The organism is Actinokineospora inagensis DSM 44258, assembly GCF_000482865.1.
Lineage (GTDB): Bacteria > Actinomycetota > Actinomycetes > Mycobacteriales > Pseudonocardiaceae > Actinokineospora > Actinokineospora inagensis.
This window is the reverse complement of record NZ_AXWW01000062.1, coordinates 1-40,961: the sequence shown is the minus strand read 5'-3', so window position 1 is coordinate 40,961 and position 40,961 is coordinate 1. Positions and strand designations below refer to the sequence as shown.

At 71.3% G+C, this 40,961-nt stretch carries 34 protein-coding genes; 6 read left to right on the top strand and 28 right to left on the bottom strand.

What is annotated here, in order from left to right:
* Positions 1-393 precede the first annotated feature (393 nt).
* The 24 genes from H504_RS0122080 to ftsL form a co-directional block, all read right to left on the bottom strand.
* Entirely contained in the window at positions 394-2,010 is a 1,617-nt protein-coding gene (locus H504_RS0122080) for a penicillin-binding transpeptidase domain-containing protein (protein ID WP_026424558.1), read from the bottom strand.
* Between the two features lie 111 nt (positions 2,011-2,121).
* Positions 2,122-5,259, bottom strand: coding sequence for an isoleucine--tRNA ligase (gene ileS, locus H504_RS0122075; RefSeq protein WP_026424557.1), 3,138 nt, complete (start codon positions 5,257-5,259; stop codon positions 2,122-2,124).
* Between the two features lie 222 nt (positions 5,260-5,481).
* A complete protein-coding gene (locus H504_RS0122070; protein WP_026424556.1) occupies positions 5,482-6,105 on the bottom strand; it encodes a hypothetical protein in 624 nt (207 codons plus the stop codon).
* A gap of 31 nt (positions 6,106-6,136) precedes the next feature.
* Positions 6,137-6,313, bottom strand: a complete 177-nt coding sequence (locus H504_RS41505) for a hypothetical protein (RefSeq protein WP_157440564.1) — start codon at positions 6,311-6,313, stop codon at positions 6,137-6,139.
* A 324-nt stretch (positions 6,314-6,637) separates the two neighbouring features.
* The gene (locus tag H504_RS0122060; RefSeq protein ID WP_026424555.1) at positions 6,638-7,282 is read right to left on the bottom strand and encodes a hypothetical protein; all 645 of its coding nucleotides are present in this window, start codon (positions 7,280-7,282) and stop codon (positions 6,638-6,640) included.
* A gap of 70 nt (positions 7,283-7,352) precedes the next feature.
* The gene (gene wag31 / locus H504_RS0122055) at positions 7,353-8,180 is read right to left on the bottom strand and encodes a DivIVA-like cell division protein Wag31 (RefSeq protein ID WP_026424554.1); all 828 of its coding nucleotides are present in this window, start codon (positions 8,178-8,180) and stop codon (positions 7,353-7,355) included.
* A 46-nt stretch (positions 8,181-8,226) separates the two neighbouring features.
* The gene (locus H504_RS0122050; RefSeq protein ID WP_026424553.1) at positions 8,227-8,502 is read right to left on the bottom strand and encodes a YggT family protein; all 276 of its coding nucleotides are present in this window, start codon (positions 8,500-8,502) and stop codon (positions 8,227-8,229) included.
* 28 nt (positions 8,503-8,530) lie between these two features.
* The gene (locus tag H504_RS0122045) at positions 8,531-9,172 is read right to left on the bottom strand and encodes a cell division protein SepF (RefSeq protein WP_026424552.1); all 642 of its coding nucleotides are present in this window, start codon (positions 9,170-9,172) and stop codon (positions 8,531-8,533) included.
* 128 nt (positions 9,173-9,300) lie between these two features.
* Positions 9,301-10,032, bottom strand: a complete 732-nt coding sequence (locus H504_RS0122040; RefSeq protein ID WP_026424551.1) for a YggS family pyridoxal phosphate-dependent enzyme — start codon at positions 10,030-10,032, stop codon at positions 9,301-9,303.
* On the bottom strand, positions 10,029-10,733 hold the full coding sequence (pgeF, locus tag H504_RS0122035; protein WP_026424550.1) for a peptidoglycan editing factor PgeF: 705 nt from the start codon (positions 10,731-10,733) through the stop codon (positions 10,029-10,031). The genes H504_RS0122040 and pgeF overlap by 4 nt, the downstream gene beginning before the upstream one ends.
* Before the next feature lie 77 nt (positions 10,734-10,810).
* On the bottom strand, positions 10,811-12,142 hold the full coding sequence (gene ftsZ / locus H504_RS0122030) for a cell division protein FtsZ (RefSeq protein WP_026424549.1): 1,332 nt from the start codon (positions 12,140-12,142) through the stop codon (positions 10,811-10,813).
* Positions 12,143-12,330: 188 nt separating this feature from the next.
* On the bottom strand, positions 12,331-12,831 hold the full coding sequence (locus tag H504_RS0122025) for a DinB family protein (protein WP_026424548.1): 501 nt from the start codon (positions 12,829-12,831) through the stop codon (positions 12,331-12,333).
* A 50-nt stretch (positions 12,832-12,881) separates the two neighbouring features.
* Entirely contained in the window at positions 12,882-13,619 is a 738-nt protein-coding gene (locus tag H504_RS0122020) for a cell division protein FtsQ/DivIB (RefSeq protein ID WP_026424547.1), read from the bottom strand.
* On the bottom strand, positions 13,616-15,016 hold the full coding sequence (gene murC, locus H504_RS0122015) for a UDP-N-acetylmuramate--L-alanine ligase (RefSeq protein ID WP_026424546.1): 1,401 nt from the start codon (positions 15,014-15,016) through the stop codon (positions 13,616-13,618). The genes H504_RS0122020 and murC overlap by 4 nt, the downstream gene beginning before the upstream one ends.
* Positions 15,013-16,143 (bottom strand): undecaprenyldiphospho-muramoylpentapeptide beta-N-acetylglucosaminyltransferase, encoded by a 1,131-nt coding sequence (gene murG / locus H504_RS0122010; RefSeq protein WP_035305311.1) that lies wholly within the window; start codon positions 16,141-16,143, stop codon positions 15,013-15,015. Before murG ends, murC begins: the two co-directional genes overlap by 4 nt.
* Positions 16,140-17,603 (bottom strand): putative lipid II flippase FtsW, encoded by a 1,464-nt coding sequence (ftsW, locus tag H504_RS0122005; RefSeq protein ID WP_157440563.1) that lies wholly within the window; start codon positions 17,601-17,603, stop codon positions 16,140-16,142. The genes murG and ftsW overlap by 4 nt, the downstream gene beginning before the upstream one ends.
* The gene (gene murD, locus H504_RS36330; RefSeq protein ID WP_084468008.1) at positions 17,603-19,027 is read right to left on the bottom strand and encodes a UDP-N-acetylmuramoyl-L-alanine--D-glutamate ligase; all 1,425 of its coding nucleotides are present in this window, start codon (positions 19,025-19,027) and stop codon (positions 17,603-17,605) included. The genes ftsW and murD overlap by 1 nt, the downstream gene beginning before the upstream one ends.
* Positions 19,024-20,109, bottom strand: a complete 1,086-nt coding sequence (mraY, locus tag H504_RS0121995) for a phospho-N-acetylmuramoyl-pentapeptide-transferase (RefSeq protein WP_026424543.1) — start codon at positions 20,107-20,109, stop codon at positions 19,024-19,026. The genes murD and mraY overlap by 4 nt, the downstream gene beginning before the upstream one ends.
* Positions 20,106-21,569, bottom strand: coding sequence for a UDP-N-acetylmuramoyl-tripeptide--D-alanyl-D-alanine ligase (locus tag H504_RS0121990; protein WP_026424542.1), 1,464 nt, complete (start codon positions 21,567-21,569; stop codon positions 20,106-20,108). The genes mraY and H504_RS0121990 overlap by 4 nt, the downstream gene beginning before the upstream one ends.
* Positions 21,569-23,149: a UDP-N-acetylmuramoyl-L-alanyl-D-glutamate--2,6-diaminopimelate ligase gene (locus tag H504_RS0121985; RefSeq protein ID WP_026424541.1), complete on the bottom strand. Its 1,581-nt coding sequence runs from the start codon at positions 23,147-23,149 to the stop codon at positions 21,569-21,571. Before H504_RS0121985 ends, H504_RS0121990 begins: the two co-directional genes overlap by 1 nt.
* 346 nt (positions 23,150-23,495) lie before the next feature.
* Positions 23,496-25,352 (bottom strand): peptidoglycan D,D-transpeptidase FtsI family protein, encoded by a 1,857-nt coding sequence (locus tag H504_RS0121980; protein ID WP_026424540.1) that lies wholly within the window; start codon positions 25,350-25,352, stop codon positions 23,496-23,498.
* Positions 25,353-25,519: 167 nt separating this feature from the next.
* The gene (locus H504_RS36325; RefSeq protein WP_157440562.1) at positions 25,520-25,825 is read right to left on the bottom strand and encodes a hypothetical protein; all 306 of its coding nucleotides are present in this window, start codon (positions 25,823-25,825) and stop codon (positions 25,520-25,522) included.
* A gap of 153 nt (positions 25,826-25,978) precedes the next feature.
* Entirely contained in the window at positions 25,979-26,278 is a 300-nt protein-coding gene (locus tag H504_RS41500; protein ID WP_157440561.1) for a hypothetical protein, read from the bottom strand.
* Positions 26,279-26,582: 304 nt separating this feature from the next.
* Entirely contained in the window at positions 26,583-27,347 is a 765-nt protein-coding gene (ftsL, locus tag H504_RS38905) for a cell division protein FtsL (protein WP_051386120.1), read from the bottom strand.
* Between the two features lie 580 nt (positions 27,348-27,927).
* Between ftsL and H504_RS41495 the strand changes: the two genes are divergently transcribed.
* Positions 27,928-28,179, top strand: coding sequence for a hypothetical protein (locus H504_RS41495; RefSeq protein ID WP_157440560.1), 252 nt, complete (start codon positions 27,928-27,930; stop codon positions 28,177-28,179).
* Between the two features lie 118 nt (positions 28,180-28,297).
* Here the strand turns inward: H504_RS41495 and rsmH are convergent, their stop codons facing one another.
* Both rsmH and mraZ read right to left on the bottom strand, forming a co-directional pair.
* Positions 28,298-29,278 (bottom strand): 16S rRNA (cytosine(1402)-N(4))-methyltransferase RsmH, encoded by a 981-nt coding sequence (gene rsmH, locus H504_RS0121960; RefSeq protein ID WP_051386119.1) that lies wholly within the window; start codon positions 29,276-29,278, stop codon positions 28,298-28,300.
* Positions 29,279-29,815: 537 nt separating this feature from the next.
* A complete protein-coding gene (gene mraZ / locus H504_RS0121950; protein WP_026424535.1) occupies positions 29,816-30,247 on the bottom strand; it encodes a division/cell wall cluster transcriptional repressor MraZ in 432 nt (143 codons plus the stop codon).
* A gap of 776 nt (positions 30,248-31,023) precedes the next feature.
* Here mraZ and H504_RS36310 point away from each other — a divergent pair.
* Genes H504_RS36310 through H504_RS0121930 form a run of 3 tightly spaced genes read left to right on the top strand, consistent with a single transcriptional unit; the run spans position 31,024 to position 35,817 of the window.
* Positions 31,024-32,148: an AAA family ATPase gene (locus H504_RS36310; protein WP_026424534.1), complete on the top strand. Its 1,125-nt coding sequence runs from the start codon at positions 31,024-31,026 to the stop codon at positions 32,146-32,148.
* Between the two features lie 10 nt (positions 32,149-32,158).
* On the top strand, positions 32,159-33,424 hold the full coding sequence (locus tag H504_RS0121935) for a DUF58 domain-containing protein (protein WP_026424533.1): 1,266 nt from the start codon (positions 32,159-32,161) through the stop codon (positions 33,422-33,424).
* Positions 33,421-35,817, top strand: a complete 2,397-nt coding sequence (locus tag H504_RS0121930) for a transglutaminase TgpA family protein (protein ID WP_026424532.1) — start codon at positions 33,421-33,423, stop codon at positions 35,815-35,817. The genes H504_RS0121935 and H504_RS0121930 overlap by 4 nt, the downstream gene beginning before the upstream one ends.
* A 730-nt stretch (positions 35,818-36,547) precedes the next feature.
* On the opposite strand, the gene H504_RS0121925 is transcribed toward H504_RS0121930, so the two are convergent.
* Positions 36,548-36,949 carry a DUF3040 domain-containing protein gene (locus H504_RS0121925; protein ID WP_026424531.1) on the bottom strand — a complete coding sequence of 134 codons (402 nt, stop codon included), beginning with the start codon at positions 36,947-36,949 and terminating at the stop codon, positions 36,548-36,550.
* A gap of 131 nt (positions 36,950-37,080) precedes the next feature.
* Positions 37,081-39,084: an acyl-CoA dehydrogenase family protein gene (locus H504_RS36305; protein WP_035305307.1), complete on the bottom strand. Its 2,004-nt coding sequence runs from the start codon at positions 39,082-39,084 to the stop codon at positions 37,081-37,083.
* 98 nt (positions 39,085-39,182) lie between these two features.
* Here H504_RS36305 and H504_RS0121915 point away from each other — a divergent pair, with 98 nt between their 5' ends.
* Together H504_RS0121915 and H504_RS0121910 are read left to right on the top strand one after the other, a co-directional pair.
* Positions 39,183-40,181, top strand: a complete 999-nt coding sequence (locus H504_RS0121915) for a PHP domain-containing protein (RefSeq protein ID WP_026424530.1) — start codon at positions 39,183-39,185, stop codon at positions 40,179-40,181.
* Between the two features lie 19 nt (positions 40,182-40,200).
* Positions 40,201-40,623: a MarR family winged helix-turn-helix transcriptional regulator gene (locus tag H504_RS0121910; protein WP_026424529.1), complete on the top strand. Its 423-nt coding sequence runs from the start codon at positions 40,201-40,203 to the stop codon at positions 40,621-40,623.
* The last annotated feature ends 338 nt before the right edge of the window (positions 40,624-40,961 follow it).

Here is a 40,961-nt window from a genome sequence, read left to right as displayed (position 1 = left end):
AAGCTGACTGGCGGGTAAGGCCACGCTTTCCAGTGGCCCCGCCTTTTAGCCTTACCGTGCGGTTGCCGTAGGGGCCCCACACAAAACAAGTTCACCCCAGCGGGCGCAGCCGCGTCATCTGGCGCCCGAGGCCGGCGTCGCCGAAGGCGACCAGGCCGAACCCCGAGGCGCAGCCGAGGCCCAGAGACCCCTCACACCAAGATCAACCGACAACAAAGCCCCCGAATACACACCCTAACCAAGCCCACCGACAAGATCGCCCAGCCGACCCGACAACCATGATCAACCCGAACTTGAGCCCCTGAATACAAAGCCTAGACGGACCCACCGACAGTCCACCCGGCTCATGATCAACCCAACCACGATCCCCCAACGCACAACCCAAACGAGAGCTCAAACCGCACCCAAAAACGCCCCCGCCACAGACACCGCCACCCCCGCCGTCCCCGAGTTCTCGACCAGCACAGCGAACGCCACATCCCCCCGGTACCCCGCAAACCACCCATGCGCCGTCGACCCGTCTCCGAACTGCGCCGTCCCCGTCTTCCCCGCCACACCCCCATACCCATTCAACGCCTTCCCCCGCCCCGAAGTCACCACCTCCCGCATCATCGCCCGCAACGACGAAACCGCCGCCCCAGACGGCCCCTTATACCCAACCTTCACCACAGTCTTCGCGTCATAGAACAACTGTGGCGTCACAGCCCCACCCTTCGCCACCGTCGCCGCCATCAGCGCGAGCCCGAACGGGCTGGCTTGCACCGTCCCCTGCCCAATACTGTTCTCCACCTGCTGCGGCACCCCACTAGCCACATCCACCCGACCGGTCTGCGTCATCAGCCCCGGGATCTCGAAGTCCGCCGCGAACCCGAACTGCGCCGCGGCCTTCGGCAACGCGTCTAACGGCAACCCCGCCGCCAGCGACGCGAATGTCGTGTTGCACGACTGCGCAAACGCTTGATGCAGCGGCACATCACCGAGTTCGAAGTCCGCGTTGCGAATCGTGCGAGTCCCGATGACCTCAGACCCCGGACAAGGCACCACCGTGTCCGGCGTCGCCTTCCCAGCAGCGAAAATCGCGGACGCCGTGACAACCTTGAACGTCGACCCGGGCGGGTACAACCCGTTCAACGCTTTCGGTGCGCTACCAGCGGTCGCGTTCTGGGCGACGGCGAGGATGTCGCCCGTCGACGGCTGGATCGCCACCAGATAAGCCGGTGCGGACACCGAGTCCACCGCCGCCTGGGCCGCCGCCTGAACCTTTGTGCTGACGGTGGTGCGCAGCGGGGGCTTGGCCGCTGTCACCGCGCCGAACAGGTTCTCGATCTCCTTGCCCGACTGGTCGACCAACGCGACCCGGTGGGAACCGGCGGTGTTCTGCGGGGTCGCCGTGCGCGACATCGCGCCGGAGAGCATGGGGGCGAACTTCGGGTCGGTCGCCTGCGGTGTGTTGCCCTGCCACGTCATCAGCGGCCTGCTGTCCCGGTCGGTGACCGCGATGAGCTGACCGGAGTCGCCGACGACCGCGAGCTGGGTGCCCGGGGTGAGCTTCGGGTGCACCACGGTCGGGGTCCACCGGACCAGCCAACCGGCACCGGCCTGAACCAGCGCCAGCGAACTCGTGTACTTCCAGGTCTGCGCGCCCGCCAGTTGCCAGGTGAGCTGGAACGTGGCCGCCGGGCCGTCCGCGGTCAGCGCGGTCGCGACCAGGGCCTCCGGGCGCAGCGTGTCGAACACCTTAGTCAATGCGGACTCGGCCGCCGCCGGGTCGTCGGTGAGCTGGGCCGCGTTGTCCGGCCGCTGCATGGACAGCGCGGACAGGAACGCCTCGGTCACCTGCGCCGGTGTGCGGCTCGTCTGCTGCGCGGCGACGTCCTGCGGGACGCCGGTGTCACCTGCGGCGGGTTTCGAACCGCCGCCCGGTAACAACACGAACACCGCGATGCCGACGATGGCGACCACGATGATCGCCCCGCCCGCCAAGACCCAGCGCCGCCACTTGTTCGACACGCCTTACCCCCAGTGTGTCCCGCCGCGCGCGGATCACGCGGCGGGACACACGATGCCAGGGGACGACGCCCGGTCACCAGGGAAACAGCGAAACCGGCAGGCCTGGTCGGATCACACTTTTCGGACGTCCACGCGAACGGTCGACCCGTCGCCGACGGTGCCCGACGCGGCGGTCGCCGGACCGGTGGTCACCTCGTCGGCCAGGGTTTCCCCGGCCACGAAGTCCCGGTGCGCGGCGAGCACCGCGTCGAGCTCCGGCGCTGACGAGGTGTCGACGGTCAACTCGATCCGGTCGGACACCTCCAGCGCCGCGTCCCGGCGGGCCTGCTGCACGATCCGGACCAGGTCGCGGGCCACGCCCTCGGCCGCCAGCTCGGCGGTCACCTCGGTGTCCAGCACGACCAGGCCGGAGCTGGCGGGCAGCTCGGCGGTCGCGCCCGCGTCGGTGGCCACCAGCCGCCGCTCGTACTCGCCGTCGCGCAGCTCGATGCCCGCGGCCACGATCGCGCCGGACTCGTTCGTTGACCACTTGCCCGCCTTGACCGCGCGGATCACCTTCTGCACGTCCGGACCCAGCCGCGGCCCGCACGCGCGCGCGTTGACGACCAGCTCGAAGTGACCGTGCGCGGCGACGTCGGTGGTCAGCTCGACCGCCTTCACATTGACCTCATCGCGGATAAGATCAACGAACGGCTCCAGCACGGACGCGTCCTCGGCGGCGACAAGAAGACGCGACAGCGGCAACCGCACCCGCAGCTTGTTCGCCTTCCGCAGCGCCAACGCAGCCGAACACACCTGCCGCACCCGATCCATGCCCGCGACCAACGCGTCGTCGGCGGGCAGGTCATCGACAGCGGGCCAGTCGGCCAGGTGCACCGAACGGCCACCGGTCAGCCCCCGCCACACCACCTCGGCGGTGAGCGGCAACAGCGGCGCGGTCAGCCGGGACACGATCTCCAGGACCGTGTGCAGCGTGTCGATCGCATCGGTGTCGCCCGACCAGAACCGGTCGCGCGAACGGCGCACGTACCAGTTGGTGAGCACCTCCAGGTATTCGCGCACCAACTGGCACGCACCAGAGATGTCGTAGTTGTCCAGCGCGGCGGTCACCGTGTCGACCAACTGCCGGGTCTTAGCAAGCGCGTACCGGTCGAGCACGTGCGTGGAATCCGTGCGCCACTTGCCTTCCTTGCCCTCCGCGTTCGCGTAGAGGGCCAGGAAGTAGTACGAGTTCCACAGCGGCAACACGGCTTGGCGCACCGCGTCCCTGATGCCCCGCTCCGTGACGACCAAGTCGCCGCCGCGCAGGATCGGGCTGGACATCAGGAACCAGCGCATCGCGTCCGAGCCGTCCCGGTCGAACACCTCGTTGACGTCCGGGTAGTTCTTACGCGACTTGGACATCTTCTGACCGTCGTCACCGAGCACGATGCCGTGCGCGACGCAGGTGGTGAACGCGGGCCGGTCGAACAGCGCGGTCGCCAACACGTGCATCGTGTAGAACCAGCCGCGGGTCTGGCCGTTGTACTCGACGATGAAGTCGCCCGGGTAGTGGTCCTCGAACCACTCGCGGTTCTCGAACGGGTAGTGCACCTGGGCGAACGACATCGCGCCCGACTCGAACCAGCAGTCCAGTACCTCCGGCACCCGGCGCATGGTGGACTTGCCGGTCGGGTCGTCCGGGTTCGGCCGGGTCAGCTCGTCGATCGCCGGGCGGTGCAGGTCGGTCGGGCGCGCGCCGAAGTCGCGGGCCAACTCGTCGAGCGACCCGTACACGTCGACCCGCGGGTACTCGGGGTCGTCGGACACCCACACCGGGATCGGTGAACCCCAGAACCGGTTCCGGGAGATGTTCCAGTCCCGCGCGTTCTCCAGCCACTTGCCGAACTGGCCGTCCCTGATGTGCCCGGGTACCCAGGTGATCTGCTGGTTCAGCTCGACCATCCGGTCCTTGAACCGGGACACTTCGACGAACCACGACGACAGCGCTCGCTGGATCAACGGGTTGTCGCACCGCCAGCAGTGCGGGTACGGGTGGTTGTAGGTCTCGTGCCGCAGCAGCAGCCCGGCTTCCTTGAGGTCGCGGATGATCCGCTTGTTCGCCTCGAAGACGTGCTCGCCCTCGTACGGCGGGACCTCCGCGGTGAACCGGCCGTGCGGGTCGACCGGGACCACAACCTCGATCCCGGCGGCGTCGGTGACAAGCTTGTCCTCTTCACCGAACGCGGGGGCGATGTGCACGATGCCCGTGCCGTCTTCGGTGGTGACGTAGTCAGCCGCGAGAACCTGGTGCGCGTTTTCCCGACCCACGAAAAAGTCGAAGGGCGGCAGGTAGCGCGTACCGACGAGGTCGCTTCCCTTGTACCGCGCCAGAACCGGCAGATCCTCGCCCAACTCGCGCGCGTAAGAGGCGACACGGGCCTCCGCGAGCAGGTAGCGCTCAGCGTTGGCCTCAACGAGAACGTAGTCGACGTCGGGGTGAACCGCCGCCGCGAGGTTGGACGGCAACGTCCACGGCGTCGTCGTCCAGATCAACGCCTGCGCGCCGTCGAGATCGGTGCCCGGCGCGGCGAGCCGCAGCCCCACCGTGACCGCCGGGTCCTGCCGGTCGCGGTAGGTGTCGTCCATCTTCGTCTCGGTGTTGGACAGCGGCGTCTCACACCGCCAGCAGTACCAGAGCACCCGGAAGCCCTCGTACACCAAGCCCTTGTCGTACAACGACTTGAACGCCCACATCACCGACTCCATGTAGTCGGTGTCGAGGGTCTTGTAGTTGTTGTCGAAGTCCACCCAGCGCGCCTGCCGGGTCACGTAGTCGCGCCACTGGTCGGTGTAGCGCAGCACGGACGTGCGGCAGGCGTCGTTGAACTTCTCGATCCCGAAGTCCTCGATGTCGCTCTTGGACGAGAACCCGAGCTGCTTCTCCGCCTCGACCTCGGCGGGCAGGCCGTGCGTGTCCCAACCGAACCGGCGCTCCACGTGCTTGCCGCGCATGGTCTGGTACCGCGGCACCAGGTCCTTGACGTAGCCGGTGAGCAGGTGGCCGTAGTGCGGCAGGCCGTTGGCGAACGGCGGACCGTCGTAGAAGACGAACTCGTTGGCGCCGTTGTCCCCCGCGGGCCGGGCGTCCACAGAGGCCTGGAACGTGCGGTCGGCCGACCAGTAGTCCAGGACGGCGGTCTCGAGCTGCGGGAAGGACGGCTGGGCGGGCACGGTCGCCTCGCCGGTGTTCGCCCTGGGATAACCCATGGTGGTACTCCTCGTACGGATCGGTCGGACCCCTACGGGGACGACCCGTGGCGGACCCTGCCGCCGCGTGCCGCGGTACCACCCCGCTTGCCGCCGGGAGACCCCGGTGACCACTCGTTCGTCCGGCTTTGACGGGCCGGTCCCGTCCGGTTCTACTGGGGCTGGCGCCCGTTCTTCCGGAGGCTCCCCGGTGATGGCCGGATCAGCGCCTGTACGCCCAGTCTAGCCCCGAGCCGCAACCCGCTTTGCCGCAACCCGGATGAGCAGGTACAGCACCACCGAGTTGAGCACGTGCCAGGCGAAGTGGGTACCGAGCGGGAACCGGGCGCACACGTCCAGGTCGATCGTGCGCAGCGCGAGGGACACGCCGAACAGCGCGGCGATCCCGGTGAACCACAGCGCGCGGCGGTGGTCGCCGCGCACCAGCAGGATGATCGCGAGAACGGCCATGCCGAGCAGCGCGGGCAGGTAGCTCCCGCCACCGAGCACGAGGTTCACCAGCACCGCGAACGCGATGAAGACCGGCGCGCCCAGCCACGCCAGCCGCCAGCGCAGCCCGAGGAACAACTTCGGGAACAGCACAACGTAAGTGATCATGAAGGCGATGATCGGGCCCGTGTCGAACGAGACCGCCCACCGCGTGGCGACCGTGTGGAAGACGAAACTGCCGATCCCGATCGCGGTGAGAAGCCCGACCAACAGCCACAGACACCACGGCGCGGCGACCCGACGGACGTCGCGGTAGGCGAAGAACGCGGCGACCAGGAACGCGACGTTGGTCCAGGCGTTGACCGGCTCCGACCAGAACTCCGGCCCGGTCCGCTCGCAGTACCCGTCGACCGGCATGCCCACCGCCCTTCGACCAGCCCCCTCCCGGTCAGGCAGGCGCCTCGGTGAACGCCGACCGCCGGAAGCCGCGCCACACTACCGCCGTCAACACGACCATGGCCACGCCCGCACACCAGAACGGCCCGGTGATCCCCGACAACCGCGCGACCAGCCCACCCACCAGCCCCCCGACCGCCGAGCCACCGATCACCAACAATATGTACACACCGCAACCCGTCCGCACTGACGCTCGGGCACAGCCCGCTGCCGGATCGACGAACCCACCACACCGAACCCAAAGTTGATCACACCCGCCGGCCACGCCGAGTGGCGAGGGCGACCTGACCACCGAGACAACAGCCACGGCACCTGCTGCACGAACACCGTGGCGCCGATCTGCAGCGGGTCGCTGGTCAACCCCGCCACTTGGCCACAAACGGGTGAAATCAGGCCCGAGCCAGGGTTTTCCCGGATTTATCACCTGATCGGGTGGCGCGGCGGTCACCCGAGCCAGCATGCCTGCGAACATCGACCGCCCGTGCGGAAACCGCTAGTTCGACTCGGTTCGCGACTGCCGGGGCCCCCGGCCCTCGCGGTGTCGGGCCGCCAGGACGGCGTCCGGCGTGCACAGACCGCAGGGGGTGAACCCCAACTGCCGGGCCTCGGCGACCGGCAGCGGGATCGACTCCCGACCGCCCAGCCACCCACACCGGGTCAGGTGATAGCGCGGTCGCTCGTCCAAGACGCGCACGTCCACCTGGAGGTCGGCGACCACCAGCAGGTCGGCGGCATCGGTCGACTCCTCCGCGGGCTCCCTATCCGGATCGAGGTCCGGATCAGGTCGCGCGGACTCGTCGGGGGCCGGGATCGGGTCGGCCTCGGCGGGGAAGCCGAGATCAACCGGGTAGTCCGGGCCGGGACCGTCGAGGTCCGGGTCGAACCTGGGACCGTCGCGGGGCTCGACCGGTGGGGGCGGGTCGATCCGCTCGATGTCCGGCGCCCCGGTCGGTGCGGGGGCGCGATCAGCGGCGGCGGCACGGCGCTTGCGGGAACCGACCCAGTCGACCACCAGGAGCACGGCGGCCACCACGGACACGACCACCGAGATCCACGCCCACACGGTGTGCGCCGTGGTGAGCGCGGCGACCAGCAACCCGAAGGCACCGAGCACCAGCAACAAGACGAGGAACAGCACGGTTGTGTCCGAACTCCCCAGCCCCGGGCGCGGCGGGTGTCACGAACCCCGCCGCCTGCCCAGGGGCCGGTCAGCCCGCCTCGGCCCGGGGGCCGAACGAGTAGCCGCTGCTCTGCTGCCCGGCGCCCCGACCCTCGGTCGTCGGCGCCGCCGAACCCCGGTCGCCCAGCTCACGCAGGCTGGACTCCAGGAACGTCTTGAGCCGGGTGCGGTACTCCCGCTCGAACGTCCGCAGCTCGTCGATCTTCTTCTCCAGCGTGGTCCGCTCCGCCTGCACCGCACCGATGATCTCGGTGTGCTGGCGCTGGGCGTCGCGCTCCAACGTGGTGGCCTTCTCGCGGGCCTGCCGCTCCAGCGTCTCGGCCCGGGTGCGCGCGTCGTTGAGCATGGTCTCGGCCCTGGTGCGCGCCTCGTTGACCATGGTGTCGGACTTCGCCCGCGCCTCGGACAGCAGTTGCTCGGACTTGGTGCGCGCCTCGGCGAGCATCCCGTCCGCCTCGGACTTGGCCTCACCGGTCAGCCGGTCGGCCATCTCCTGGGCGAGACCCAGGACCTTGGCCGCCTGCACGTGGTGGTCCCCACTGCCGCCGGGGTTGGTCTGCTCCAACGAGCTGGGTGGCGGGACCGGCTGCAACCGCCGAGGCTCCTCGACCTGGCGCACCGGCGCGACGGAGGCCCCCGCGGTGCGGGCGTCCTCCAGGTCGGCGCGGGTCGACTCCAGTTGCGCGTCGAGCTGCTCGACCTGCGCTCGCAGGTCGTTGTTCTCCTCGATCAGGCGGGACAGTTCCACCTCGACCAGGTCGAGGAAGGCGTCCACCTCGTCCTCGTTGTAGCCCCGCTTGCCAATGGGAGGCTTGCTGAACGCGACGTTGTGCACGTCAGCGGGGGTCAACGACATCTGATCACCTCACGCACTCCAGGGCTGCGGTCTCCCGGGTTCCCCGTCATCCGGGATACGCCAGTCGCATCAGAATGAATACGACCAACAGCAGCACCATAATCGATAGGTCCAGGCCCACGCCTCCGATCCGAACCGACGGGATGAGCCGTCGGACCAGACGTACCGGAGGATCGGTCACTGTGTAGATGGTCTCCAGCGTTACCGCAACCCCACCCGCCGGTCGCCAGTCCCGGGCGAACGAGCGGACGAGCTCCACCACGACCCGCGCGGTCAGCAACAGCCAGAAGGCGAACAACACCCAGTAGACGGCGAGCAGCAGTGGTTCCACGGGTCAACTGTGCCATCACTCAGCTCCGGGCGGCGAACCCGCCCTCGGCCAACCGCCTCTTGTCCTCGGCGGTCGGGTCGACATTGGGCGGTGAGATCAAGAACACCTTGTTGGTGACCTTGTCCATCGACCCGCGCATCGCGAACGCCAGGCCCGCGGCGAAGTCCACCAGGCGCTTGGCGTCCGCGTCGTCCATCTCGGTCAGGTTCATGATGACCGGGCGGCCGTCGCGGTAGTGTTCCCCGATCGTGCGCGCCTCGATGTAGCTGCGCGGGTGCAGCGTGATCACCCGACCGAGTGGAAAACCGGCGGTCGGCTGCGGCTCGGCCGGGCGCGGCCGGGCAGGCTGCTCCCGCCGCGAGTCCACGGCCAGCGCGCCGTGCGTCGGCGATTCCGGCAGCGCCGCCGCCGGGGACCACGCCGGACGCGGCCGGGACCGCTCGGCGGGCTCGGCGGGGCCGTAGTCGTCCTCGACCTCGTCGCGGTAACCCGCGCGTTGGCCGCCGAACCACCGGCGTCGCCCGCCCGGGTAGTCCTCGAACTCGTCCTCGGCGTAGTCGGAGCGGTAGCCGCGCCGGTCGTACTCCTCGGCCTCGTAGTCCTCGAGCTCGTCTGCCGGGACCATGCCGAAGTAGGCCTTCAGCTTCTGCAAGGTGCTCATGCCGCTCCTCCGACTCCCCGAGCGCGGTCGACGTGCCCGTGACATGTCGATGTCCTCGTCCGTCTACCACGTCCTCGCAAGGCTCAACCCCGAGCACGACCGATCTTGCCCGTCGGGGTCCGTTCTTGCTATGGGGAGGCTAGTCCGCGTCCCCCCAGCAGCGCGGTTCCGACACGCACGCACGTGGATCCGTGCGCGATGGCCTGCTCGAGATCACCACTCATGCCGCAGGACAGCTCCACGGCCGACGGGTGGTCGGCGCGCAGCCGCTCGGCGGCACCCGCTAGACGTTCGAAGGCCGCGGCGGGTTCCGTCCCCCGCGGCGCCACGGCCATGATCCCGAGGAGGCGAAGATCACTCGATCGAATTACCTGATCGGCGAGTGCCGGGAGGTCGTCGAGCGGGCAGCCGCCGCGCTCCGGGTCGCCGTCGATGCTCGCCTGCAGCAACACCTCCAGCGGCCCCGACCGCTCCCCCACCTCGACCGCGGCCCGCACCGCCTTCGCGAGGGCGTCGGCGAGCCGTGCGGAGTCGACGGACTGGACCTGGGCCGCCCAGCGGACCACGGACCTGGCCTTGTTGCGCTGCAGGCGGCCGACCATGTGCCAGCGGGGCCGCGCGGCCGGCCGCAGCCCGGCCACGGCGTCCGCCTTGGGACCGGCCTCCTGCTCCCGGTTCTCGGCCAGGTCGAGCACGCCCTGGTCGACCAGGGCGGCGACGTCCTCGGCCGGGAAGGTCTTGGTGACCGCCAGCAACCGCACCTCGCCCGGATCACGCCCGGCCCGCGCGCAGGCGGCCTCGATCCGGGCCCGCACCTCGGCCAGGTTGGCGGCGATCTCGGCGGCCCGCGGCCCGGTCACGGCTCGACCCAGGTGACCGCGGCCAATCGCCCAGTGGTGCCTTCCCTGCGGTGACTGAACAACGTGCGGTCCTCGTTGGTGCACCGCGGGTCAATCCCGATCCGCGCCACCCCGGCATCGGCCAACTGCCGCCAGAGCCCGGCGCGCAGGTCCAACCCGGGCGTGCCCGTGCGGGTGCGGCAGGCGCTGCCCGGCAGGTGACGCTCCACATCGGTCTGCATGGCCTGCGGGACCTCGTAGCACTCGCCGCAGATCGACGGGCCCAGCAGCACCTCGACCCGGCGCACGTCGGCACCGGCGTCCGCCATGGCCGACAGCGCGGCGGGAACGACACCGACCCGCGCGCCCACCCGTCCCGCGTGCACGGCGCCGACGACACCGGACTCGGGATCGGCCAGCAGGACCGGAACGCAATCGGCGACGAGCACGACCAGGGCCAGCCCCGGCCGGGCGGTCACGACCGCGTCGGTCGCTTCAAGTTTCTCGGCCACCGGGCCGTCGACAACGCCGACCGTGCGGCCGTGCACCTGCTCCATCCACACGAGATGGTCGGCGGGCACGCCGAGTTCACCGGCCAGCCGCGCCCGGTTCGCCGACACGGCCACCGGGTCGTCACCGACGTGGTCACCCAGGTTGAACGAGTCGTACGGCGCCGTCGACGCCCCGCCGTCCCGCGTCGTGACCACCCGACGTATCCGCACCCCGCACCCCGCAACAACTAGGAGTCAGCACACCCAAGTACCGACCAACCTAGTGGCTCGCGGGAACCGCTCGTGCGCTACCGGCGCATGAACGGCGGCACGTCGACCTCGTCGTCCGGGTCCTCGGTGACCGGGACCGGGCGGTTCAGCCCGGGGCGCGCCCCGGACGGCGGCTGTGACGACCCGCCCTGGGCGTACTCCGGGCGGTAGGTCGAGTGGGTGGGCGCCTGCTGCTGCGACTGCTGCTGGTAGACCGGCTGCTGGTGCGTGGGCTGGACCGGCTGCTGGGTCTGGTAGCCCTGCTCGGGCAGCGGGACCGGCGGCTGCTGCTGGACCTGCTGCGGCTCGGGCGCCGGGGTCGGCGGGACCGCGGGCCTGGCCTGCCCGACCTGACCGGCCTGGGCGGACGCGGTCGCGGTGCCGCTCTTGAAGGGCGTGGGGTCGAGCTTCTTGTGCGTCGGGCCGCCGCTGTCGAACCCGGCGGCGATCACGGTGACCCGCACCTCGTCGCCGAGGGAGTCATCGATCACCGTCCCGAAGATGATGTTCGCCTCCGGGTGCGCGGCCTCCTGCACCAGCGACGCCGACTCGTTGATCTCGAACAGGCCGAGGTCGGAACCGCCCGCGATGGCCAGCAGCACCCCGTGCGCGCCGTCCATGGACGCCTCCAGCAGCGGCGAGTTGATCGCCTTCTCGGCCGCCTGCACCGCGCGGCCCTCGCCGCGCGCCGAGCCGATGCCCATCAGCGCGCTGCCCGCGCCGGACATGACACTCTTCACGTCGGCGAAGTCCAGGTTGATCAGACCCGGGGTGGTGATCAGGTCGGTGATGCCCTGCACACCGGAGAGCAGCACCTCGTCGGCCGAGCGGAACGCGTCCATCAGGCTCACCCCGACGTCGCCGAGCTGCAGCAGCCGGTCGTTGGGGATCACGATGAGCGTGTCGCACTCGTTGCGCAGCTCGGTGATGCCGTCCTCGGCCTGCCGGGCCCGCCGCTTGCCCTCGAAGGAGAACGGGCGGGTCACCACGCCGATGGTCAGCGCGCCGAGCTTGCGGGCGATCGAGGCCACCACCGGCGCGCCGCCGGTGCCGGTCCCGCCGCCCTCACCGGCGGTGACGAAGACCATGTCGGCCCCCTTGATGACCTCCTCGATCTCCTCCCGGTGGTCCTCGGCGGCCTTGTGCCCGACCTCGGGGTTGGCGCCCGCGCCGAGGCCCCTGGTCAGCTCGCGGCCGATGTCGAGCTTGACGTCGGCGTCGGACATCAGCAGTGCCTGCGCGTCGGTGTTCACCGCGATGAACTCGACACCCTTGAGCCCGACCTCGATCATCCGGTTGACGGCGTTCACGCCGCCGCCACCGATGCCGACGACCTTTATCACGGCGAGGTAGTTGTGCGGGGGCGTCATCGAAGCCGCCTTCCTTTGTCGATCCGGAGCTGGAACCGGACCCGGGAAAACCCTCGACCTCAACCAGAGAGTGAGAGTTATGTCAACCCCGGACCTGGCAAGGAAGGTAGGCATAGGACTGGCCTCGATCCAGCCGCCACGCCGTGCGCCTGCCCGGTTGTTGGTCACCGACCGTGCGGCCTCCCGGTTCACTCGCCGGTGACACCGTCCAACATCTCCCGGATCACGTCGAGGTGACCGGCGTGCCGACCGGTCTCCTCGACCATGTGCAGCAGCACCCACCGCACGCTCAGCGGCCAGCCGTCGAACTCCAGCGAGTCGTCGAGTTCACGCCGCGCGACCACCTCGCGGCTGTGCGCGCACTGGGCGGTGTACTCGGCGATCGCCTGGTCGAGGGTCAGGTCGACGCCGACGCGGAACGGGCCGTCGACATCACCCGGCGGGAACGGGGCAGGCGTCGGCTCGCCGCTGAGCGCGTTCACGAACCAGTACACCTCCACCCAGCGCAGGTGCGACAGGAGACCGGCGACGGTCATCAGCGGGGACGTGGGCAGCAGGGCGCGGTGCGCGTCGGCCTCGGACAACCCGGTCGCCTTGCGGACCACGGTCTCGCGCAGGAAATCCAGGAAACCGGTGAGCTGTTCGCGTTCGCCACCGAGCGGGTGCGGTTCGGTGCGGGAGTCGGTCATGGCCGCAGTGTGCTCGACGACCGGGCGTGCCGCAGTCCCCTGTGGACGGCTCAGGAGATGGTGGGGAAATCCGGCGCGGCCACGTCGAAGGTCTTGCCCTTCTGGGTGAGCAGGGCGGCCAGCACGGCGGCCTTGCGCGGCGCGTTCTCCGCGTCGCCCCACTTGACCACGCGCGAGTCGGCCAGGGTGAGCCGGATGTCGGTCGCCGTGTTCGCCGACACCGCGGTGACCTGCTTGGTCAACTGCGCCGGGATCGACGCGAGCACCGAGGTGGCCGCGCGGGCGGCCTGGTCGCCACCCGCGTCCAGCCTCGGGAGGCCGGGCGGGGCGGCGCGCAGGGTCGAGTAGTCCACCCCCGCCGCGTCGAGCAGGTGCGCGCCGTCGTCGCGCTGGACGAAGACGACCGGGGTCCGCTCGGTGATGATCACCTCGACCGACGCCGGGAACGAGCGGCGCACGTCCACCGAGCCGACCCGGGGCAACTGCCGGACCCGCCGGGCCACCTCGTCGGTGTCCAGCCGGGCCAGCGGCGTGCCCGGTTCGATCGCGGCGGCCGCGCGGACCTCGTCGGCGGTCAACTCCGTGGTGCCCAGCACGTCGACCGTGTTGGCGCCGAAGACCGGCGTGAAGAAGACCACCGAGACCACCCCGGTGATCACGAGCATGGTGCCGATCACCGCCCACCGGCGGACCAGGTAGCGGCGGTGGGTGCGCTGCCCGCGCACCGGCCGTGCTCCCCGCCGCGGCGGCCTGCGCCGCGGTCGCCCGCCGGGGGCGGTGTCGGTCACGGCCTGCGCTCCAACTCCGCCAGCACCTCGGGGCCGAGCATGGTCACGTCGCCCGCGCCCATCGTCAGCACCAGGTCACCGTCGGCGACCAGACCGGCGACCAGCGCGGGCACCTTGTCGAACGACGGCTCGTAGTGCACACGCTCGGCGGGCAGCGGCACGGCGTCGGCCACCAGCGCACCGCTCACACCGGGCTTCGGCTCCTCGCGCGCGCCGAACACGTCGAGCACGACAACCTCATCGGCCAGCCCGAGAGCGCTACCGAACTCCGTCGCGAAGGTTTCCGTGCGCGAGTACATGTGCGGCTGGAACACCACTACGACACGGCCACCTTGCGCGGCAGGGCGAACGGCCTTGAGCTGCGCGTCGACCTCGGTGGGGTGGTGCGCGTAGTCGTCGTACACGCGTACACCGGCCGCGGTTCCCTTGTACTCGAACCGCCTGCGTACACCACCGAACGCGGCGATGCCCGCGCCCAACTCGGCCAACGGCGCACCGAGTTCGATACCGGCCAAGAGCGCCGCGACAGCGTTACCGGCCATGTGCTCGCCCGGCACCGCCACGCCCAACTCGATCTCTTGGCCCGCCAACGAGATCTTGGCCAGTCCCCCACCGTCGGCGGGCCGGTAATCCAAGATCGTGGCGTCCTCGGGTCCCGTGGCCAGCCTGCCGTAGCGGCGCACCCGGATGCCCTTGGCGGTGGCGCGCTCGGCCAGCGCGGCCGAACCCGGGTCGTCCGCGCAGGCCACCAGCACGCCGCCCGGCTCGATCCGGTCCAGGAACGAGTCGAACACCGCCACGTAGGCCTCAACGGTGCCGTGGTGGTCGAGGTGGTCGGCCTCCACGTTGGTCACCACCGCGACCGACGGGCGGAACACCAGGAACGAGCCGTCGCTCTCGTCGGCCTCGGCGACGAAGATCCCGCCGGTGCCGTGGTGGGCGTTGGCCCCGGACTCGTTGAGGTCGCCGCCGATGGCGAACGACGGGTCGAGCCTGCAGTGCTGGAGCGCCACGGTCAGCATCGACGTGGTCGAGGTCTTGCCGTGCGTACCCGCGACGCAGGCCACCCGGTGCCCGGACATCAGCTCGGCCAGGGCCTGCGAGCGGTGCAGCACGGTCAGCCCGCGCCGCCGCGCCTCGGCCAACTCCGGGTTGGTCTCCTTGATCGCGGTGGACACGACCACCGCGGTCGGACCGCCGGGCAGCAGGTCGAGGTTCTCAGCGGCCTGGCCGACCGCGATCCGCGCGCCCTGCGCCCGCAGCGTCAGGAACGCCCGGGTCTCCTTGGCGTCGGACCCGGACACCGCGGCGCCCCTGGCCAGCAGGATGCGGGCGATGCCGCTCATGCCCGCACCACCGATGCCGACCAGGTGCGCGCGCTCCAGCGGGTTGGTCATGACCTGCCCTTGGCCGCGGCGTCGAGGACCATCCGGGCGAGCACGTCGGCCGCCTCGCGGTGGCCGGTGCCCTGCGCGGCGCGGCTCATGCCCGCGAGCCGGTGCGGGTCGGTCAGCATCGGGACGACCAGTTCGGCGACCTTCGCCGGGGTCAGGTCGGCGTCGTCGACCAGCACCGCGCCGCCGTTCGCGACAACCGGGCCCGCGTTGAGGGCCTGTTCGCCGTTGCCATGCGGGAGCGGTACGTACACCGCCGGTAGACCTACCGCGGACACCTCCGCGACGGTCATCGCGCCACAACGGCACAACGCCGCGTCGGCGGCGGCGTACGCGAGGTCCATCCGCTCCAGGTAAGGCACCGCGACGTACGGCGGCGCACCGGCGACACCCTGCACCGCGAGGGTGTTCTTGGGCCCGTGCGCGTGCAGCACGGCGATCCCGGCCTCACCGAGTTCGCGAGCGGCACCGGACACGGCCTGGTTGATCGACCGGGCGCCCTGGGACCCGCCGAACACCAGCAGGGTCGGCGCGGTCGGGTGCAGCCCGAAGAACTGGCGGGCGCGGGCGCGCAGCGCGGCCCGGTCCAGGTTGATGATCGACTCGCGCAGCGGGATGCCGATGACTTCCGCACCGGGCAGACCCGAGTCGCCCACCGCGACCGCGACCCGCTCGGCGAACCGGGCACCGACCTTGTTCGCCAGACCCACCTTCGCGTTCGAGTCGTGCACGACGATGGGCACCCGGCCGCGCGCGGCAAGGTAAGCAGGTAGCGCGACGTAGCCACCGAAGCCGACTACGACATCGGCGCCGACCCGATCCAACACCTCACGGGTCGTCTTCACCGCCGCACGCACCTTCAGCGGTAGCTTCAACAGGTCGACATTGGGCTTACGGGGCATGGGGACCGGCGGGATCATCTCCAGCGGGTAACCCCGCGCGGGGACGATCGTCTTCTCCAGGCCGCGCTCGGTGCCCAGCGCGACGACACGGGCATCCGGCCGCAGCCGGATCACGGCGTCGGCCAGCGCGAGCGCGGGCTCGATGTGGCCTGCCGTGCCTCCCCCCGCGATCACCACACACGGGCCTCGGCGGGTGGGGTCACCGGCACCTGTGGGACCAACGGTCAACGACGTCCTCCTTTGGCGTTCCGCGGGTTGCCGCGGCTTGTCTTCTGTCGGGCAAGGGCCGCACCGCCCGCCCGTGGGTGTCCCTGTCGTTCCGGCGCGCGCCTGCGGTGCTCGGCCTGCGGCACGCCGCGCCGCTGCTGGCTGCCCCGCGGCGGCGTGGTCGGCCGCGCGGGCTTGCGCTTCTTCGGCGGCTTGTACGGCTCCGGGGCGGTCAGGCGCATCAGCCTGCCGAACCGGCCGGGACCCTGTGAGCGTAGTGCCGACACCGCTTCGGGCTCGTGGCGCGCGCAGTTGGCGAGAATGCCGAACACCAGCATGGTCACCACAACGGAGGTGCCGCCGGACGAGATAAGAGGCAACGTGATGCCCGTGACCGGGAGAACACCAACGACGTAACCGATGTTGATGGCGGCCTGCGCGACCAACCACACGGTCAGCGTCGCGGCGACCATTCGGACCCACGGGTCGATGTTGCGGGTCGCGATCCGCATGCCGACGACGGCGAGCATCGCGAACAGGCCCAGCACCAGCGTGCAGCCGAGCAGGCCCAGCTCATCGCCGATCAGGGCGAAGATGAAGTCGTTGTGGACGTTGGGCAGGTAGCTCCACTTGGACGGCCCCTGCCCGAGACCGCGGCCGAACAACCCGCCGTCGGCCAACGCCAGCTTCGCCTGTTCCGCCTGGTAGTTGCTGCCCGCCAGGTCCTCGTCGGGGCTGAGGAAGCTCAGCACGCGCACCTGCCGGTACCCGGTGCCGATGGCCAGCATCACGACACCGGCGAGACCGCCCAGCGCCAAGCCGCCGAACAGGCGCATCGGGGCACCCGCGAACCACAGCAGCGCGATGAGCACGACGCCCAGGGTGACCGTGCCGCCGAGGTCCGGCTGCAGCATCACCAGCGCGAACATCATCAACGCGACCGGGACGACCGGGACCAAGAGGTGCCGGTACTTGTGCAGCGCGGCGCGTTTGAGCACCAAGACGTGCGCGCCCCACAACGCCAGCGCGAGCTTGCACACCTCGACCGGCTGGAATGAGAACGGCCCGAACTTGAACCAGCTCCGGGTGCCGTTGAGCGTGGCGCCCAGCGGCGTCAGCACGGCGACCAGCAGCAAGATGCTGATGATGAGCCCGGTTGAACTCATCGCGCGGATCCGTTCCAACGGGATCCGCAGACCGAGCCAGAACAGCACCGAGCCGATCAGCACATAGAGCAACTGCTTCTTGAAGACCGTATAGAGGCCCTGCCCCGTGTTGAGGGACACCACGGACGACGCGGACAGGACCATCACCAAGCCGAGCACGGTAAGCAAACCGAACACGGCGAGCACGAGGTGGAACGAGGCAAGAGGCCGCCCCAGCCACGCGGTCAACGCCGTCCGGATCGCATGGACCCGACCGCCGATGCCCGAGGCCCGCCGGGGGCGGACCGTGGGGCCTGCCGTGTCCTGGGCGGTCATCACCGGCTCCCGGTGGCGCCAGTACCTCCAGCGTCGCCGTCCGCCGCGGCCAACCCGGCGACGGCCTCGGCGAAGGCGTCACCCCGGTGGGCGTAGTCCCGGAACATGTCCATGGAGGCGGCGGCGGGCGCGAGCAGCACGACATCACCCGAACGTGCCATGGCGCCTGCCGCGCCGACCGCTGCGATCATGGGGTCATCGTCTCCCGGGGTCACCCGCGCGACGGGGACATCCGGGGCGTGTCGCGCCAGCGAGGCGGCGAACACGTCGGCGTCCGCGCCGAGCAGGACCACCCCGCGCAGCCGCCCGGCGACCTCCTCGACCAGGGCGTCCACCGTCGCGCCCTTCAGCAGGCCACCGGCGACCCACACGATGGACTCGAACGCGCGCAGCGACCCACCCGCCGCGTGCGGATTGGTGGCTTTGGAGTCGTTGACGTAAGAAACGCCGTTGAACTCACCCAGGTGGACAGAGCGATGCGCACCAGGCTGGAACGCGGCCAAACCCGCGCGAACGGCCTCAGACGACACCCCGTAGGCGCGGGCCAACCCCCCGGCGGCAAGCGCGTTGGCGACGTTGTGCGGCCCCAGCACGTTGAGGTCACCCAGCGAGGCAAGCTCCTCGGCCTGCGTCGCCGGGTCCGCCACGAACACGCGGTCCACCAAGAGGTCCTCGACCAGGCCCAGCTCGCCGGGGCGCGGCACGCCGAGCCCGAAGCCCACCTGCACACCGTCGTGCTCGGCGGCGAGCCTGCCGGACCACTCGTCGGCCACGTTGCGCACGACGAACCTCGCGCCCGAGTACGCCCGTCCCTTGGCTTTCGCGTACTCCTCCATCGAGCCGTGCCAGTCGAGGTGGTCCTCGGCGAGGTTGAGCACCACAGCGGCATGCGCGCGCAGCGACCGCTGCCAATGCAGTTGGAAGCTCGACAGCTCTACCGCGAGCACTTCATGTCCGGCGCGGATGGCGTCGATCACGGTCAGGCCGACGTTGCCGCAAGCGATCGCGTTGTGCCCACCCGCGCGAAGGATCTCGGCCAGCATGCCAACGGTGGTCGTCTTGCCGTTGGTGCCCGTGACCACCAACCACGCCGGTGGCGTCGGCAGGCTCTCCGACATCCACCACGCCAGCTCGACCTCGCCGACCACGTCGATCCCGGCAGACACCGCCGCCGACAACAACGGGCTGGTGGGGCGCCACCCGGGGCTGGTGACAACGAGAGAGGTGCCCTCGGGCGGCTCGGTGAGACCGGGCACGAGCGTGGCGCCGGTGTCGGACAACTCCGCCAACCGCTCGGCGTTGCCGTCGGTCACCGTGACCTCGGCACCCATGTCCACCAGAGCCGCCGCGACCGACCTGCCGGTCACACCCGCGCCCGCCACCAGCACCCGACCGGTGACCAGCCCGGCGAACGAGCCGGTCACACGCCGCCGCCTGCCCCGAGCCAGTCCGCGTAGAACAACCCGAGACCGAACATCGCGCACACGCCCGCGAGCAGCCAGAACCGGATGATGACCGTGGTTTCCGCCCAGCCCGCCAACTCGAAGTGGTGGTGGAACGGCGCCATCCGGAACAACCGCCGCCGGGTGGTGCGGAAGATCGCGATCTGCAGCACGACCGACACCATCTCCACCACGAACAGACCGCTGATCACGATCATCAGCAGCTCGGTGCGGGTGGCCATGGACAGCCCCGCGACCAGGCCGCCGAGCGCGAGCGAACCGGTGTCACCCATGAAGATGCGCGCGGGCGCGGCGTTCCACCACAGAAATCCGATGCAGGCCCCCATCGCGGCGGCCGCCACCAGCGCCAGGTCCAGCGGGTCGCGCACGTCGAAACAGGCCGCCTCGACCGCGCGGCCGCAGTCGTGGCTGAACTGCCAGTACGAGATCACCACGTAGGTGCCCAGCACCATCGCCGACGAGCCGCCTGCCAGGCCGTCGAGGCCGTCGGTGAAGTTCACCGCGTTCGACCACGCCGACACCGCCAGGTAGCAGAACACGATGAAGCCGATGCCACCGAAGGACACGATGGTGATGTCACGGACGAAGGACAGGTTGTCCGACGCGGGGGTCAGTTGCCGCTCGTCCGGGAACCGCAGCGCGAGGATCGCGAACGCGATCGCCACGACCAACTGCCCGACCAGCTTCGCGGTCTTGTTCAGGCCGAGGTTCCGCTGCTTGCGGATCTTGATGAAGTCGTCCAGGAAACCGACCAGGCCCAGCCCGGTGGCCAGCATCAGCACCAGCAGCCCGGACGCGGTCGGCGACTCCCCGCGCGGGGACATCGCGTTGACGATGTGCGACGCGCCGTACCCGGCCCACATGGCCAGGATGATCGCGACACCACCCATGGTGGGGGTACCGCGCTTGCTCTTGTGGCCCTGTGGGCCCTCCTCGCGGATCTCCTGGCCGAAGCCCTGCCGGGAGAACACCCGGATCAGGTACGGGGTCAGCAGGATCGACACGACCATGGCGATCGCGGCGGCGATCAGGATGCTTTTCACCGGGCGTCCTCCGCCAGCAGCGCCTCGGCCACCCGCCACAGCGCGGCCACCTTGGACGCCTTCACAAGCACGATGTCACCGGGGGCCAACTCGGCGCGCACCAGCGCCACCGCGGCATCGACGTCCGGCACCAGCACCGACTCCTCTCCCCACGAGCCCTCCAGGCTCGCCCCCTGGTGCATGGCGCGGGCCTGCTCGCCCACCACCACCAGGCGGTTGATGTCCAGTCGAACGGCGAGCCTGCCGATCTCGTCGTGTGCGCGCACCGACTCGTCGCCAAGCTCACCCATCACCCCGAGGACGGCCCACGACCGGCGGCGGTTGCCTGACCGGGCCATCGTCGCCAGCGTTTTCAGTGCCGCGCGCACCGACTCGGGGTTGGCGTTGAACGCGTCGTTGACCACGGTCACGCCGTCCGGGCGAGTCGTCACCTCCATCCGACGAGCGGAGACCCGCTGCGCGCCGGTAAGGCTGTCCGCCACCTCTTGCACTGTCGCGCCCAACTCAAGCGCTATCGCGGCGGCGGTAAGAGCGTTGCCCACGTGGTGTGCGCCGTGGAGACCCAGAGTCACCTGGGCCTCCCCCTGCGCTGCCCGCAGCAGGAAACTTGCACGGGCCTGGTCGTCGAGAACGATGTCCACGGCTCTTACGTCCGCCGACTCGGCCTCGCCGACCAGTACAACCCGCGCCTTGGTGCGGCCAGCCATAGCGGCGACGAGGGAGTCGTCGCCGTTGAGGATCGCGACACCGTCCTCGGGCAGCTTCTCGACCAGCTCGCCCTTCGTGCGGGCGATGTCCTCGCGGCTGCCGAACTCACCCAGGTGCGCGCTGCCGACGTTGAGGACCGCGCCGACGCGGGGCGGAGCCGTGTCGCATAGAGCGGCGATGTGGCCTGGTCCGCGCGCGGACAACTCCAACACGAGGTGCTTGGTGTTCTCGTCCGCACGAAGAACCGTCCACGGGTGGCCGAGTTCGTTGTTGAACGAGCCGGGCGGGGCGACCGTGGGGCCCAACGGGGACAGGACCTGCGCGATGAGGTCCTTGGTCGAGGTCTTACCCGACGAACCGGTGATACCGACGATGGCCAGACCTTGCGCGGTAAGCCTGTCGGCCACTCGCCGCGCAAGAGCCGCCAACGCCGCGAGGACCGCTGCGCCGGAACCGTCTTTGTCGCCGGTTAGCGCTACCGAGCGAGTGTGTGCTTCGGACACGGGAGGCACGATCACCGCGGGCGCGTCGATCTCACGCGCGGCGAGCACGGCGACTGCACCGGCGGTGATGGCCTTCTCCGCGTAGTCGTGGCCGTCGACCTTGTCACCGGGCAGGGCGACGAAGAGTCCGCCCTCGGTGACCTGCCGGGAGTCGAACTCCACGCTGCCGGTCACGACCGCGTCCGGGTCGGCCAGGTGCAGCCTGCCGCCGACGGCGTCGGCGACCTCGCGCAGGGTCAGTCTGATCATCAGGTCACCGTGCCCAGTCGCTCGCGGATCGCGGCCGCGAGCTCGTCGCGGTCGGAGAAGGGGTGCACCACGCCGGCGACCTCCTGGCCGGTCTCGTGGCCCTTGCCCGCCACGACCACCACGTCGCCCGAGCGCGCGTTGGCCACCGCGGTGGCGATCGCCCGCCGCCGGTCGCCGATGTCGACCACCTCACCTCGCTCGGCCGCCGGGACCCCGGTCGCCCCGGTCAGCATCGCCGCCCGGATCGCCGCCGGGTCCTCACCGCGCGGGTTGTCGTCGGTGACCACCAGCAGGTCGGACCGCCGCGCCGCCGCCTCGCCCATCAGCGGGCGCTTCGCGGTGTCCCGGTCGCCGCCGCAGCCGAGCACGACGATCACCCGGCCGTCGGTCCTGGCGCGCATCGCGTCCAGCGCCAGCGCGACCGCCTCAGGCTTGTGCGAGTAGTCCACGACAGCGGTGAAGTCCTGACCGAGCGCGACCCGCTCCATCCGGCCCGGCACGCGCACGTCCGCGAAACCCTCGACGATCGCGTCCAGCGGCACACCGACCCGGTCGAGCACCGCGGCGGCGGTGAGGGCGTTGGCGACGTTGAACGTGCCCGGCATCGGCAAGGTCGCTTCGACGCGCGTACCGCCCGGGGTGTGGATGAGGAACGTCTGCTCGCCGCTACGCGAGACCCGAACCTCTGAGGCCGTCCAGTCCGCGTCGCCGGTAATGGACACGGTGACGGTGTGCGGACGGACCAACCGGCGCCCCCACTCCTGGTCGACGCACACGACCTCGGCGGCGGAACGACCGTCGAACAGCAGCGCCTTCGTCTGGAAGTAGTCCTCCATGTCGGGGTGGAAGTCCAGGTGGTCCTGGGAGAGGTTCGTGAACGCGCCCACCTTGAACCGGGTACCCGCGACCCGGCCGAGGCGCAGCGCGTGGCTGGAGACCTCCATCGGCACGTGCGTGACCCCCCGCTCCAACATGACCGCCAGCAGCGCCTGCAGGTCCGGCGCCTCGGGGGTGGTGAAAGCGCTCGCCAGCCGGTTGCCCGCGATCCTGGTCTCGACCGTGCCGATCAAACCTGTCGTGTGGCCTGCGGCGACCAAGCCCGCCTCGACGAGGTAGCTGGTGGTGGTCTTGCCCGAGGTGCCGGTCACGCCCAGCACGCTCAACGCCAGCGACGGCTCGCCGTAGATCCACGCGGCCAGCGAACCGAGCACACCGCGTGGATCGGGGTGCACCAGCACCGGCAGGCCCGAGTCGCGGACCGGCGGGCGCGTGGCGCCTTCCTCGTCGGTGAGCAGCGCGGCCGCGCCCGCGGCGACAGCCTGGGCGGCGAAATCCGCGCCGTGCGCACGGGCACCGGGCAGGGCGGCGAACAGGTCTCCTGGAAGGACGTGCTGTGCGCGCAGCGTCGCGCCCGTGACGGCCACATCGGACCCGTGCGGTCCTGACGTGGTCGCCGGGGTCACGCCCCCGACGGACAGCCGCGCGTCCGCGCGCGCGACGAGCGTGGCGAGCGGGACGGGCTGGATCCGGGTGGGGCGAGGCGGCGCCGTGACAGCCTTGCCTTCGAGCTTGGCGGGCACGACGCGGAAGGCTACCTGCGCACGGAGGGCGACCACGCGGCCCCTCGATCGCACGGCCTCCCGGCGATGCGGTAGGTGAGCGCACGGTGACCGCCCGCCCGATCGGTGACTACCGTGTTCACACGATCGGGTTGGGATAGTTTTCGCAGCTCAACAGCGGTTTCCGGGCGGTATAGTCGAACGCATGTTCCCCACCTTCCAGCGCGCACAGCGCGCCACGGGGCGTGGTGGGTCCGGGTGGTCGCCGGACCCACCACGTCACACCGTGCTCGGCGTCCTCAGCGTCGTCGGCATCGTCAGCGTCCTCAGCGGACGATCAACGTCAGGGGTCACACGCCTGGCGCGGTCACTGCGGCTTGGTCAGCGACACGATCGGCGCGGGCTCCGCCGACAGCGGGATGTTGTACCGCTGGGTCAGGAACGCGGCCACGTCGTGGAAGAACGGCGCCGCCGAGTGACCGTCCGGAGTGGAGTAGGCGGGCGTGTCGTAGACCATGCCCACCACGAACCGGGGCGAGTCGGCGGGCACCATGCCCGCGAACGTGATCCAGTACTTCGTGTCGCTGTAGCGGCCCAACGCCGGGTCGTACTGCTGTGCCGTGCCGGTCTTGCCGGAGATCTGGTAGCCGGTCAGCGCGGCGGCGGGGCCGGTGCCGCTGTTGCCGTTGGGCGCCTTCTGCACCACGGCGCGCAACATGTCACGCGTCGTGCGCGCGGTGTCGGCGCTGACCACGCGCACCGGGTCCGCGCGTGGCTCGTCCACCCGCGTGCCGTCCGGCGCGATCCGGGCCTTCACGATCCGCGGCGGCACCCGCACCCCGTCGTTGGCGATGGTCTGGTACATCCCGGCCATCTGCAGCACGGTCATCGACAGCCCCTGCCCGATCGGCAGGTTGCCGAACGTGCTGCCCGACCACTGGCTCTGCGGCAGCAACTGCCCCGGGCTCTCGCCCGGCAGGCCGACCCCGGTGCGCTTGCCCAGCCCCAACTTGTCCAGCAGCGCGGCATACCGGTCCGGGCCGACCTTGTCCGCCAGCATCAGCGTGCCCACGTTGGACGACTTGGCGAAGATCCCGGTCGTGGTCAGGTTGATCCGCCCGTGCGACCAGGCGTCGTTGACCGTCCGGTCGGCCACCTGGATCGAGCCGGGCACCGAGTGCACCTCGTCCGGCGTGGTCAGCCCGTACTCGATCGAGGCCATCGCCGTGACGATCTTGTTCACCGAACCCGGCTCGAAGGGCGTGGTCACCGCCGGGTCGTTGATCAGGCTCGGGTCCAGGCCACCGGGCTGGTTCGGGTCGAAGGTCTTGTCGTTGGCCAGCGCGTACACCTCACCGGTGTGCGCGTCCATCACCACGACGCTGACGCTCTTCGACTGGCTGCGCTTGGCGTACTCGGCCGCCTTCTGCTGGACGAAGTACTGCAGGTCGGCGTCGATGGTCAACTGGATGTCGGAGCCGTTCACCGCGGGCTGGTTGTCCCGCTCGGACCCGACGATCACCACGTCGGTGCCGCTGGCCGTCTCCACCATCTGGCTGCCCGGCTTGCCGGAGAGGTCGTTGTCGCGCAGCATCTCCAGCCCGAACAGCCCGTGCTGGCTGTGCTTGCGCTGGTCCGGGTCGTCGGTCCGCCAGTTCGCGAACCCGAGCACGTTCGAGGCCAACGACCCGCCCGGGTACTCCCGCCGCGACCGGTCCTCCACGTTCAGCGTCGGGTGCCGCTGCAGCAGCTCCCGTGCCTTCGCCGGGTCCACATCGGTCACCAGGTACTCGAACTTGTTGGTGGACCGCAGCTTCGCCAACAGGTCCTGCTCGGACACCTGCGACCCGAGCGTGTCCGCCATGTCCTTCGCGATCGACGCGGTCTCCTCGTCGAAGGTCACCGGGTTCTTGACCTTGCCGCTCTTGAGCGCCTCGTCCAACGCCGCACGCTGCGCGACCGGCCGGTAGGCCAACGCCTTCACGTCCACGCTGAACGCCAGCTCGACCCCGTTGCGGTCCACGATGGACCCGCGGGTCGCCGGGATCGGCACCCGCTCCACCCGCTGCTTCTCCGCCCGCGCCGACAGGGCCTCCGCCTCGAACCCCTGCACCTGCACCAGTTTCAGCCCGGCCGCCACCAACGCGGCGATCAGCACGAACCGCACCACCACAACCCGCACCCGGTGGTCCGTCCCCGCCGCCCGCTTGGTGACCCGCCGCATCCGCCCCGGCGAAACCCCTTCCCGCCACGGCGCACCCGGTCGCGCACCCCCGTGCCCGCCGCCCGCCGGACGCCCGTGCTTACCGCCACCGCCACCGCGCCGCGGCCCACCACCGCCCCGCCCTTGGCTCCCCGCTCCAGTCCCAGCACGCCCCAACGGCACGCCACCTACTCGCCCCTGACCGTTCCCCCCACCACCGCTCCGCCCCTGGCCACTCCGACCACTCTGCCCCTGGCCCACGCCACCACGGCCCTGACCGCCACCAGCACCACTCCGGCCTTGGCCCGCACCACTCCCACCACCGCGACCCTGGCCGACACCATCGCGACCCTGGCCGCCCACACCACTCCCACTATTCCGGCCTTGGCTCGCACCACCGCGCCCCAGGCCACCGCCTCCACCACGGCCCTGGCCGGCACCGCTCTTACCTTGGCCCCCACCACTCCCACCGCTGCGGCCACCACCACTGCCACCGGTCCTGCCTTGGCCCACACCACTGCGACCCAGGCCGCCACTTCCACTACGGCCCTGGCCGGCACCGCTCTTGCCCTGGCCCGCGCCACTCCCACCGCTGTGGGCCTGGCCCACGCCACCAGTGCGGCCACCGCCACCGGTTCTGCCTTTGTCTACGCCACTCCCGCTACTGCCGCCATGGCCACTCCCACTGCCACCAGTGCGGCCTCGGCTCGCGTCACCGCTCGGACTTTGGCCGCCCCCGTTACCGCCCTGGGCCCGTCCGGCAGCAGCGGCACGGCCACCGGCGGCCTGCCGACCACCGTCCACCCAGCCGTCATCAGGCCGACGCCGGTACCCGTCGCCCGCGCTCGGCCTACCTGCTGTCCGCCCATCCCCGGCCCGCCCGCCTGCTCCGCGGTCCTGGCCGTCGCCGGTGCTCCCCCAACCACCGGGTTGCCCACGTGTTCCACTCACTGTCCGCCCGCCAATCCCGCCTCAACCATCAGCACTCCCCTGCCGACTTCGCGCCCGAGCACTCCCACTGCCCCGCTCGGGTACCACCACCCAGAGCAAGCCCCGGTCCGGTCACGAGCGTGTCCGTCGACTGTGGACAACGCGTGCGCCGGGACGGCGCCTGCCGGGTCGACTGTGCGATCACCCGCTCACGCGCCGGCGACGGCGATCGATACCGACTGCGGGTGCGCAGGCCGACAGGCCCGGCAACCCCGTCCCGGGGCCGACCCGGGATCGTGGTCGCCGAGCGACGGCCGGGCATCAGCCGCCGCCACCCGCGGGTGGCGTGGCACCGGTGTCGATGCGCGGCTGGTTCGGGCCCTGGTTCTGCCGCTGGGCGGTGCCGCCGTTCGCACTCTGGCCGTTCGCCTGCTGACCGTTCGCGGCCTGGCCGGTGGTGTTCTGGCCATTGGGCGTCTGGCCGGTCGTGGTCTGGCCGGTGAGTCCCTGGTCCGTGCTTCCGGTCTGGCCGGGAACCTGGTTGGTCTGCTGCTGGCCCGGCTGCGTTCCCGCCGGGTTCTGACTGGTGGCGTCCGGTCCGGCCGCGTTCCCCTCGGCACCGTTGCCCACCGGGGTCTGCCCGGTCGGGTTCTCGCCCGCGGGCGTCACCGGGGTCTGGGTGGCCGGAGGCGCTTCGACGGGCGCGGGGGCGGCGGGTTTGGGGGTGCCGACGACCTCGACCCTGCCGTCCGGCTTGACAACCAGCCAGGCCGAGTCGCCCGCGGGGACCATGCCAAGAGCGCGGGCGCGGTCGGCCAGGGCGGGCGCGGCCTCCTGCTGAGTCACGTCCTGCTGCAGGCTCGCGGCCTGCTCGGCCAGCCTGGCCGCTCCCTGCTTGGCCTTCTCCAACGTGTACGAGTCCGCGATCGCCTGCGTGGTGAGCCACAGCGTGGTCGCCACCCCGACAACCAGGAGCGCGATGATCAGCACGACGAACGTCGCCCGACCCGACCCGGCGTCCGCCACCGCGGTCGACGACGAGGCGTGCGAACGCTGGGACCGCCGGACATAGCCACGGTCGGGCACCGCCGTCCGTGGTCGCTGCAGCGCTCGATCCGACCGGCGCGGCTGCGCGGGCGAGTCCAGCAGATCGCTCTCCCGATCAACCTCACGCGGCTTGGTCCCGATACTTCCGAACAACCGCGCGAACGGTCCGTGGCCACGGTTCGCCCGCCCGCCGACCGATGTACCGCGACGCCGGGCGGTCGCTCCCGCGCGCCCCCGAGCACCAGCCGCGACCCGGCTCCGCGCCGCGCGATCATCGTCGGTGGAGCGGCCCGCGCGAGCGCCTGCCGTGGTCGAACGGTCACGGTCGGCAACACGATCGGCGGTCCGGGCTCGGCTCGCGGTCGACCGGGTGCCGCGCTCGGCGTCAGTGGAGCGGGAACCGTCCGTTGACCGGGTGCGGGACGCGCGGCCGGTGGACTGGCCGTCGGGGTCCGCGTCGGTGGGCCTCGGGCGGCGGGTTCGGGGCTCGGTGCCGGTACTCGCCTCGGCCGACCGCGAGCGGCGGGAGCGGGCCTCCGACCCGGGCGAGCGGCGGCGCGGCTTTCGCGCCCCACGGGCCGGGGAGGCGTCGTCGGAGCCACGGGTGCCTGCGCCGCGGGTGCCCGAGTCGGACTGGCGGGACGTGGTGGTCCCGGAGTCTGGAGTGGGGAGCGGCGCGGAGGTGTCGGCGGCCTGGTGGGGACGAGTGGGGGTCGCGGTGGCGGCGACCGGTGTGGTGGAGACGGAGGGAGTGGGGACGGAAGGAGCCGACGCAGAGACGGTTGACGCGGAGGCGGTTGAAGCGGAAGGCATAGCGGTCGAGGCAGTCGAGATGGGAGGAGCCGAGGCAGCGTTAGTTGAGATCGCGTGAGCCGAGGCAGTGTGAGCTGAGGCGGGGTGAGCCGAGGGCGTGGAGGTCGCCGGGTCCGGGGTGGGGTCCGGGCGGCGGGACTGGGCGGGCAGCCTGCCGGTGCTGCTCGGTGGGGCGGTCATGCGGCCTCCCGGATGCGTTCGGCGGCCCGGAGTCGGACGGACTGGGCGCGCGGGTTGGCGGCGGTCTCGGTCTCGTCGGCCAGTTCGGCGCCGCGGGTGAGCAGGCGGAACCGAGGGGCGTGTTGGGGGAGCTCGACCGGGAGGCCGGGCGGGGCGGTGGAGCGGGCGACCTCGGTCAGGGCCCGCTTCACGATCCGGTCCTCCAGGGACTGGTAGGACTCGACGACGACGCGACCGCCGACCGACACGGCGGCCAGGGCGGCGGGGATGGCACGGCGCAGGACGTCGAGTTCGGCGTTGACCTCGATCCGCAGGGCCTGGAAGGTGCGCTTCGCCGGGTGGCCGCCGGTGCGGCGGGAGGCGGCGGGGACGGCGGCGTAGAGCAGTTCCACCAGGCGGGCGCTGGTGGTGAACGGTTCCCGCTCGCGTTCGGCGACCACGGCGCGGGCGATGCGGGCGGCGAACCGTTCCTCGCCGTACTCGCGCAGGACGCGGGCCAGGTCGGCGGCGGAGTACTCGTTGAGGACGTCGGCGGCGGTGCGGCCGGTGGTCTGGTCCATCCGCATGTCCAGTGGGGAGTCCCGAGCGTAGGCGAAGCCCCGGTCGGCGACGTCCAACTGCATCGAGGAGACGCCCAGGTCGAACAGGACGGCGTCCACCCGGGACAGTCCCAGGTCGACCAGGGCGTCGGGCAGTCCGTCGTAGACGGTGTGCACCAGGTGCACCCGGTCGCCGTGGCGGGACAACCGCTCGCGGGACATGTCCAGCGCGTTGGGGTCGCGGTCGAGACCGACCAGGGTCAACTGGGGGTGTTCGGACAGCAACGCGTCGGAGTGGCCGCCGAGACCGAGGGTCGCGTCAACCAGGACAGCGGGCCGGTCGGCCAAGGCGGGCCGGAGCAGCTCCAGCACCCGCGCCAACAACACCGGGTCATGACGGGGCCGGGTGGTCACCACACGCCCCCCGCTCCACACCATTCCACGCGAACCATGACCCTGACCACGAACGACCCGACCGGGGACGAACCGGACAACCCCGCCCCCACCGCGCGCCCCACCAACCCGGACGCACGCCGCGCCGTCATGGCAACACCCCTCTCCGCACCACGCACCACCCGAACAACCACGCCCGCCCGGAACGACCTCACTCCCGAAACCACCTCGCCCGAGCAACAGCCCTGAACCCGAGCAGCCGCACAGCGCCCGCACAACCGCGTCTCGCCGAGGACAACTGCCTCCCCGACGAACCGCGTCGCTCACGCGACAGCCCGCCCGAACAGCACCAACCTCCAGGACCACCGTCCGCCCGGGGGCGACCCACCGGTCGAAGGACCGACCTGGCCGAGCGGGATTCGGGTGGACAACGGGTTGTCCGAACGACCACTCGCCCGAGACGACAGCGGGGTGCCGCCAGGTCCCCGCCCGCTCGTCAGACCTGGCACCGGGGAAGGTGTGCCAGGGCCGAAAGCGAGCGGACCGAGGCCTCACGGCACCCGCGCCCTGTCGCCGTTCACGTCAGAACACGCCGGGCAGGACCTCCTCCCGGGCCTGGGAGTAGCTGTCCTCGTGTTCGTCCAGGTAGGTCTGCCACGCCTCGGCGTCCCAGATTTCCAGCCTGGTGATCGCGCCGATGACCACGCAGTCCTTGGTCAGCCCCGCGTACTTGCGCAGCTCCGGTGCGATCGCGACCCGCCCCTGCCCGTCTGGTCGCTGCTCGTCGGTTCCGGCGAACAGGTACCGCTGGTAGGCGCGGACCGCCTCGTTGGTCAGGGGGGCCGCGGCGACCCTGCGCGCCATCTCCTCGAATTCCGCGCGCGGGAACACGTAGAGGCAGTGATCCTGACCCTTCGTGACCATCAACCCACCCGCGAGCGCTTCCCGGAACTTGGCGGGCAGTGTGAGCCGCCCCTTGTCGTCGAGCTTCGGGGTGTGCGTGCCGAGGAACATCCCGACGCCCACCTCCCGATGGGACCCCCGTCTGCCCCACTTGGCGCCACAGTACCCCACTTTTCACCACAGTCAACGCGAATCGCACGGGATTCCCGACCGGGTTCGGGGTGTTTTCCCAGCTAGAGCCGGTGGGGGCGCCATGGGGGGCGGTGGGGGGCGGATCGGCGGGGCGGCCCTGGACCCGCCTCGGAAGATCGGGCAAAACGGGCGGGTCGACGAGCGCGAACCGCATGTCAGGCGCAGGTGTGGGGCACGGTGGGGGATCCGGGTGGGTGGCGGTGGGGGACGGCGCGGCACCCGCGGAACTCACCCGTTCGGGTGGCGCTCGCGGCGTCGCCGGTCAATCACCCAGTGTCACCGCGATCAGGTGACGGCGGATCGGACGGGCCGGGACCATCCGGACCAACCGGCCACGCCGATCGACCCACGAACCCGGTCCCGTCGAGTGGCGGGCGGGCGGGCGCCGCGCGCGGGCGAACGAAGATCAACCAAATCGGGTGCCCCGAGCGTCTGAACGGCGTGGGCAGCGCGAAAATCGGAACGAACACCGGTGATGGCGTCCGCGGGCTGTCCTGGCAAGATCGGCCGGGGCGGCGACCGGCGGCGGTCGGACGGGTCGAACCGTTGGGTACTTCGCCCTCGTTTGACACACTCCATGGCAGGCTCCCGAGTTCGTCCGCCGGGTCGGCGATGTCCGCCCGCGCCGAGCCCGGCCACGGCCCCGACCGGGCCGCCGGGCAACGGGCAGCCGCCGAGGAACACCAGGAGGTCGCGTGACGTCACCCACCCCGCATGCCGCCCTGCCGGGCAACCACTACCCAGCACCGGGTGGCGAGCCGTTCGCGGGGCAGCACGGTGCCTACCCCACGGCCCCGGTGGAACCGCCGCAGCCGCCGCGCCAGCCCGGCCGGTTCGACGACCTGCACGCCACGGCGCAGCGGATCGCGCAGAACGTGGAGCGGGTGCTGGTCGGCAAGCCCGAGGTGGTGCGGATCGCGCTGGTCACGTTGCTGGCCGAGGGGCACCTGCTGGTCGAGGACGTGCCGGGGGTGGGCAAGACGTCGCTGGCCAAGGCGCTGGCCCGGTCCATCGACTGCCCGGTGAGCCGGATCCAGTTCACCCCGGACCTGCTGCCCAGCGACGTCACCGGCGTGTCGATCTTCAACCGGCAGACCAACGAGTTCGAGTTCCGGCCCGGCCCGGTGTTCGCCAACATCGTGGTCGGCGACGAGATCAACCGGGCGTCGCCGAAGACCCAGTCCGCCCTGCTCGAGTGCATGGAGGAGCACCAGGTCACGGTGGACGGGAACACCTACCCGCTGCACTCGCCGTTCATGGTGATCGCCACCCAGAACCCGATCGAGATGGAGGGCACCTACGCCCTCCCCGAGGCGCAGCGGGACCGGTTCACCGCGCGGGTCTCGATCGGCTACCCCGACCCGCAGGCCGAGCTGGCCATGGTCGACGAGCACGCGGGCCACGACGTGTGGGCGACACTGCGCCCGGTGTCCGACGGCGACCAGGTGCGCGGGCTGATCGAGGCGGTGCGGACGGTGCAGATCGCGCAGGAGGTGCGCCGGTACGCGGTGGAGCTCGTGTCGGCGACCCGGCGGCTCTCGGAGATCCGGATCGGCGCCTCGCCGCGGTCGACGCTGCACCTGGTGCGCGCGGCCAGGGCGCAGGCGGCGCTGTCCGGTCGGGACTTCGTGGTGCCCGACGACCTGCACGTGGTGGCGATCCCGGTGCTGGCGCACCGACTGGTGCTGACCCCGGAGGCGCAGGCGTCCCGCCGCTCCCCCGCCGAGCTGATCCGCGGCCTGCTGCAGCGGGTGCCGGTGCCGCAGGCGTCGCCGGACCCGGGCTCGGGGGCCCCGTGGTCCTCGGCACGCGGCCGCTAGGGGGTCTCGGATGCGCGGTGCCCTGTCGGGTCTGACCACCCGGGGACGGTGCCTGCTCGCGGCAGGCCTCGCCGCCGCGCTGTGCTCGGTCGTGCTGAACGAGCGCGACCTGCTGCGCGTATCGGTGTTCGTGGTCGCGTTGCCGTTGATCGTGTGCGGGTTCACCGCCGTCACCAGGGTGGGGTTGTCCGCGCAGCGGCACATCTCCCCGGTGCGGGTCCCGGTGGGCGGCCGGGCCGAGGTGGTGCTGGCGGTGCGGAGCACGGGCAGGTTGCCCACGGTCGGCCTGCTGGTGTCCGACGGGGTGCCGTACGCGCTCGGCGGCAAGCCGCGGTTCCTGATCGAGCACCTGCCCCGGCACACCGGGACGCAACTGCGGTACACGCTGCAGCCGACGCTGCGCGGCATCCAGCAGATCGGCCCGCTGAAGGCCACGGTGACCGACCCGTTCGGGCTGGCCGAGTTCGAACGCGAACTGGCCGGGTCGTCCCGGTTGGTGGTGGTGCCGCGGGTGGTGCGGCTGGTCGGGGTGCCCGGCGGGTCCGGGTTGGGCTCGGGCGACGACGGTTCGGTGCGGCTCAACGCGGGCCAGGGCGAGGACGACGCGGTGGTCCGGCCGTACCGGCAGGGCGACGACCTGCGGAAGGTGCACTGGCGCTCGACCGCCAAGCGGGACGAGATGATGGTGCGGGTGGAGGAGAGCCCCTGGCGGGGCGGTACCACCGTGCTGCTGGACCGGCGGGTGGCCGGGCACCGCGGCAGCGGGGCCGGGTCGAGCCTGGAGTGGGCGGTCTCCTTCGCCGCCAGCGCCTGCCTGCACCTGCACCGCCACGGCCACCAGATCCGCCTGGTCACCGAGACCGGCGGTGTCCTGGTCAGCGACGTCGGCGACGGCGGGCACAGCGACACCGCGGTCCTCGACGCGCTGGCCGCGCTGCAACCGGTGCACCAGCCGGACATCTCCTGCCCCGCCGACCCCGGCCACGGCCAGGAGTTGATCGCGGTACTGGGCGCGGCGACCCCGGAGTCGGTGAGCCGGTTGATCCGGTACCGCACCCGCGGCACGCGCAGCATCGCCGTCCTCCTGGACACCCGGGCCTGGGGCTCCGGCGAGGGCCACGACGTCGACCCCCAGGCCACGGCCGCCCTGCTGACCGGCGCGGGCTGGCGGGTCACGGTGGCCCGCCCGGACGTCCCGATGACACAGGTGTGGAGCGCCGTCTGCCACAGCGGGTCCCGCCGGGGAGACACGATGATCGCGGGAGCCGGGTCATGAGCGAGCAGGCGTCCGCGCAGGCGCAGTGGTCGACGACCGTCACGCCGGTGGTGGCGGCGGTGACCACGTTGTGCGCGTCGACGGCGTTGTCCGGGGTGATCTCCGGGGTGCGGTGGTTCGGGCACGCCGGGATCGCGGTGATCGTGGTGACCGCGGTCGGGTTGGGGCTGCGGGCGCTGCGGACTTCGACGCTGCTGGTGGGTTTGGCGCAGTTGGCGTCGCTGCTGTTCCTGTTGGTGGCGCTGTTCACCGACAGCGGGGTCCTGGGGATCATCCCGGGGCCGCAGGCGTTCAACGACCTGGGTTCGGTGCTGGCCGACTCGGTGGAGGCGGTGCGCACGGGTGTGCCGCCGGTGCCGGACACGAGGCCGGTGCTGTGCCTGGTGGTGATCGCGATCGGGTTGGTCGCGGTGCTGGTCGACACGCTGGCCGTGGCCGCCGGTACGCCCGCCGCGTGCGGGTTGGTGCTGCTGTGCGTGTACGCGGTCCCGGCGTCGTTGGCCGACGCGATGTTGCCGTGGTGGTCGTTCGTGCTGGGCGCGGGGTCGTTCGCGGTGTTGCTCGCGGTCGACGGCACGCACCGGCACCGGTTGTGGCGCAACCGGCCCGCGCTACCGAGCACCGGCGCCGGGTTCGGTTCCCCGGTGGCGATGGTGTCGGTCGCGTTGGCACTGGGTCTGGTGGCGGGCAGCGTGATCACCGGTATTGGCACCGTCGGCAGCCTCCCGGGTGGCGGTGGCGGCGGTGAGGGCGGCGGTGGGTTGGCGTTGAAGCCGTTCACGAAGCTGCGCGGCATGCTGGACCAGGGCAGCAACGTCGAACTGCTGCGGGTGCGGGGCCTGGGCAACCAGACCCGCTACCTGCGCGCGATGACGCTCCCCCGGTACGAGCGCGACGGCGGCTGGGTCGCCGCGGACGCCCTGCCCAACAACGTGCCCGCGGGCTCCACCCTGCCGCCCGCGCCGGGCGACGCGGGCGGCACCCAGGCCCTCAGCCGGATCGAGATCGAGCCGATCAACTACAAGGACCTGTGGGCCCCCGTCTACGGCATCCCGCGCGACCTGCAGGACCTGCCCGACGACATGTTCTACGACCAGGCGGGCGGCATGGTGTTCGCGCACACCATGCGCAAGCTCGACAAGTACGTCGAGGACGCCGACCTGAGCCAGCCCACCGCCGACGACCTGCGCGGCGCGGGCACCGACTTCAGCGAGATCGATCGGACGTACCTGTCCGCCGACGGCATCGACCCGAAGGTCGTGCAACTGGCCCGGCAACTCACCAGCGACGCGCCGACCATGTTCGACAAGACGATCGCGCTGCAGAAGTACTTCGCCCCGTCGAACGGGTTCCGCTACAAGACGCAGACCAACCTGGCCAGCGACGAGAGCGCCCTCGAGGACTTCCTGTTCACCTCCAAGGTCGGCTTCTGCGAGCAGTACGCCTCGGCGATGGCGATCCTGGCGCGGGCGGCGGGCATCCCGTCCCGGGTCGCGATCGGCTACACGGCGGGTTTCCTGTCCGGTGACTACCGGTCGATCACCACCCAGGACGCGCACGCGTGGGTCGAGGTCTTCTTCCCCGACCACGGCTGGACCACGTTCGACCCGACCCCCCTCGCCGACGGCCGCGCCTACGAGCCGCCGTACGCGAGCGCCGGTGCCAGCGCCAGCCCGTCCGCCGGGGTCACGCAGGAGAAGGTGCCGTCGGGCACGGCCAGCACGAGCGCGGCCCCCCGCAGCGAACGCCCCGACCCGAGCCAGCAGAAGCCCGGCCAAGCCGCCCAAGGCGCGAGCGATGAGTCGTGGCCGTGGACGGCATGGGTCGGCCTGGGGCTCACGCTGGTCGCGTTGGTGCTCGGCGGGTTGATGGCCGCGGGACGCTTGCGCGTCGCGAGACCGTTGGCCACCGCGGCCGGGTTCCTCGCGGCGGTGTTCCTGCTGTCACTGGTGTCGTGGTGGCTGAGCGCCCTGTTGATTCTCGCCGCCCTGGTCGCCATCCCGGCCACCATCCGCGGCTGGCGTCGACGACAACACCTGCACGCCCTCACCGGCCACGAACCCACCGCGGCCACCGCCGCCTGGACCGAACTCATGGCCGAGTCCTGGGACCGCGGCGCCGACCCGACCGACACCGACACCGTCCGCACCGCCGCCCGCCGCCTCGCCAAGGAACACAGCCTGGACGACGGCGGCAAACAAGCCCTGCGCACCGTGGTCAATTCGGTCGAACGCTCCTGGTACGGCGGCCACGCGGAACACGACCCGGAACTGGCGCGCGCGTTCGACGAGGTGGTGCGCGGCATGCGCCGCACCTCCCCCCTCGACTGGCGCGGCCGCCTCCTCCCCCGCTCCGTCATGACCCCCCGCCGCCGCTCCAAACCACCGGAATAACCCCCATCATCGAACGTCTCGGACACACGGTCGCGGAAGCGAGTTCGGCATCGGCCCACCGCCCGTGATCAACGCTCGGGTGCCCGGAGCCGGTGTGCGATCCCGATGACCCGCCCCGCCGCCCTGCTGCACGACGACACCTTGCTCGCCAGACCCGCAGGCTCGCCGCGGCCGCGGGCACCGAGCACGACGGTCTTCGAGGTGCCCGCCGGTTGTCCACACGGTGTCCGGCTGTCCACAGCCGACCCCGTGCCCCACTTGACAAGTCGCGGCGTTCGCTATCGTCAGGAATGGGCGACCAGCCCCCGGGTGGGTGGGGTCTGGCCTGGCTCGGGGGTGGGGGGATGGCAAGCGCTGGAACGGGTGGAATCAGGGGTCGGGCGGGCTGGGACCAAGCCGGGTGAGCTTGGGCAATGAGCGCGTGAGTGTGGGGCCGAATGGTCGCGAGCGCGAACGAGGGGCTGGGGATCATGGCGCGCGGGCACAGGACCAGACGGTCCCGGACGCAAGCCACGCCACCAGGTGATCATGGGCGCGCGGGCGCCAGACCGAGCGGTCACGGGGCGAGCAAGCAGCCAGGTGATCATGGGGCGCGCGGGCAGGGAACCGGCCGGATCACGGTCGGTCGAATGGCGGGAGGGGTGGGCCGGAAGGGGCCCAAACATGGCAGTGCGCCGAGACCCTGGGTGGGTTCGGCGCTCGGCCAGTGTGGGGGACCTGCTGAGGGGTGTTAACGCTCTTCGTCGAAGCGCTTCTTGAAGCGCTCCTCCATGCGTTGGGAGAACGAGCTTCGGCGGTGGGCGGTGGCGCCGCCGCCGGGGGACTCCGGACCTGGCTCCGGGTCGGAGCCGCCCTGGCGCAGGGCCGTCAACGTCAGCAGAGCACCGACGAACATCACCAGGAAGCCGAGCAGGCTCACCACGGGGATACCAGCCGGTTTGACCGGCAGCATCACACCGAACACGAGGAGCGCGACACCCAGGACGAACAGGGCGACGCCTTGCAGCCTGCGCCGCCGGGACGGCTTGCGCAGGCGGGCACCTCGGACGGTGGAGGCGAACTTGGGATCCTCGGCGTAGAGCGCGCGCTCGATCTGGTCGAGCAGTCGCTGCTCGTGCTCGGAGAGTGGCATACGTTCCTCCTCCGGCACAGCGGTCGCGGGCGCCGGGCGGTCGGTTACCGCCGGACCCGGCGGGCACCCCTCGGTGGAGGTGTCGCCTCCAGGATACGGGGCGTTTCCCCCCGCGACTACCCGATCCCGGATCACGACGTGACGGCGGCCCCGGTGTCCTCCTTCCGGGGTAGTCCGGCGGCCTCCTGGACGCGCTGCGCGTCCTGGCGGTCACGCTCGGCGCCCAGCGCGATGGGGGCGGCGATCACCGAGTCGGGGATGGCGAACGCGTCGACGAGGGTGAGCGCGTGTGGGCGGAGGGCGCGGCAGAGTTCGTTGACGGTGGCGGTGACGGCTTTCGCGCGGGTGCCGCTGAGCCTGCCGTGGCCGAGGAACCAGGCGAGGTCGGATTCGACGGTGCTGAGCACGTGGAGGTCGCAGACCCGGCCGAGGAGGGCGGCGGTGTCCGGGTCGGGGCAGCGGTCGACGGCGGCGACGAAAGCCTCCAGGACGATCCGTTCGACGTGGACCCGGGCGGCGCGCAGGACGTGGTCTTGGGCGGAGTTGAACACCTCGAAGGCGTCGGCGCCGGGGTCGCCCGCGCGGCGGAGCCTGCGGGCGAGGGTGTCCAGGACGTGTTTCTCGCGGTCCTCGAACAGCCGCAGGTGCCAGCCGCGGTCGAGCAGGTCGGTGTCGTCGTCGCGGGTGACGGCGGCGGTGAGGCGTTCGATCAGGGAGCGGGCGGCGGTGCGCTCGATGACGGTGCCGACGAACTGGTCGGCGATGAACCGGGCCATGCCGACGCTGCCGAGTTCGTGCAGGTGCTGCTGGTAGCCGGTGAGCAGGCCCTTGGCGACGAGTTGGTACAGCACGGTGTTGTCGCCTTCGAACGTGGTGAACACGTCGGTGTCGGCTTTCAACTGCGGCAGCCGGTTCTCGGCGAGGTACCCGGCGCCGCCGCACGCCTCGCGGCAGGTCTGGATGGTGTGGGTGGCGTGCCAGGTGGTGGCGGCCTTGAGCCCGGCGGCGCGGGACTCGAGTTCGCGCTGGCGACGGTCGTCGGGCTGGGTGCCGCCGAGTTCGTGCAGTGTGGTGACGAGTTCTTCCTGGGCGAAGTGCAGCGCGTAGCTGGTGGCCAGCGCGGGTAGGAGTTTGCGCTGGTGGGCGCGGTAGTCGAGGAGGACGACCTCGTCGCCGCCGTCGGGGCGGCCGAACTGGCGGCGCACCAGGGCGTAGCGGACGGCGATGGCCAGGGCGCTCTTGGTGGCGCTGCCCGCCGCGCCCGCGACGCTGATCCGGCCGCGGATGAGGGTGCCGAGCATGGTGAAGAACCGGCGCGAGTCGCCCTCGACGGGACTGGTGTAGCGGCCGTCCTCGGTGACGTCGCCGTAGCGGTTGAGCAGGGCCTCGCGTGGGACGCGGACCTGGTCGAACCAGACGCGGCCGTTGTCGACGCCGTTGAGCCCGGCTTTGCGCCCACAGTCCTCAATGCGGACACCGGGCAGCACCTCGCCGTTCCCGTCGCGCAACGGGACGAGGAGGGCGTGCACGCCACGGCTTCGACCGCCGACGACCAGTTGGGCGAACACGACCGCGATCCGGCCGTCGCGGGCGGCGTTGCCGATGTACTCCTTGCGGGCCGCCTCGTGCGGGGTGTGCACGACGAACTCGCGGGTCGACGGGTCGTAGGTGGCGGTGGTGCGCAAGTGCTGCACGTCGGACCCGTGGCCGGTCTCGGTCATCGCGAAGCAGCCGGGCAGGTCGAGGTCCATGATCTCGCGCAGGTAGCGGTCGTGGTGGTGGGCGGTGCCCAGGGCCTCGACCGCGCCGCCGAACAGTCCCCACTGGACACCCGCCTTGACCATGAGCGACAGGTCGCCGAAGCCGAGCATCTCGAACGACGTCAGCGTCGCGCCGGGGTCGCCCTGGCCGCCGTACTCGACGGGGAAACCGACCCGGGGATAGCCGGACTTGGCGAGCTCGCGCAGTTCGGCGAACACCTGCTCGCGGTGCCGCTCGGTGCTCAGGTCGTAGGTCGCGGGCGAGGGCAACGCGGCCATCCTGGCCCGAGCGTCGCGGCGGACGTGGCCCCAGCGGCCGTCGAGCAGGTCGGTCAGAGCGGTGGGGTCGGCGGGCCGGATGGCCGGGACGGGCATGGGGATCCTCCTCGGGAGACGGGCAGCCCCGACGCTAATCCGGGCGGGACGGCCGCGCCGACCGTGCGCGACGGGGCGCGGTGGGATACCCATGGTGTGTGGACCCCGTTGCCGCGTTGAAGCAGATCGCGCTGTTCCTGGAGCGCGCCGGTGAGCCGACGCAGAAGGTGCGCGCGTTCCGACGCGCCGCGGCCCGGATCGCGGACCTCCCCGCGACCGAGGTGGCCGAGCGGGCGGCCGCGGGAACGCTGAAGCAACTGCCGGGCATCGGTGACACGACGGCGCTGGTGATCGCCGAGGCGGTCGCCGGTGGCGAGCCGGGCTACCTGACGAAGTTGTTGGCGCAGCAAGCAGGTCCGGTCGCCGGGGGCGCCGCGCTGCGGGCCGCGTTGCGCGGCGACTGCCACACGCACTCCGACTGGTCGGACGGCGGGAGCCCGATCCGGGAGATGGCGGAGGCCGCGATCGCGCTCGGCCACGAGTACCTGGTGCTGACCGACCACTCCCCCCGCCTGCGGGTCGCCAACGGCCTCAGCGCGGACCGGCTGCGGCGACAACTCGAGGAGGTCGCGGAGCTGAACGTGGAACTGGCGCCGTTCCTGATCCTCACCGGGATCGAGGTCGACATCCTGCTGGACGGGTCACTGAACCAGGAGGAGGAGTTGCTGGCGGGGCTGGACGTCGTGGTGGCCAGCGTGCACTCGAAGCTGCGGATGCCCGCGGCCGAGATGACCGAGCGGATGCTGACCGCCGTCGCGAACCCGCACGTGGACATCCTGGGCCACTGCACGGGTCGGCTGGTCACCGGGCGCGGCCGGCCGGAATCGGAGTTCGACGCGGCGGCGGTGTTCTCGGCGTGCGCGGCGTACGGGGTCGCCGTGGAGATCAACTCGCGGCCGGAGCGGCTGGACCCGCCGCGCCGGTTGCTGCGCCAGGCCCACGCGCTCGGGTGCGACTTCGCGATCAACACGGACGCGCACGCGCCGGGGCAACTGGACTGGCAGCCGTACGGGTGCGAACGCGCGGAGGAGTGCGGGATCGAGGCGGACCGGGTGATCAACACGCGCGGGGCGGACGGGTTGCTGGACCGGGCCTGAGCCGTGCCACAGTGGGCCCATGGAGGTCGCTGAGATCGAGGAAGCGGCGCGGGCGCTGGGGTTGGTGCTGACGCGGGCGAATACGGCGGTGTACCCGAAAGTACCGCCGATGCAGTTGCGGGCGTTGCACTTCGTGGCGTCGTTGGAACCGGTGAACCTGACGCGGTTGACGGCTGAGTTGGGGACGATTCCGTCGTCAACGAGTCGGTTGTGTGATCGGTTGCAGGGGGCGGGGTTGTTGGTGCGGCGGGCGGGGGTGGCGGATCGGCGGGAGGTGGAGATTGTGTTGACTGTGGCGGGGAGGGAGTTTTTGGAGAGGTTGCGGGGGGCGCGGCGGGATGATTTGGGGGAGGTATTGGCGGGGATGACGGAGGAGGGGCGGGGGGCGTTGTTGTATGGGTTGCGGGAGTTCAGCGCGGTGGCGGGGCGGGGAGGGGTGTGAGGGGGCACTGGGCCTCGGGGGACTGCTTGTCGCCTGGCGGCGACGCCGCTGGATCGCGCCAGATTTTGCGGGCTGTGCCCGCTGGGGTGAAGTTGTTTTGTTTGGGGCCCCTAGCGGTGGCCTGGGTAAGGCTAAAAGGCGGGGCCACTGGAAAGACGTGGCCTTACCCGCCAGCCGGCTTAGGCCACCGCTCCCCCCAAACAAAACAACTTCACCCCAGCGGGCGGTTGGTATCGGCGGGTTTCGAGGCGCGCGGTGCGAGAGTGGCGCTTCGTCGATGGGCCGGAGGTTTGTTTTGGGTGCGCGGGGTGGGCTGGCGGCCTTCGTCGACGGGCCGG

Coding starts and splice junctions, on each gene's coding strand:
- H504_RS0122045 (WP_026424552.1), bottom strand. CDS start 9,172: ATGAGCACCTTGCAGAAGCTGAAGGCCTACTTCGGCATGGTCCCGGCA.
- mraZ (WP_026424535.1), bottom strand. CDS start 30,247: ATGTTCCTCGGCACGCACACCCCGAAGCTCGACGACAAGGGGCGGCTC.
- H504_RS36305 (WP_035305307.1), bottom strand. CDS start 39,084: ATGCCCGTCCCGGCCATCCGGCCCGCCGACCCCACCGCTCTGACCGAC.
- H504_RS0121980 (WP_026424540.1), bottom strand. CDS start 25,352: ATGCGGCGGGTCACCAAGCGGGCGGCGGGGACGGACCACCGGGTGCGG.
- rsmH (WP_051386119.1), bottom strand. CDS start 29,278: ATGGTGTGGAGCGGGGGGCGTGTGGTGACCACCCGGCCCCGTCATGAC.
- H504_RS0121935 (WP_026424533.1), top strand. CDS start 32,159: ATGCGCGGTGCCCTGTCGGGTCTGACCACCCGGGGACGGTGCCTGCTC.
- ftsZ (WP_026424549.1), bottom strand. CDS start 12,142: ATGACGCCCCCGCACAACTACCTCGCCGTGATAAAGGTCGTCGGCATC.
- H504_RS0121910 (WP_026424529.1), top strand. CDS start 40,201: ATGGAGGTCGCTGAGATCGAGGAAGCGGCGCGGGCGCTGGGGTTGGTG.
- H504_RS0122070 (WP_026424556.1), bottom strand. CDS start 6,105: ATGCCGGTCGACGGGTACTGCGAGCGGACCGGGCCGGAGTTCTGGTCG.
- ileS (WP_026424557.1), bottom strand. CDS start 5,259: ATGGGTTATCCCAGGGCGAACACCGGCGAGGCGACCGTGCCCGCCCAG.
- H504_RS0121925 (WP_026424531.1), bottom strand. CDS start 36,949: ATGCCACTCTCCGAGCACGAGCAGCGACTGCTCGACCAGATCGAGCGC.
- wag31 (WP_026424554.1), bottom strand. CDS start 8,180: ATGTCGTTGACCCCCGCTGACGTGCACAACGTCGCGTTCAGCAAGCCT.
- ftsW (WP_157440563.1), bottom strand. CDS start 17,603: ATGACCGCCCAGGACACGGCAGGCCCCACGGTCCGCCCCCGGCGGGCC.
- murC (WP_026424546.1), bottom strand. CDS start 15,016: ATGACCAACCCGCTGGAGCGCGCGCACCTGGTCGGCATCGGTGGTGCG.
- H504_RS0122025 (WP_026424548.1), bottom strand. CDS start 12,831: ATGACCGACTCCCGCACCGAACCGCACCCGCTCGGTGGCGAACGCGAA.
- H504_RS0121990 (WP_026424542.1), bottom strand. CDS start 21,569: ATGATCAGACTGACCCTGCGCGAGGTCGCCGACGCCGTCGGCGGCAGG.
- H504_RS0121930 (WP_026424532.1), top strand. CDS start 33,421: ATGAGCGAGCAGGCGTCCGCGCAGGCGCAGTGGTCGACGACCGTCACG.